This window comes from Buttiauxella brennerae ATCC 51605 (assembly GCF_001654925.1).
GTDB classification, from domain to species: domain Bacteria; phylum Pseudomonadota; class Gammaproteobacteria; order Enterobacterales; family Enterobacteriaceae; genus Buttiauxella; species Buttiauxella brennerae.
Genome location: NZ_LXER01000020.1, coordinates 173,014 through 229,321, shown reverse-complemented (window position 1 = coordinate 229,321; position 56,308 = coordinate 173,014). Strand labels below are relative to the sequence as shown.

Here is a 56,308-nt window from a genome sequence, read left to right as displayed (position 1 = left end):
TGCCTGAAACGTAACCAGTTTTACCTGAGCCGCGCCTGCTTTTTGTCTTCATCGCCTTCTTTACCATCCTCCACTTCCTGTTTGCGCTTGGCTTTAGCCTTCGCTTCGGCTTTTTTCTTGTTGCTCATATCGTTACGGATTTGTGCGTGGCTAATCAGTGCGAAGATAAACGTGCCGCCACAAATGTTGCCGGCAAGCGTTGGCAGGGCGAACGGCCAGAAGAATTCGCTCCAGTGGATGGTGCCGTTAAATACCAGGTAGAGAATTTCCACCGAGCCAACCACGATATGGGTTAAATCACCCAGTGCGACCAGCCAGGTCATGATGATAATAACCAGTATTTTTGCCGAACCCGCAGAAGGGAACATCCACACCATGGTGGCGATTATCCAGCCGGAAATGATGGCGTTGGCAAACATCTCGCCCGGTGTATTGTGCATCACGTCCATACCGATCGAAACGAACGCATCGCGTGTTTCTTCATCAAATATCGGCATATATTCAAACGCATAAGCGGCAAGCCCGGTGCCTATCATATTGCCCAGCAGCACCATGCCCCATAAACGCAGCAACAGCAGAAAATTTGGCCCGGTAGGTTTTTGCATCACCGGCAGCACAGCGGTGACTGTGTTTTCGGTGAATAGCTGCTGGCGTGCCATGATGACGATGATAAAGCCAAAGGTGTAGCCGAGGTTTTCCAGTAAAAAACTACCGGGCACGCCTTCAAGATTGACGTGAAAAACCCCCTTTGCCAGCAGCGATGCACCCATTGATAAGCCCGCCGCAATCGCTGACCACAACAACGCCATTGCATCACGTTCCAGCTCTTTTTCACCGTCCTGACGGATATGCTCATGGATAGCCATGGCGCGTGACGGCAGTTGCTCTTCATCGACTTCTATCTTCTCCCCATGGTCTTTTTCATCACTTTCGACTTCAATCTCATCGGTGGATTTATCGATTTTATCTTCTTTTAGTTCATCCATTCTGTAGGCCACTCACCCGTTAACTGTTCCTTTAAGCGTAGCGGTTTTTGGCTTGATTCCCTGTGGCGCGGGGGAAATCGACTTAATTTTGATCTCAGGTGTGAGGTTTACCTCTTTTGGAGTACCGCAGATGCGGTAGCCCATCTGGAGCAAAGCCTATGATGTGTTATGATTTTGTTTCCCCGAGACAAGGAGTGGCTCCTCAAATGCTTGATGCGATTAACCTGACCTGTGTACGTGACGACCGCGTGTTGTTTAGCGAGTTGTCTTTCACCGTACAACCAGGTGAAATGGTGCAAATCGCCGGGAAAAATGGGGCCGGGAAAACGTCGTTACTACGGATCCTGGCGGGCCTTGCGCAGGCCGAAGAGGGCGAGGTTAAGTGGCAAGGGGAAGGGCTGTCCCGTATGCGCTATCAATATCATCAGGATTTGTTGTGGCTCGGGCATCAGCCAGGTATCAAAACCGTTCTGACCGCATTTGAAAATCTCAGTTTCTACCACGCTAACAGTGCGGAATCTCTACGTTGGCAAGCACTTACTGAGGTTGGTCTGGCAGGCTTTGAAGATCTTCCTGTTAACCAGCTTTCTGCCGGGCAACAACGCCGTGTCGCGCTGGCTCGTTTATGGCTGAGTACGCAAAAGCTCTGGATTCTGGATGAGCCTTTTACCGCCATTGATGTCACCGGTGTGGAAAAACTGACCCGCCAACTCCAGCGTCATACTGAAAATGGTGGCATGGTGATTCTCACCACACACCAGCCGCTGGCCGTGGGCAATGTTCGTCAGGTTCATTTGCAGGAGAAACGGGCATGATGCGCCGCATTTTCTTGCATGAATTGCGTGTAGTGTTCCGCAAAGGTGCAGAAATCGCCAACCCTCTGTGGTTCTTTCTGATTGTTATTACCCTGTTTCCGCTAGGAATTGGCCCTGAGCCACAACTGCTGGCGCGCATTGCGCCGGGCGTGATTTGGGTTGCAGCGCTGTTGGCATCGTTGCTGGCGATGGACCGGCTGTTTCGCGATGACTTTCAGGATGGCTCGCTTGAGCAGTTGATGTTGTTGCCAATCCCTTTGCCGATGGTGGTGTTAGCGAAAGTGACCGCTCACTGGGTGGTGACGGGTTTGCCGCTGCTGATCCTCTCTCCATTGGCGGCACTGTTACTGGGGCTGGATTTTTACGCCTGGAAAGTCATGGCATTGACGCTACTGCTTGGCACGCCAACACTGAGTTTCTTAGGTGCTCCGGGTGTGGGGCTGACGGTGGGTTTACGGCGTAGCGGCGTGTTGCTGAGCCTGTTGGTGCTACCGCTGACCATCCCGCTGTTAATTTTTGCTACCGCCGCAATGGACGCAGCTTCCATGCATCTTCCCGTTGACGGTTATATGGCCATCCTTGGTGCGCTTCTTGCAGGCAGTGCGACGTTAAGCCCGTTTGCAACGGCGGCTGCGCTACGCGTAAGTACGCAATAGATTTGTCGGATGTCACTGTAACATCCACCCAAGCAACTTTTTTGTGAGCAACGATTATGTGGAAATGGTTACATCAGCTCGCTAAACCCGAGCGGCTTTATCAGCTTTGCGGGCGTCTGGTGCCGTGGTTTGCGATTATCAGCACGGTGCTGTTAGTGGTCGGTTGTATATGGGGTTTTGGTTTTGCACCCGCAGATTATCAACAGGGCCAGAGCTACCGCATTATGTATCTTCATGTGCCAGCGGCTATCTGGTCGATGGGCATCTATGGCTCGATGGCTGTGGCGGCGTTTATCGGCCTGGTGTGGCAGATGAAAATGTCTGACCTCGCGGTGGCGGCAATGGCTCCGGTGGGGGCGGTGTTTACCTTTATTGCACTGGTGACCGGTTCTGCCTGGGGCAAACCAATGTGGGGCACCTGGTGGGTGTGGGATGCACGTCTGACTTCCGAACTGGTGTTGCTGTTTCTCTATATCGGCGTGATTGCGCTGTATAACGCCTTTGACGACCGGCGCCTTGCCGGGCGTGCTGCGGGTATTCTGGTGCTGGTGGGCGTGGTGAACTTACCGATTATTCATTTCTCGGTGGAGTGGTGGAACACGTTGCACCAGGGCTCAACCAATATGCAGCAAAGTATTGACCCTTCCATGCGCAACCCATTGCGCCTGACGATTTTCGGTTTCCTGATGCTGTTTGCCACGCTGACGTTAATGCGTTTGCGTAACCTAATTTTGCTTCAGGAACAGCGCCGCCCATGGGTTATGGAGCTGGCGAATAAAGGGAGAAACGCATGACCCGCGCATTTTTAAACTGGGGTGATTTTTTTGCCATGGGTGGCTATGCGTTTTACGTCTGGCTTGCCGTCGCGCTGACTTTTATCCCATTGCTGGTATTGGTGGTGCATACCCGGTTGCAGCATCGCACCATTCTAAATTCAGTCACGCGCCAACAGGCACGGGAAAGACGAATCCAGGCCGCACGTCACGCAGAGGGAACTGAATGAATACGCGTCGTAAAAATCGATTATATCTGGCGCTTTCTGTGCTGGTGGGGTTGGGGCTAACGATCACGCTGGTGCTGTACGCGTTACGCAGCAACATCGATCTCTTCTATACGCCGAGTGAAATTCTGTATGGCAAAGGTGAAAGCCACCAGTTGCCAGAAGTGGGGCAGCGTTTGCGCGTCGGCGGTATGGTTCAGCCTGGCAGTGTGAAGCGTGATAACCAGACGCTGAAAGTGACATTTAAACTCTACGATGCCAGCGGGGTGGTGGATGTCAGCTATGTTGGCATTTTGCCGGACCTGTTCCGCGAAGGGCAAGGCGTGGTCGCACAAGGTGTGTTTGAAGCCGGTAACAGGGTTGAAGCGAAAGAAGTGCTGGCGAAGCATGACGAAAATTACACCCCGCCGGAAGTAAAAGAAGCGATGGAAAAAAATCACCAACGCGCTCCACAGGCCTACAAGGATAACGCCTCATGATGCCAGAAATTGGCAGTTTTTTGCTTTGCCTGGCACTCGGCTGGTCATTGTTACTCAGTGTTTACCCGCTGTGGGGAGTGACGCGAAATGACTCACGGTTGATGGCTTCTGCACGCCCTTTGGCGTGGGCGCTGTTTATCACACTGTGTGCCTGCTTCCTGGTGTTGGTGAATGCGTTTGTGGTGAACGATTTTACCGTGCTGTATGTGGCGAATAACTCCAACAGCGAGCTACCGGTGTGGTATCGCGTTGCTGCCACCTGGGGCGCACACGAAGGCTCTTTGCTGCTGTGGGTGTTGCTGCTCAGTGCCTGGACGTTTGCCGTCGCGCTGTTTAGCCGTAGCATGCCGCAAGATGCCGTTGCCCGCGTGCTGGCGGTGATGGGGATGATTAATTTCGGCTTCCTGCTGTTTATCATTTTCACCTCAAACCCGTTTACCCGCACGCTGCCTGACTTCCCTGTCGAAGGGCGCGACCTGAACCCGCTGTTGCAGGATATCGGGCTGATCTTCCATCCTCCGTTGTTGTACATGGGGTACGTCGGTTTCTCCGTGGCGTTTGCGTTTTCTATTGCCGCATTGATGGCCGGGAAACTCGATTCTGCCTGGGCACGCTGGACTCGCCCGTGGACACTGGCAGCCTGGTCATTTTTAACCATCGGCATTGTTTTAGGTTCGGCCTGGGCTTACTACGAGCTGGGCTGGGGCGGTTGGTGGTTCTGGGATCCGGTAGAAAACGCCTCGTTTATGCCGTGGCTCGCAGGCACGGCGTTAATCCACTCGCTTTCGGTGACGGAAAAACGCGGCAGCTTTAAAGCCTGGACGGTGCTGCTGGCGATTACCGCATTCTCGCTGTGTTTGCTCGGCACCTTCCTGGTGCGTTCGGGCGTGCTGGTTTCGGTGCATTCCTTTGCCTCTGACCCGGCGCGCGGCATGTTTATCCTCGCCTTCCTGGTGATTGTGATTGGCGGCTCGCTGCTGCTGTATGCGGTAAAAGGCAGCAAAGTCCGTTCGCGCGTCGGCAACAGTTTGTGGTCGCGGGAGTCATTTTTGCTCGGCAATAACGTGTTGCTGATTGCCGCGATGCTGGTGGTGTTGCTGGGAACGCTGTTGCCTTTAGTGCATAAGCAACTGGGGTTGGGTAGCATTTCTATTGGCGAGCCGTTCTTCAACACCATGTTTACCGCGCTAATGGCGCCGTTCGCGCTGATGCTCGGGATTGGTCCACTGGTACGCTGGCGTCGTGATGAACCGCAAAAGCTGGTTAAACGCCTGGTGGTTGCCGTGGTGGTGACCGTCGCACTGGCTTTGATTTTGCCATGGCTGATGCAAGACCGCGTTGAAGCCATGACGGTGGTCGGTTTACTGATGGCGGTATGGGTGTTTGTGCTGGCCTTAACCGAAGTTTATGACCGTGCCACACACCGTTATGGCTTGCTGAAAGGGCTGTGGAAATTACCACGCAGCCACTGGGGCATGGTGTTCGGGCATCTGGGGCTGGCGGTCACGGTGGTCGGTATCGCCTTTAGCCAGAATTACAGTATTGAGCGTGATGTGCGCATGAAAGCGGGCGACAGCATCGACATTCACCAGTACCACTTTGTGTTCCGCGATGTGCATGAACTCACTGGCCCGAACTATCGGGGTGGCGTGGGGATTATCGACGTGATGCGCAATGGCAAACCTGAAGCTACGCTGCATGCCGAGAAGCGTTTCTACAACAGCAACCGTGCCATGATGACCGAAGCGGCCATTGACGGTGGCGTGACGCGAGATCTGTACGCGGCACTCGGTGAAGAGTTAGACGACGGCAGTTGGGCGGTGCGCCTCTATTACAAACCTTTTGTGCGCTGGATTTGGATGGGCGGAATATTAATGACGATCGGTGGGCTGTTCTGTTTATTTGACCCGCGTTACCGCCAGCGTAAAAACATGCTGGAGGCCGCATGAACCGCAAAATATTATTTATCCCGCTCGTTTTGTTTTTGTTATTGGCGGCAATGTTACTGTGGCAACTGGCACGCAATGCGCAGGGCGATGATCCGACGAATCTTGAGTCGGCGCTGGTGGGGAAATCTGTTCCGGTATTTCGCCTGGAGTCGCTGGAAAACCCCGGCAAAATTTATGACCAGGCAGTGCTGACAGACGGCAAACCCTTATTGCTTAATGTCTGGGCGACCTGGTGCCCAACTTGCCGCGCAGAGCATCAATATCTCAACGGCCTGAAAGCGCAGGGCGTTCGTGTGGTGGGTATGAATTATAAAGATGACCGCCGCAAAGCGATTACCTGGCTGAATGAATTAGGCAACCCTTACGCGCTAAGCCTGTTTGATGGCAACGGCATGCTGGGGTTAGATCTGGGCGTTTATGGTGCGCCAGAAACGTTTTTGATCGACGGAAAAGGGATCATTCGTTATCGCCATGCGGGCGATCTTAACGATCGCGTCTGGCAGCAGGAATTAAAACCGCTGTGGGATAAATACAACAAGGAGGCAGGAGCATGAAACGTGGATGGCTAATTATCATCGCATTCCTGTTCTCGTTTAATGTGTTTGCGGCAATAGACACTTTCCAGTTCAAAGACGAAGCGCAAGAACAGCAGTTCCGCCAGCTTACCGAGCAATTGCGTTGCCCGAAATGCCAGAACAACAGCATTGCGGATTCCAATGCCATGATTGCCTCTGACATGCGTCTGAAAGTTTATGAGTTGATGCAGCAGGGCAAAACGAAGCAACAGATTATCGACTACATGGTCGAGCGCTACGGCAATTTCGTGACCTACGAACCGCCGTTGACGCCTGCCACTATCGTCTTATGGGTGCTGCCATTGCTGTTTATTCTTGGCGGCGCGGGTGTGATTGTGATGCGCAGCCGCAAACGGCGGGTCCATTTTAGTGATGAACCTGAAAGTGCGCAGCTGCAAACCGCAGCCAGGAAAGCCCACTTCTGGTTTTTCGCACCCGGTGCTGTGGTGTTAATTGTAGTGAGTGTTAGCGTTTATCTGAAAACGTCTGACTGGAAGCAGGTGCGAGCCTGGCAGAATGTCAAAAGTCAGACGCCGCAATTGCTACAGCGTGCTTTAGACCCGCAGGCCGAGCCGCTGAATATGGCTGAAATGGCCGACCTCGGTCTCGGTTTACGCACGCGTTTGCAACAAGAACCAGGTAATATTGAGGGCTGGATGATGCTCGGACGTATAGGCATGGTTCTGAATAACGCAAGTACCGCTACACAAGCCTTTGAACATGCGTATAAACTGTCGCCCACTAACAGTAATGTAAAGCTGGGCTATGCTGAAGTATTGACCCGTAGTGGCTCGCCGCAAGATAACCAACTGGGTGGGAATCTGCTGCGAGAGTTACTGAAAACGGACCATACAAATGTTCGCGTTTTAAGCCTGCTGGCATTTAGCGCTTTCGAACAACAGAATTACCGCGAAGCGATTGGTGCATGGCAAATCATGCTGAAAGTTTTACCGGCAAATGACCAGCGTCGGGCTGTGGTGCAAAGAAGCATCGAGCAGGCGCAGGTTGCACAAGCGGGTGTAGACGGCACCAGTTCTGAGAGCGTAGAGAAACAATAACAGGGAGACACATATGAATTTCCGCCTGACCGGACTGGCGCTGGCCACGACACTTTTAGTCGGGTGCGCCAGTTCTGCCGATCAAGAGCCACAGGGGCGTTCGGACCCGTTTGAAGGGTTCAACCGTACAATGTACAACTTCAACTTCAACGTGTTGGATCCTTATGTTGTGCGTCCTGTTGCTGTGGCGTGGCGTGATTATGTGCCGCAACCCGCGCGTAATGGGATCAGCAATTTCACCAGCAACCTGGAAGAGCCCGCCGTAATGGTTAACTATTTCATTCAGGGTAATCCGTATCAGGGGATGGTGCATTTCACGCGCTTCTTCCTGAACTCATTGCTGGGTATGGGTGGTTTCATTGACGTTGCTGGCATGGCGAACCCGAAACTGCAGCGTGAAGAGCCGCACCGCTTTGGTTCTACGCTGGGTCATTATGGCGTGGGTTACGGCCCGTACGTGCAGTTGCCGTTCTATGGCAGCTTTACGCTACGTGAGGATGGCGGTGATTATGTCGATACACTCTATCCGCTGCTGTCCTGGCTGACCTGGCCGATGTCTATCGGTAAATGGACGATTGAAGGCATCGAAACACGTGCTCAGTTGCTGGATTCTGATGGTTTGCTCAAGCAGTCATCCGATCCGTACATTTTGGTTCGTGAAGCTTACTTCCAGAGCCACGACTTTATTGCCAACGGTGGCAAGTTGTCGCCACAAGAGAATCCAAATGCGTCTGCTATTCAGGATTCTCTGAAAGATATCGACTCGCAGTAATTATTCCGGGCGGGAGACATAAAAAAAGGCGAAACCTCGGTTTCGCCTTTTTTGTATCCGTTAACTATCAGAATGCATAGTTAAAGTTCATGCCGTACAGCCAGGCTTTACCTTCAGACTGGAAGGTGTATGGGCCTTCTTTGATTTCAACATGCTGACCGTGCATGTAGGAAACACCCAGGTCTACAGACGCATCATCGTTAAACGCGTAAGTAGTACCGGCGCTGATCCAGAAACGGTCCTGGTCAGGAATGGAGATGGAACGGTTTTCTGCCGGAACCGGGCTATCATCAAATGCGATACCGGTACGGAAGGTCCAGTTTTTATCCATAAAGTAGGTGGTACCTAAAGCGATACGGTACGCATCTTTAAAGCTTTCATCTTTATAGAACAGCGTCTGGCCGTTAGTGCCGGTCGCTTTCAGCTCCTGGAACTGGCTCCAGCTGGTGTAAGTCACGCTGTAGTGAATTGCCCACTGTGGATCCACTTTGTTATAGCCGGACAATTCCCACATTTCTGGCAAGTTCAGCGTCAGAGACCCAGGGACAGTTTGCCCGTTGGTGCCTGCTGGTAAGCCAAAGTTTGACAAGATTGGGTTATAAGCCGCAGGCAGGTTGCTCTTGTAATCGCCGTCGAAGTCGACTTTCACTTCTGAACGGTAGGTGAAACCGTAACGGTTGTTTTTATCGATTTCATAAAGGATACCGGCGTTCCAGCCGTAGCCCCACTCGTCACCTTTCAGATGCGCGATTTGGGTGTCGCCAGGAATACGTGAAACCGGGCCTGCCAACGATGGCGGTAACGCTCCGGAACCCGCAACGATTTGGCCTAAATCACCAGCATAGCGCTCGATTTTCGCTTTCGCGTAAACAGCATCAAAGCCAAGACCGAAGCTCCAGTTGTTGTTTAAACGATATGCGCCGCTCAGGTTCAGGTTCAGCGTGGTCAGGTCGGTTTTACCGCCCATAGAACCCGCTGTGTAATCGTTGTTGAATTCTGTTGCCAAACCGTAGTTAGAAGTAACAGATGCGCCCCAACCAAATTGTTCGTTAATAGGAGCAACGAAGTGCAGGTTTGGAACCCATGCGGTTGGCGCGATGTTATCAGCATCGGTGCTGCGGCCAGTTGGTGAGGTGCCGGAAATATTCACACCTGGATCAACAAAGACTGCGCCGCCGGAGAAGGAAGGGCGGTCGAACATCATAATTGTTGCAGGGTTACGGCTGGCGGAGCCCGCATTATCTGCGACGGCACCTTCCCCCGAATAAGCTCGGCCAAGGCCTGAGGAAGAGAACTCGTTTAATTGAAAGCCGGCTGAGTACGCCTGCGATGAGACAATTGCCACTGCAACCGCTAGGGCTGACTTTGTAAACAGGTTTTTCTGGCTCATGACCAAAACCTCATAATGGATTTATTTTTATACAAACAATGTTACATACCGTAACAGGAGCGCGAATAGTAGGGTCTGTTCTGTTACAGAGAAAGCAGACCAGTGGCGAGAGTATAGGTCTGACCAGATGGGATGTTGCAAGTTTGTATCTAAGAATTTTCAAATTTGATCGTAGAAACGAGATCTGCCTGGCAAAATCGGGTTCTTCGTCACTTAGCAAAATGGGTGAATCTTGTTTTAGATCATTTTTAAGTGTGATTTGGGTCACTTACGGATTTTGACAAGATTAACGACTGGAGTCGCTTCAACAGGGAGCGTAAAATAGACAAGATTCGTTGAAAACATTTTGCCTTTTAAATACAGAGGAAATCATAAAATGAGTAAGAACACTGCTGATGAAACCCCGGTTTGCTGCTGTATTGATGTCGGCTCTATCATCGACAACACCGACTGCACAGCAACATACAGCCGCGTGTTCGCGACCCGCGCTGAAGCTGACGAAACTCTGGCTGCGCTGACCGAGAAAGCACGTGCCGCAGAATCTGAACCTTGCCAGATTGTTCCGCGTTACACCGAAGAAGCTGACGGCGTGCGTCTGGATATCGATTTCACTTTCAGCTGCCAGGCTGAAACCATGATCTTCCAGCTCGGTCTGCGTTAATATTTCCTGGCGCTCTCGTCCCCGAGAGCGTCATTTTCCTCTCTTAAAGCGTGTTCCCCCTCCCAATTTTTTAGTCCCCCGGTTGGCTGATTGTAACTTTTTAGTTAAAACTGTGATCAGGTCAGACCACTATTGGTCATACACTATTTATTCCCAAGAATATGAAGTTACAGCAAGGCAGCCAGGGAACTCATCCCAATGAGCTTACTTTAGTAAGTGATTTGGGTGAGTGAGTGCAGCAACACCGCTGTGGCTTCATAGACGCCGGGAAGAACAGGGGAGTTTTATGAGTCAGGCACTTCCGCTGGTAACCCGTCAGGGCGACCGTATTGCTATTGTCAGTGGGTTACGCACACCGTTTGCCCGTCAGGCTACCGCGTTTCACGGCATACCTGCTGTCGATCTCGGCAATATGGTGGTCAGCGAACTGCTGGCACGCAGCGAAATTCCCCCGGAAATGATTGAACAGCTGGTTTTCGGCCAGGTTGTCCAGATGCCAGAAGCTCCAAACATCGCCCGCGAAATTGTCCTCGGCACCGGGATGAGTGTGCATACCGATGCCTATAGCGTTAGCCGTGCCTGTGCGACCAGTTTCCAGGCTGTGGCAAATGTCGCTGAGAGTTTAATGGCGGGCACTATTCGTGCAGGTATTGCCGGCGGTGCTGATTCTTCGTCGGTGCTGCCAATTGGCGTCAGCAAAAAGTTAGGCCGCACATTGGTAGATGTGAACAAGGCGCGTACTTTGGGCCAGCGCCTGAAATTATTCTCTCGTTTACGCCCACGTGATTTGTTGCCGGTGCCGCCTGCGGTTGCTGAATATTCAACGGGCTTACGCATGGGCGATACCGCCGAACAAATGGCGAAAACCCACGGTGTGACGCGTGAGCAACAAGATGCGCTGGCACATCGCTCTCACACTAAAGCCGCTATTGCCTGGAAGGAAGGGAAACTGGCTGATGAAGTGATGACCGCCTTCATCCCGCCATATCGCCAACCTTTTAGTGAAGACAATAACGTTCGCCAAAACTCCTCTATTGCCGATTACGCGAAACTGCGTCCGGCTTTTGACCGTAAACACGGCACGGTTACCGCGGCAAACAGCACGCCATTAACCGATGGTGCGGCTGCCATTATTTTGATGACGGAATCGCGCGCCAAAGAGTTGGGCCTGAAGCCATTAGGCTATTTACGCAGCTATGCGTTCACCGCGGTGGATGTCTGGAAAGATATGCTGCTTGGGCCAGCGTGGGCCACTCCGCTGGCGCTTGAGCGCGCGGGTATCACGCTCAATGACCTGACGCTTTTTGATATGCACGAAGCCTTTGCCGCGCAAACGCTGGCAAACTTACAAATGCTCGCCAGCGAACGTTTTGCTCGCGATGTATTAGGCCGCGCTCACGCCACTGGCGAAGTCGACGACTCTAAATTTAACGTACTCGGTGGCTCGATTGCTTACGGCCATCCGTTTGCTGCAACGGGCGCGCGCATGATCACTCAAACCCTGCATGAATTGCGCCGCCGTGGTGGCGGATTTGGCCTGGTGACTGCCTGCGCGGCGGGTGGATTAGGTGCGGCAATGGTTCTGGAGGCCGAATAATGGAACAGGTTTCTGCTTTCAACTTACATATCCGCCTCGACAATATCGCGGTGGTGACGATTGATGTGCCGGACGAAAAGATGAACACGCTAAAAGCGTCGTTCGGCCCGGAAGTGCACAATATCATCAAACAGGTTCGTGACAATACGGCGCTGCAAGGGCTGATCTTTATCTCCGGCAAACCCGATAACTTTATTGCTGGCGCAGATATCAACATGATTGCCGGTTGCCAGACGGCACTTGAGGCGCAAAACCTGGCGCACCAGGGGCAGCAAATCATGGCGGAAATTGCCGCGTTGCCGATCCCGGTTGTTGCAGCTATTCACGGTGCGTGTCTCGGCGGTGGGCTGGAGCTGGCGCTAGCATGCCATTCGCGAATTTGTACCGATGATGAGAAAACAAAACTCGGTCTGCCGGAAGTGCAACTCGGTCTACTACCGGGTTCTGGCGGCACGCAGCGCCTGCCGCGTTTGATTGGTGTGAGCCACGCGCTCGATATGATCCTGACCGGCAAACAGCTGCGTCCACGGCAGGCGCTTAAGCTGGGACTGGTGGATGAAGTCGTGCCGCAGTCAATTTTGCTGACGGCGGCAGTTGAGCTGGTGGGTAAAGGCCGTCAGCCATCGCGTACTCTGCCGGTACGGGAGCGGATCCTTGCCGGCCCGCTCGGCCGTTCACTGCTGTTTAGCATGGTGGAGAAAAAAACCGCACAGAAGACTCGCGGCAATTACCCCGCCACGCAACATATTATTGATGTCATCAAAATCGGTCTGGGGCAGGGGAGTTTCAGCGGTTACGAATCAGAGGCGAAGGCCTTTGGCGAGCTGGCGATGAGCCCGCAATCTGCGGCACTGCGCGGGTTGTTTTTTGCCAGCACGGAGCTTAAAAAAGAGCACGGCGCTGATGTACCACCGCGCCCGATTAAAGCCGTGGGTGTGCTCGGTGGCGGTTTGATGGGCGGTGGGATTGCGTTTGTCACGGCCACTAAAGGCAAGTTGCCGGTGCGCATCAAAGACATTAGCAACGATGGTATCAACCATGCATTGAAATACAGCTGGGACTTGCTGGATAAAAAGGTACGTCGTCGCTATATGAAAGCGGCTGAGCGCCAGCGTGAAATGGCGCGTATCTCCGGTGGTACCGATTATCACGGTTTCCACAATCGAGACATTGTTGTGGAAGCGGTTTTTGAAGATCTCGCTCTCAAGCAAAAGATGGTCGCGGAAATTGAACAGAACGCTGCGCCGCATACCATTTTTGCTTCCAACACTTCTTCGCTGCCGATTGCTGATATTGCGGCCAATGCCGCACGTCCGGAGCAAGTGATTGGCCTGCACTATTTCAGCCCGGTCGATAAAATGCCGCTGGTCGAAGTGATCCCGCATGCCCGAACCAGTGCGGAAACCATTTCCACTACCGTTCAGCTTGCCAAAAAACAGGGTAAAACACCGATTGTCGTGGGCGACAGCGCCGGGTTTTACGTCAACCGTATTCTGGCGCCTTATGTGAACGAAGCGATGCGTTGCCTCGTGGAAGGGGAGCCTGTCGATAAAATTGATAATGCGCTGGTGGCGTTTGGTTTTCCTGTCGGACCAATCCAACTTTTGGATGAGGTGGGAATTGATGTGGGGACTAAAATTAGTCCTATACTTCAGCAAGCTTACGGAGATCGTTTTGCCGCACCGGCAGAAATTGCAGCAATATTGAATGACGATCGCAAAGGTAGAAAAAACGGGCGTGGTTTCTATCTTTATTCAGGGAAAGGGAGTAGAAGCAAAAAGCAGGTTGACCCTGCAATCTATACCCTGCTTGGTGTTTCACCCAAAGGGCAACTGGCAGAAAAAGAAATCGCACAACGCTGCGTGATGATGATGCTTAATGAGGCGGCTCGTTGCGTAGATGAAGGTGTTGTTCGCAGTGCCCGCGATGGTGACATCGGTGGCGTGTTTGGTATTGGTTTTCCACCGTTCCTCGGTGGCCCGTTCCGCTATATGGATACCCTGGGAGCGGGTGAAGTCGTCGCACAACTGCAACGCCTGGCCAGTCAGTACGGGGCGCGTTTTACTCCCTGTGAAAGACTTTTACAAATGGTGGAAGAGCAACGAAATTTCTGGGGAAAAGTGAACCCCGGTGAAGGAAATGTAGTCAAAGAATCATGATTATATGGTTCGGTGAATGGATGCTGGTCGCTCACTTAACGAACAGTGATTGACTATACTTGCACCATTGAGGTAAAAAACAGCGTTTCATTCGATGTACGGATAAGGCACAATGCCCGGCTGCTGAATTTCACCTTCGAAGTTTTAGGGGAATTCAAGCATTCCTGGTTAACAAAAGCGGTGCAATATGCAAGTTTTTATCATGCGTCACGGCGACGCAGCTCTCGATGCCGCCAGTGACTCGGTACGTCCACTCACCCAGTGTGGTTGTGATGAATCCCGAGTAATGGCGACCTGGTTGAAAGGTCAGGTTGTGGATATCGAACGTGTTCTGGTGAGCCCTTATCTGCGAGCCGAACAAACCCTGGATGTTGTGCGGGAAGCACTGACTCTTCCAGGTAAAGAAGACATTCTGCCGGAATTGACACCGTGCGGTGATGTAGGTCTGGTGAGCTGCTATTTGCAAGCCCTGGCCAATGAAGGGGTTGAGTCGGCACTGGTGATTTCTCACCTGCCGTTAGTCGGTTACCTGGTGTCTGAACTTTGCCCTCAAGAGACACCACCGATGTTCAGTACCTCGGCTATTGCCAATGTCACACTTGATCCTGAAACCGGGAAAGGCGTGTTCAACTGGCAGATGAGTCCGTGTAATTTGAAGGTAGCTAAAGCTATCTGATTGCCGTAAGCATGAAAAAAGAGCCGCTATATATAGCGGCTCTTTCTGTTTGTAGCTCTCCCTCTCCCGTGGGAGAGGGCATCAGGCCACTCAAACTCTAAGGCAACTCAGGCGGCAGCCACTCTTCGATTTCAATCAACACCAACAATGCTGCGTCACCACCGTACTCTTTCGGTGCCTGGTGGAATGCCATAATGTGCGGGTGTTGTGCCAGCCACAGCGGCGTTTGCTGCTTCAAAACATGCTTACCATGCCCGTGCATCACGCAGGCACAAAACACGTGCTCACGCCGACATGCCGCAATTAACGCGCCTAATTCCTGTTTTGCCTGCATCTGCGTCAGGCCATGCAAATCGAGGAATAATTCTGGCGAATAATCACCCCGGCGAATTTTTTTCAGCTCGAAATGACTGACGTCTTCGCGCACGTAACGCGTAGGACCTTCTGTTGCCAGGCGTGGCTGGAATTCATCAGAAAAATAATGGCTGGCATCAGCCTGTTCCTGCAAGAGTCGTTTCACCGGCACTTCCTGCACTTTTTTACGCATCGGACGGTGAACAATCGTGTCCTGAGCCAATTTTTTTGTGCCGCTCATCAAATCACGGAAAAGGTTCTGATCATCAACGCTGAGCGGAGTTTTCTTTTTCATCTATTTCTCGTCTCGACTTTATCGTCTCGCACCTGTTTTACGGTCAGTTTACCTGGTTTACCGTCCATCACTAAATAAAACGCAATTTTAGCCGCTGTGACAGCTATTGAAATGCTGATTTGTCGCGGTCTTCATGGCAAACTAACCGATTATTGAACTAGCGCGAACGGCCTGCGGAGGGCAACGTGGATAAAATTTTCGTCGATGAGGCAGTTAATGAGCTGCACACCATTCAGGATATGCTGCGCTGGGCAGTCAGTCGTTTTAGCGCCGCCAACGTCTGGTATGGCCACGGCACGGATAACCCGTGGGACGAAGCCGTTCAGTTAGTGCTGCCAAGTCTCTATCTGCCGCTGGATATTCCTGAAGATATGCGTACCGCGCGCCTGACGCCAAGCGAGCGTCATCGCATCGTTGAGCGTGTGATTCGCCGTGTTAACGAGCGTATCCCGGTGGCTTACCTGACCAACAAAGCCTGGTTCTGTGGCCATGAGTTTTATGTTGATGAGCGTGTGCTGGTGCCGCGTTCCCCGATTGGTGAGCTGATTACCAACCGTTTCGCGGGTCTTTTCAACGACGAACCTCTTCACATTCTGGATATGTGTACCGGCAGCGGCTGTATCGCTATCGCCTGTGCTTACGAATTCCACAATGCAGAAGTGGATGCGGTTGATATTTCTGTTGATGCGCTGGCAGTGGCTGAGCAAAACATCGCCGAGCACGGCCTGGAAAACCAGGTTACGCCAATTCGCTCCGACCTGTTCCGTGACCTGCCAAAAGTGCAGTACGACATTATCGTGACTAATCCACCGTATGTGGATGCAGAAGATATGTCTGACCTGCCGGGTGAGTTCCGCTTCGAGCCAGAGTTAGGTTTAGCGGCGGGTACAGACGGCCTGAAACTGGCGCGTCGTATTCTGGCTTGTGCGCCTGACTACCTCGCCGATGGCGGTATCCTGATTTGTGAAGTCGGGAACAGCATGGTACATCTGATGGATCAGTACCCTGATGTGCCGTTCACCTGGCTTGAGTTCGATAACGGCGGTGACGGCGTGTTTATGCTGACCAAATCGCAGCTTATTGATGCGCGTGAACACTTCAGCATTTACAAAGATTAATCTGCGCAGACGGGCCTTATGGCCCGTCTTCTTTTGCTGACAACACAACGAAAATGACAACGGTAAGGAGCCGTGACAAATGGCAGGAAATTCTATTGGACAAGTATTTCGCGTAACGACATTTGGTGAATCCCACGGTGTCGCACTGGGTTGTATCGTTGATGGTGTGCCGCCAGGCATTCCGCTGACCGAAGCCGATTTACAACACGATCTCGACCGCCGCCGCCCTGGTACTTCACGCTACACCACGCAACGCCGTGAAGCCGATCAGGTGAAGATCCTTTCCGGCGTATTTGAAGGTGTCACTACCGGCACCAGCATCGGCCTGTTGATTGAAAATACCGATCAGCGCTCGCAAGATTACAGCGCTATCAAAGACGTGTTCCGTCCGGGGCATGCAGATTACACCTACGAACAAAAATACGGCCTGCGCGATTATCGTGGCGGCGGCCGTTCTTCAGCACGTGAAACCGCGATGCGTGTGGCGGCTGGGGCGATTGCTAAAAAATATCTGGCGTATAAATACGGCATTGTTATTCGTGGTTGCTTGACGCAAATGGGCGACGTGCCGTTAGAAATCAAAGACTGGGATCAAGTCGAGCAGAACCCGTTCTTCTGTCCTGATCCAGACAAAATTGAAACGCTTGATGAGCTGATGCGGGCGCTGAAAAAAGAAGGCGACTCCATTGGTGCGAAAGTTACCGTGGTCGCCGATAACGTGCCGCCAGGCCTTGGCGAACCTGTATTTGACCGCTTAGATGCTGATATCGCCCATGCGCTGATGAGCATTAACGCCGTGAAAGGCGTGGAAATTGGCGAAGGCTTTGGCGTGGTAAATCTGCGTGGTAGCCAGAACCGCGACGAAATCACCAAAGAAGGTTTCCAGAGCAACCATGCTGGCGGCATTCTGGGTGGAATCAGCAGCGGCCAGCAGATTGTGGCCAATATGGCGCTGAAACCGACCTCCAGCATTATGGTCCCAGGCCGCACCATCAACCGCGAAGGTGAAGAAGTTGAGATGGTCACGCGTGGTCGCCACGATCCTTGTGTCGGTATTCGTGCCGTTCCGATTGCCGAAGCGATGCTCGCTATTGTCCTGATGGACCACATGCTGCGCCAGCGTGCTCAAAACGCCGACGTTAATTGCCCTTTGCCGCGCTGGTAATGCGATGAAAAAAATGCTCGTGGGGCTGCTGGCATTACTTGCCAGTGCAGCCACTTTTGCAGCCACACCGTGGCAGAAAATCAGTCATCCGATTGCGGGTAGCCCGCAATCTATCGGTGCATTCTCTAACGGCTGCATTGTGGGTGCCCACGAGTTGCCGCTCAATGACCCTCGTTACCAGGTCATGCGCCAGGATCAACGTCGCTATTTCGGCCACCCTGATTTAGTGATGTTTATTCAGCGTCTGAGTAACCAGTCAACACAACTGGGCCTTGGCACGTTGCTTATTGGCGATATGGGAATGGCGGCGGGCGGGCGTTTTAGCTCAGGCCATGCCAGCCACCAGAGCGGCCTGGACGTTGATATCTTTTTGCAACTTCCCAAAGCTCGCTGGACCTCGGCTCAGCTTCTTAAACCGCAAGCGCTGGACTTAGTCGCCAGTGATAATCAGCATGTGGTGCCGCGTTTGTGGCAGCCAGAAATCAGCAGCCTGATTAAACTTGCAGCCAAAGATAACGATGTGACGCGCATTTTCGTCAACCCGGCCATTAAGCAACAGCTGTGTCTGGATGCAGGCGCTGACCGCGACTGGCTACGCAAAGTGCGTCCGTGGTTTGCTCACCGCGCCCATATGCATGTGCGCCTGCGTTGCCCGGCAAATAGCCTCGAGTGTGAAGATCAGCCTTTACCGCCGCCAGGCGACGGCTGTGGTGCTGAGCTGCAAAGCTGGTTTGCGCCACCACCTCCAGGCAGCAGTGTGCCGAAAAAGAAAACTCCGCCCCCTTTACCGGCCTCTTGTCAGGCTTTGCTGGATGAGCACGTTCTCTAACGGATAAGTTCATGGAATGGTTTATGGTTTCCCCTCTGACGCTGGTGGTGTTGTTTTTTGTCGCCATGCTTGCAGGGTTTATTGATTCACTGGCAGGCGGCGGCGGTTTGATTACCGTCCCTGCTTTGTTGGCAACGGGAATGTCACCCGCACATGTACTGGCAACGAATAAGCTTCAGGCGTGTGGTGGTTCAGTTTCATCCTCAATTTATTTTATTCGCCGCAAAGTGGTGAGCCTGAAAGATCAGAAACTCAATATTCTGATGACCTTTATCGGCTCAACAACCGGGGCATTGCTGGTTCAATACGTGAAATCAGACGTGTTACGCCAAATCTTGCCGCTGCTGGTGATCTGCATTGGTCTGTACTTTTTATTGATGCCAAAACTCGGTGAAGAAGACCGACAGCGCCGATTATACGGCCTGCCATTTGCGCTGGTTGCAGGGGGTTGCGTCGGTTTCTACGATGGTTTCTTTGGCCCAGGTGCTGGTTCTTTTTACGCACTGGCGTTCGTGACTTTGTGCGGCTTTAACCTCGCAAAATCTACGGCTCACGCCAAAGTATTAAACGCTACATCAAACCTCGGCGGCCTGCTTTTGTTTATCATTGGCGGGAAAGTGATTTGGGGAACCGGCTTTGTAATGATGGCCGGGCAGTTCTTAGGGGCGCGAATGGGATCACGCCTCGTGTTGAGTAAAGGGCAAAAACTGATCCGTCCGATGATAGTTATCGTATCGGCGGTGATGAGCGCCAAACTCTTATTTGATAGCCACGGACCGGAGATCCTCCATTGGTTGGGGATAGCTTAAGATGACGACAGCAAATATGACAATAACGACAGAACACCATTATCAGGAACTTATCGACATTTTCGATAACTGCTTTAAAGACGAATTTAATACACGTCTGATTAAAGGCGACGACGAACCGATCTATCTTCCAGCAGATGAAGAAATTCCTTATCACCGCGTGGTGTTTGCTCACGGCTATTACGCCAGCGGAATGCATGAGATTTCTCACTGGCTCATTGCGGGTGCTGCGCGCCGTGAGCTGGTGGATTTTGGTTACTGGTATTGCCCGGACGGGCGTGATGCCGAAACACAAAGCAAATTTGAAGATGTGGAAGTGAAGCCCCAGGCGCAGGAATGGTTACTGTGCGTGGCAGCAAACTTCCCATTCAATGTGAGCTGCGACAACCTGAGCGGCGATGTTGACCCGGACAGGATCGCATTCCAGCGCCGTGTGCATGCGCAGGTGATGATTTACCTGCAAGAAGGCATTCCGGCGCGTACGGCAAAACTGATTGAAGCGCTGCGGGACTATTATAAAACCCCACCGCTGGCAGCGGAGCATTTTCCGTGGCCGGAAGATCTAAACTAATTACCTGCAAAAAAGAGGAAGTACGATGATCGCGGAATTTGAGACACGCATACTGGCGTTAATTGATGGGATGGTTGAGACAGCCAGTGATGACGAGCTGTTTGCCAGCGGTTATCTGCGTGGCCATTTAACGCTCGCGGTAGCGGATCTGGAACACGGTGAAGATCACAGCCCAGAGGCGCTTCATACTGCGGTATCACACAGCCTTGAAAAAGCCATTCAGGCAGGTGAGCTTTCACCGCGCGACCAGTCTTTAGTGCTGGGTATGTGGGATAATTTGTACCAGAAGGCGAAGTTTTAAGTTATTCCCCCTCACCCTCACCCTAACCCTCTCCCCAGGGAGAGGGGACTGTTCGGTAGGTTTTTCTCCCTCTCCTGGGGGAGAGGGCCGGGGTGAGGGCGTTAAACTCTCCTCTATTTTACTTCTTTTCCCTTCAGCAACTTCCGCACCCAAAATCGATTTGGATTCAATGCAGCAAGCGTTTCAGCATCCATCGGAACCGGTTCATCACTCATTTGAGCTGCCAGAATTTCCGCCGCCAGAGGCGCACTGCATAACCCTCGTGAACCCAGCGCCGCCAATATAAACAGGTTTTCATAAACCGGTGCGGTTTCGGCATTTTCGCGGCTTTCAACCAGCGTTGCATAGCTTTCAAGCGTGGCATCGTAGCGAGGAACGCTCCCCACAATCGGCATATGGTCGCGCGTGGCACAACGCACGCCACAGCGAGCTTGCTCGGCACTGACATCCACTTCTGGCGGCCAGTCCAGTTCCGGCAGGCAGTTAATTAAACGCTGGCGATTATGCTGCTGATCTTCATTGTTATAGCGCATATCCTCCACGCCGCGATGATAGCTTGCACCGATGCAATGCTGCTGGTTATTCGGGTTTTGTGGCGTCAGATAGCCGTCGTAACACAATACCTGGCGTAATTCCGAAAGTGACGGGGTGGTTGGGATATGGCTGACCTGGCCACCGACAGCCGAGAACGGCAGTTTTTCAGTCTGCGAAAACTTACTGACTTTAAAACCGTTGGCTAAGACGACCGCCGCATGTCGTTTTGTTTCCCGACCGGCAATGGATAATTGCCATCCGTCAGGCGTCTGGGTCAATGCATCAACACGATGCTGATAATGGATTGTTAGTCCCAAACTCTCGGCCAGTGCTAAGGCACCTGCGGTCAGTTGCGCCGGGCACAGCCAGCCCCCGAGAGGGTAGGTTGCGCCACCATGCCCGGTTTCTAAGCCGCAAAGTTTAGCCGCCGTTTGTGCATCAATAGCGTGAACGAGTGGGTCGGGAAATTCGAGGCTCAGCATCTGTTCGATTTTATGCTGGCTCTTTTCGTCCCAGCCCAGTTGCGTGACCCCACACCAGGCATGATCAAATTCGCAAGGTAACGAGTCATACACACGGCGAGCAAAGGTAAACGCGGCACTGAAAAAGTGGGTAAGTGAAGTTGAATGCGTGTTCAGCAATGGGTAAAGCGCGCCCTGGCGGTTGCCGGAAGCACCCTGTGCCGGCGCGGTATCTTCGCAGTAAAGTGTGACTTGCCAGCCACGGCGCAGCAGAGCGAGTGACAGCAGGGCGCTGGCAACGCCGCCGCCAATAATAGCGACTTCGTTAGCTTGTGCTGGAGGGCGTGCGTACCAGGGCGTGCGGGCTGGGGTTTCCAGGGTTTGCTCCATTTCCCCGACGAGCATTTCCCGTTTGCGACCAAAACCCTTGGTTTTCGTCATCCTGAAACCGGCATCAATCAAACCACGGCGCACAAACCCGGCGCAGGTAAAAGTCGCCAGCGTGCTACCGGGACGCGCCAGTTTAGCCATTGCATTAAACAGCTGTGGCGTCCACATATCCGGATTTTTTGACGGAGCGAAACCATCAAGGAACCAGGCGTCGACCTGATTATTTAAGCTGTCATCTAATTGCGGTATGAGTTCGTTAATATCCCCGAACCACAGGTCGAGAGTCACGCGCCCTCCGGCCAGTAAAATGCGGTGGCAACCGGCTATGGGGAGCGGCCATTGCTGCTGCAATTGCTGCGCAAAATCTGCCAATTCAGGCCAATGAGCATGAGCGGCATGCAAATCTTGTGCGGTTAACGGGAATTTTTCAAAACTAATAAAGTGCAGGCGCTTAAGCGTGGCCTGAGGCTGATTTTTGCAAAATTCTTCAAAAGCTTGCCACAAAGTCAAGAAGTTGAGTCCGGTGCCAAAGCCGCTTTCACCAACGACAAATAGCGAGCGCTCGTGGGTTAAGAAACGTTCTGATAGACGGTTCCCGCCAAGAAAGACATAACGAGTTTCCTCCAGTCCATTATCATTAGAGAAGTACACATCGTCGAACTCTCGGGATACAGGTGTACCCTCTTCGTTAAAGCCAAGGTTGGCGGATTGTATAGGGGACTGTTTCACGTAAGTTACTCGTCTGGCAGGCTGTGAAACGATCATAACGATGTGTGCGAAGCGGCGCAAATTTCAGACCGATTTGGCTGATCGGACTTGTTCGGCGTACAACTGTACGCTATTGTGCCATTCGAAATCCTAATAGTGTAGTGGAAGAGGTATTGAATGAAACGTGCAGTGATTACTGGTCTGGGCATTGTTTCCAGCATCGGTAACAACCAGCAGGAAGTCCTGGCATCTCTGCGTGAAGGTCGCTCGGGGATCACTTTCTCTCAAGAATTCAAAGATTCTGGAATGCGCAGCCACGTGTGGGGTAACGTTAAACTGGACACCACCGGCCTGATTGACCGTAAAGTTGTCCGTTTCATGAACGATGCCTCTGTCTATGCTTATCTTTCAATGCAGCAAGCTATTGAAGATGCTGGTTTGAAAGAAGAAGTATATCAAAGCAACCCTCGTGTGGGCCTGATTGCAGGTTCCGGTGGTTCTTCGAAATCTCAGGTGTTCGGTGCAGACGCAATGCGTAGCCCGCGCGGCCTGAAAGCGGTTGGTCCTTATGTTGTGACCAAAGCGATGGGTTCTGCGGTTTCCGCATGCCTCGCGACTCCGTTCAAAATTCACGGTGTGAACTACTCCATCAGCTCCGCATGTGCGACTTCTGCGCATTGTATCGGTAATGCTGTTGAGCAGATTCAACTGGGCAAGCAGGACATCGTATTTGCTGGCGGCGGCGAAGAGCTGTGCTGGGAAATGGCCTGTGAGTTCGATGCAATGGGCGCACTGTCTACCAAATACAACGAAACGCCAGATAAAGCGTCACGTACCTATGATGCGAGCCGTGATGGTTTCGTTATCGCAGGCGGCGGCGGTATGGTTGTGGTTGAAGAACTGGAGCACGCTCTGGCTCGTGGCGCACACATCTACGCTGAAATCGTTGGCTACGGCGCAACGTCTGATGGCGCAGATATGGTTGCTCCATCTGGTGAAGGCGCAGTGCGTTGCATGAAGATGGCAATGCACGGTGTTGATACCCCGATTGACTACCTGAACACCCACGGGACTTCTACGCCGGTTGGCGATGTGAAAGAACTGGGCGCAATCAAAGAAGTCTTCGGTAACAATTCACCAGCAATGTCCGCGACCAAAGCAATGACCGGTCACTCTCTGGGTGCCGCAGGCGTTCAGGAAGCTATCTACTCTCTGCTGATGCTGGAGCACGGTTTCATCGCGCCAAGTATTAACATTGAAGCGCTGGATGAGCAGGCTGATGGTCTGAACATCGTGACTGAAACTACCGAGCGTCAACTGAACACTGTTATGTCTAACAGCTTCGGTTTTGGTGGGACTAACGCAACACTTGTTCTGCGTAAAGTTAACGCGTAATTCATCACAGACAGTGATAATTTCTAACGGGGTGCCTCTGGCGCCCCGTTTTTTTTGGCGCTTCCGATGATTGACAGCATCTATGGCTGAAGGCACTATTCATGCCGTAACATTATCATTTTGATAATGCGTAAGCGTTCAACGTCAACCAACGCACCCTTAATCTGAACGTTCAGAGGGAAAGGGCGTGGGTGGTTACCTCGCCTTACTCTGCAACAAATGGAGTAAGCAACATGTCTGCATTGATTGATTCTCAGCTCAAAAAAAGCAAATCCGAAAATAAGTCCTTATTCAGCATTACCTTTGCGGTGTTTCTCACCTACATGACGGTTGGCTTGCCGCTGCCTGTGATTCCGCTTTTTGTCCATCACGAGCTTGGATTCGGGAATACCATGGTGGGGATTGCCGTGGGGATTCAGTTCCTGGCGACAGTGTTAACCCGCGGTTATGCGGGGCGGCTCGCGGATCAAAAAGGAGCAAAACGCTCGACATTGCAGGGCATGTGCGCCTGTGCATTTGCAGGTGTCGCCTATTTGCTGGCGGCGTTATTGCCTGTCGATGCGATGGCGAAATTCGCATTGTTAATTGTGGGTCGTTTAATTCTCGGTTTCGGCGAAAGCCAGTTGCTTACCGGCAACCTTACCTGGGGAATGGGCCTGGTTGGCCCGGCACGTTCCGGCAAAGTGATGTCCTGGAACGGGATGGCGATTTATGGCGCACTGGCTGCGGGGGCACCACTGGGGTTGCTGCTCAATAGCCACTGGGGGTTTGTCGCGTTGGGTGTATCGACGATAGCGCTGCCGCTGGTTGCCTGGGCGTTTAACGGCCGGATTCGCGCAGTGCCTGCCCACAAAGGTGAGCGCCCGTCGCTGTTTACCGTGATAGGTCTTATCTGGAAACCGGGGATGGGCCTTGCGCTCCAGGGCGTGGGTTTTGCGGTCATTGGTACTTTTGTTTCGCTCTATTTTTCCACAAACGGCTGGGCCTGGGCAGGCTTTACGTTGACCGCCTTTGGCGGTGCATTTGTGCTGATGCGTGTGCTGTTTGGCTGGATGCCCGATCGCTTTGGCGGCGTGAGAGTCGCACTGGTTTCGCTGGTCATTGAGACCGCCGGGCTGCTGATACTCTGGCAGGCACCGGGCGCCGGCATCGCGTTAATCGGCGCTGCGTTGACGGGCTGTGGTTGCTCGTTAATATTCCCGGCACTGGGTGTCGAGGTCGTTAAGCGCGTTCCGGCGCAAGTACGTGGCACGGCTCTTGGCGGGTATGCCGCGTTTCAGGATATCTCTTACGGTGTCGCAGGACCGCTGACAGGCCTGTTAGCCACGTCGGCGGGTTACCCTTCGGTGTTCCTTGCCGGGGCGATTTCTACTGTCGTGGGTATTGCCGTCACCTGGCTGTCGTTTCGTAAATAAAACTATTGTGCAGCCCTCTCTGTGAGGGGGCTTAACGCCGCTTTGCGCGGGATATAATACTTCACCTGAAATTCGAACATGTTGGTATAGAGAATCGAATAATCAATCGGGTTTTGCTGCTCGTCGATGGCTTGAGTATGCATTTTGATAATCGGGTCCTGGGTACTGATATGCAGTAATGCCGCCAGTTCAGCAGAAGGCAGAATCGGTAACATTGATTCATAACACCCTTCAATTTTTACGCCGCACTCTTTTTCTATATACGAGAATTTCGACTTCTTCATATGAGCGATGGTCAGGTCAGGGAAACGTGCCGCCGAGAGCCAGGTTTCCTCGAGTTGCATGGCGATGTTATTGATAAATCGCAGCCTTTTTGCATAGTAAACCGGTTCTCCACACTGGAGATGTAAGCCTTTTGCAATCTCTTCTGACGCTGCCTGCAACTCAAATTTAAGGATTTGGCTGGTGGGGATTTTCCCTTCGTTACGGGCAATTTCCGTGAAGCTATCTAAATGCGTGAGCGACGCCTGGAAATGTTTATTGCGTAATACGGTGCCGGAACCGTGTCGCCGCTCAACTAACCCTTCGTTTTCTAGCTCCTTCAATGCCTTGCGTAACGTATTGCGCGAAACGCTGTACAGTTCTGCCAGCTCTTTTTCCGAGGGAAGCAGATCGCCAATGTTATACAGCGGGCTGTTGATTCTTTTTTTTAATAGGTTAACGATATTTTTGTATACCACTTTTGAACCTCTTTAACCTTTTTTAAAACAAAGGGTTGCTCTTTATTCTCTTGAATTCAAACCAACAGGTTCACTTTCATCTGTATTTTTGAACAACTTGGGCATTGCTTACTGTGATCGGCGTTTAAGTTAAGCAAATTAACAATTATTAAAGTACCCGGTGTTAATACGATTCTTAAGACCTTTCCCTCAATTAAGGAGTGAAGAATGACTGGATTTAAAGCTGATTTTCTTTGGGGCGGCGCCGTAGCTGCGCATCAGTTGGAAGGTGGCTGGCGTGAGGGTGGAAAAGGGGCCAGCGTAGCCGATGTCATGACCGCAGGTCGTCATGGCGTGCCGCGTGAAATCACCGAAGGTGTGATTGAAGGTAAGTATTATCCAAACCATGAAGGTATTGATTTCTACCATCGCTACAAAGACGATATTAAGCTCTTTGCTGAAATGGGCTTTAAATGCTTCCGTACTTCCATCGCCTGGACGCGTATTTTCCCCAATGGCGATGAGCAGCAACCGAACGAAGCTGGGCTGCAATTTTATGACGACCTGTTTGATGAATGCCTGAAATACAATATCGAACCTGTGATTACGCTCTCGCATTTCGAGATGCCGTATCATCTGGTCACTGAATACGGTGGCTGGCGTAACCGTAAAGTTATCGACTTCTTTATCCGCTTTGCCACTGTGGTTTTTGAACGTTATCAGAAGAAAGTGAAATACTGGATGACGTTTAATGAAATCAACAATCAGGCAAACTTCCATGAAGATTTTGCGCCGTTTACCAACTCGGGTCTGCATTATAAGCCGGGCGAAGACCGCGAAAAAATCATGTACCAGGCGGCGCATTACGAGTTAGTTGCCAGCTCACTGGCGGTTGAAGCCGGCCATGCAATTAACCCTGATTTGCAGATTGGCTGCATGATAGCGATGTGTCCAATTTACCCGCTAACCTGTGCGCCGGACGACATGATGATGTCGGTCCGTGCGATGCACCGTCGCTACTGGTTCACCGACGTTCACGTGCGTGGTTATTACCCGCAGCACATTCTCAATTACTTCAAGCAGAAAGCGTTTAACCTCGATATTACCGATGAGGATAAGCAAATTCTGACCCGTGGCTGTGTCGACTATATTGGTTTTAGTTACTACATGTCGTTTGCCACCAAAGCGACGGAAGACAACCCGACGCTGGATTACGACGAAACCAAAAGTCTGGTAAACAACCCGTATGTAAAAGCGTCTGACTGGGGCTGGCAAATTGACCCGGTAGGGCTGCGTTATTCACTCAACTATTTCTATGATCGTTACCAGTTGCCGATGTTTATTGTTGAAAATGGCTTTGGTGCTATCGATCAAAAAGAGGCAGACGGAACCGTTAACGATCAATATCGCATTGATTACATGCACGATCATATTCGTGAAATGAAAAAAGCGGTGATCGAAGATGGCGTGGATCTGATGGGATACACCCCGTGGGGCTGTATCGATCTGGTTTCTGCGGGTACGGGCGAGATGAAAAAACGCTACGGCATGATCTACGTCGATAAAGATAACGAAGGCAATGGCACGCTGGAAAGATCGAAGAAGAAGTCTTTCTTCTGGTATCAGGACGTGATCAAAAACAACGGCAATAACCTGTAATTCCTGCCAACAAAATCCCCGCCCACCTGGACGGGGAAAGGGTTAAATCACTATCCAGATAATCGCCAGCGCCACTAATAGCGCCACTAACATTAACCCCGGGCGTGCGCTGAGCGAGTTCATTGCCTCAATCATCGGGGCGAACGGGCTGGCAATAGGCTGCAGATGACGTGCTTCTGGCGTGCCAGATGAACGTTCCACGCGTTTTAAAAACACCTGGTTTAAAATATCCTGCACCTGCGTGCTAGTCAGCAACGTCTGCGGCGTGGCCTGAAAACGCAGCTGTGAGTAATCGGTTATCTCTTTCCACTCTGCGGGTTCCAGAGGCTGCTTGAGCGCGGCCTGAATGGTTTGCAACGTGGGTGCTGTCTGCTGGCTTAACGTCTGGCGAGCCTGCAACCAGGTGGTCAGCAACGCGAAATGTTTAGCCGGGATCAGCTCGCCAGTTTTCACGCCACTGAGTTCAAGCATAGATTGCCAGATTAACTTTCCAGACTCGCCCGTCGCGGCGGTCAGTTTGGCGACCTGGTTATTCAATGAATGATGTTCAGCAGGGAGCAGCGGGCGATCGGTTGCCGGGCGTTGCTGCGGCTGCGGGATCGCCAACTGGTTATTTTGCAGCAGCGTCAATACGCTTTTTAATTGCTCAGGTGTGAGCTGGCTGAGTGCCGAATGGCCAAACTGCTGGCGAATATAATCGCTTACGGCCTGGCGATTATTGCCTTGCGGCAGCAGTTCGCTTAACTGCTGAACGACCTGGCGCGTCGCATGGGTGGTTTGGGCATTACTAAGGCGCTGATTGAGATTTTGTTCAGCCGCGGGGAAGTGACGCGACAATAAAGGCGTTTCACTTTTTAGCCCCAGGTCATGCTTGAGCCCCGCCCACACTTCGGCGCTTTGCTGCTGACTGAGCGCAACAAGACGCGTGATCAAACGTTCCAGAACGGTACGTTGCTGAGTGGAAAGCGGAAATTCGCCTGCCGCTGAAGGTGTGGAGGGTGGTTCCCCCGGAGGGCGTGCTGTTGCCCCCTGAATGGGTTGCATAGTCGGAATCCTTTGTCGTCCCCGGCTCAAGTATGCCAGGCCGCAAGATTATGGCACACTATCAGGCTTATTCTCGACGATTAACAGACAGGTAGAGTAACGTGAAAATCCTCGTTGACGAAAATATGCCCTATGCACGTGAATTGTTCAGTCGCCTCGGCGATGTGACTGCCGTTCCTGGGCGCCCAATTCCGGTCGCGAAATTGGCTGATGCAGATGCATTAATGGTTCGTTCGGTCACCAAAATAAATGAAGATTTACTGGGTGGCAAAGGCGTAAAATTTGTCGGTACGGCAACGGCGGGCACAGACCACGTTGACGAAAACTACCTTGAGCGTGCAGGCATCGCATTTTCAGCAGCACCTGGCTGTAACGCCATCGCGGTTGTCGAGTACGTCTTTTCGTCGTTGTTAATGTTAGCTGAGCGCGACGGCTTCAAACTGACTGAGCGTACCGTGGGCATTATCGGTGTGGGTAATGTTGGCTCACGTTTGCAGGCTCGCCTGGAAGCCTTCGGCGTTCGTACACTACTTTGTGACCCTCCTCGCGCCGATCGGGGTGACGAAGGCGATTTCGTTTCACTCGAACAGGTTGTTCGCGAAGCGGATGTGCTGACGTTCCATACGCCGCTGTTTAAAGACGGCCCGTACAAATCCCTGCACCTCGCCGATGAAAAACTCATTTCTGCCCTCAAGCCTGGCACCATTCTGATTAACGCTTGCCGTGGCCCGGTAGTCGATAATGCAGCGTTGCTGAAATGCCTTGAGAATGGCCAGGAACTGAGTGTGGTGCTGGATGTCTGGGAGCCGGAACCTGAGCTTAACGTGGCGCTGTTGGACCGTGTCGATATCGGTACTGCACACATTGCGGGTTACACGTTAGAAGGCAAAGCACGCGGCACGACGCAAGTGTTTGAAGCATTCAGCGAGTTTATTGGTCAGAAGCAACAAGTGGCTTTAGACACTTTGCTTCCGGCACCAGAGTTTGGACGCATCACGCTGCACGGCCCTCTTGATCAGGCGACACTCAAAAGACTGGTTCATCTGGTGTATGATGTGCGCCGCGATGACGCACCGCTGCGTAAAGTGGCGGGGATCCCGGGTGAGTTTGACAAGTTACGCAAAAACTATCTGGAACGCCGTGAATGGTCATCGCTCTATATTCAGTGTGATGATGAATCGGCCGCAGCGATGCTGCAAAAGCTCGGTTTTGGCGCCATCCATCACGCCGTACGTTAACAAATCCTTCTCATCTTCCCGGTGTTACCGCCGGGGAGATCTGCTATTTAAGTCTGGAGTAAACCAACATGTCTGAAGGCTGGAATATTGCCGTTTTAGGTGCCACGGGTGCCGTAGGCGCAGCTGTGATTGAACTGCTTGCCGAGCGCCAGTTCCCGGTTGGTGAATTGTATGGCCTGGCGCGCAATGAAAGCGCCGGTGAAAATATTCGTTATGAAGGCAAAACCATCATGGTTCAGGATGCTGAATCATTTGACTGGACTCAGGTTCAGCTGGCGTTTTTCGTTGCAGGTGCTGAAGCCTCTGCGCGTTATATCGAAGATGCCACCAACGCTGGTTGCCTGGTGATTGATTCCAGCGGCCTGTTCGCCATGGAACACGATGTACCGCTGGTTGTGCCTGATGTGAATCCTTTTGTGCTGGGTGAATATCGCAATCGCAACGTGGTTGCTGTTGCTGACAGCCTGACCAGCCAGTTGTTGACCTCGCTCAAGCCGCTTATCGAACAAGGTGGTTTATCGCGTATTCAGGTGACTAACTTGCTGGCCGCTTCTGGCCGTGGGAAAAGTGCGGTAGATGCGCTAGCAGGGCAGAGTGCACGCTTGCTTAATGGTTTGCCAATCGAAGAAGCTGACCTGTTTGGTCGCCAGTTGGCCTTTAACATGTTGCCGCTGGTGCCGGATGCTGAAGGCAGTGTTGCTGCTGCGCGCCGCCTGGTGAATGAAGTCCGTAAAGTGCTGCAAGACGAAGGTGTGATGATTTCGGTCAGCATGGTGCAGGCACCGGTATTTTACGGGCACGCACAAATGGTCAACTTCGAAGCAATGCGCCCACTGGCTGCGGAAGAAGCACGTGATGCGTTTGGCCAGTTTGAAGATATCGAGATTTCCGAAGAAGGGCAGTTCCCGACTCAGGTTTCTGATGCCTCCGGCAGCGATCATCTTTCTATCGGTTGTATCCATAACGATTACGGCATGCCTGAGCAGATTCAGTTCTGGTCAGTGGCAGATAACGTACGTTTCGGCGGGGCGCTGATGGCGGTGAAAACGGCTGAAAAATTAGTGCAGGAGTATATGTACTAATGTCCGAAGAGTTGCCTGTTATTTCAACAAGCCCACTCCACAAGATTGCACTCGGCATCGAATACGATGGCAGCAAATATTACGGCTGGCAGCGCCAGAACGAAGTGCGCAGCGTGCAGGAGAAGCTTGAAAAAGCGCTCTCTAAAGTGGCAGATGAGCCGATAAGCGTGTTCTGCGCCGGTCGCACCGACGCAGGCGTTCACGCCACCGGTCAGGTTGTGCACTTTGAAACGCGCGCGCAGCGTAAAGATGCAGCTTGGACGCTCGGTGCAAATGCGAATTTGCCTGGTGACATTGCCGTGCGTTGGGTTAAAGCTGTGCCCGAAGATTTTCACGCGCGATTCAGTGCTACGGCGCGTCGTTATCGTTATGTCATCTATAACGAGCGGCTGCGTCCTGCAGTGATGGGGCAGGGGGTGACGCATTTTTATCACCCGCTGGATGCCGATCGCATGCATCGTGCCGCGCAATGTTTGCTGGGTGAGAACGATTTTACGTCGTTCCGTGCTGTGCAATGCCAGTCGCGCACACCGTGGCGCAATCTGATGCACATCACCGTCACGCGCTATGGCTCATATGTGGTGGTGGATATCAAAGCCAATGCGTTTGTGCATCACATGGTGCGAAACATTGTCGGCAGCCTGATGGAAATCGGTTGTGGCAACCAGGAAGAGAACTGGATGGCCCAATTGCTGGCGGCGAAAGACCGCAAGCTTGCAGCTGCGACCGGTAAAGCAGAAGGCTTGTACTTAGTTTCTGTTGATTACCCTGAAAATTTTGCGTTGCCTAAACCCCCAATGGGACCTCTTTTTTTGGCAGACTGACGCCAGTCTTGAAAGGTAGATAACTATGGAATTTATCCGCTTCATTATTGATTTTATTTTGCACATTGATGTGCATTTAGCGGAGTTGGTTGCGCAGTATGGTATCTGGGTTTATGCCATTCTGTTTTTGATTTTGTTCTGTGAAACAGGGCTTGTGGTCACACCGTTCCTGCCGGGTGATTCGTTGCTGTTTGTTGCCGGTGCGCTGGCGGCATTGCCAACTAACGACCTGAACGTTCACACGATGGTGATTTTAATGGTCATCGCGGCTATTGTTGGCGATGCGCTCAACTACACTATCGGGCGGCTGTTTGGCGAAAAACTGTTCAGCAATCCAAATTCAAAAATCTTCCGCCGTAGTTATCTTGATAAAACACACGCTTTTTACGAGCGTCATGGTGGAAAAACGATTATCCTCGCGCGCTTCGTGCCGATCGTCCGTACTTTTGCACCGTTTGTCGCCGGGATGGGACACATGTCTTATCGCCACTTTGCGATTTATAACGTGGTTGGCGCACTGCTGTGGGTACTGTTATTCACCTACGCAGGTTACCTGTTCGGTAATTTCCCGATTGTGCAGGAAAACCTGAAATTGCTGATTGTGGCGATTATTGTGCTGTCGATTCTGCCTGGCGTAATCGAAGTTATTCGCCACAAACGTGCAGCGGCACGTCAGCAAAAGTAACTCCATCGCGCGGTTCGACCACTTTTTTATCCAAAGTCGCGGGCCGTTATGTTTTAATGAGCACCATTTATGGTCTGGGGCAGCTAGTTCTGCCACAGAAAAACTGGCATCGACCAGGTTCAAGCAGAAAGGTCATCAATGAGCTGGATTGAACGAATTCTCAATAAGAGCAATATCACCCCTACCCGTAAGGCGAGTATCCCTGAAGGGGTGTGGACTAAGTGCGACAGCTGTGGCCAGGTTCTGTACCGTGCCGAACTGGAACGCAATCTCGAAGTCTGCCCAAAATGCGATCACCACATGCGCATGTCTGCGCGCGATCGTCTGCATACCCTGCTAGATGAAGGTTCGCTGTTTGAGTTGGGTAGTGAGCTTGAGCCAAAAGATATTCTCAAGTTTAAAGACTCTAAAAAATACAAAGACCGTCTGGCATCTGCCCAGAAAGAAACCGGCGAGAAAGACGCGCTGGTGGTCATGAAAGGCACACTCTATAACATGCCAGTTGTCGCTGTGGCGTTTGAGTTTGCCTTTATGGGCGGTTCTATGGGTTCTGTTGTTGGTGCGCGTTTTGTTCGTGCCGTAGAACAAGCTCTGGAAGACAGCTGCCCGATGATCTGTTTCTCCGCCTCTGGCGGTGCACGTATGCAAGAAGCGCTGATGTCGCTGATGCAGATGGCAAAAACCAGTGCTGCACTGGCGAAAATGCAGGAACGTGGTCTGCCGTATATTTCGGTTCTGACTGACCCCACCATGGGTGGCGTTTCAGCAAGCTTCGCAATGCTGGGCGATCTGAACATTGCTGAGCCAAAAGCGTTGATCGGCTTTGCAGGCCCGCGTGTTATCGAACAGACCGTTCGTGAAAAACTGCCGACGGGCTTCCAGCGCAGTGAGTTCCTGATCGAAAAAGGCGCGATCGACATGATCGTACGCCGCCCGGAAATGCGCCTGAAGTTGGCAAGCATTCTGGCAAAACTGACAAATCAACCCGCGCCGAATCCGGAAGCACCGCTTGAACCGCTTGTGGTTCCGGCCGCACCGGAAGAAGGTCACGAGGCCTGATAGTCAACAAAGGCAGGGCCGCTCGCGGAACTGCCTTTTTTCTTGAACCGTAGCGTAGAGCGGGCATCATGGAAAAAACTCAAACTCCTCAAGCCACGTCGCCCCTGGCCACGTGGCTTTGTTATCTGGAAAACCTCCATTCTAAAACCATTGAGCTTGGCCTTGACCGTGTCAAAAAAGTTGCCACGACGCTCGATGTACTCAAACCTGCGCCGACGGTATTTACTGTCGCGGGGACAAACGGCAAAGGCACAACTTGTCGCACCCTGGAAAAGGTGTTGATGGCGGCAGGTTATAGCGTCGGTGTATACAGTTCGCCGCATCTGGTGCGTTACACCGAGCGTGTACGCGTGCAAAGCGAAGAGCTGGATGAGGCGTACCACACCGCGGCATTTGCCCAGATTGAAGCAGCACGTGGTGAGACATCACTGACCTATTTTGAGTACAGCACGTTGTCTGCTCTGTTGTTGTTTAAGCAGCTCGCAGTCGATGTGGTTATTCTCGAAGTCGGTCTGGGCGGGCGCCTGGATGCGACGAATATTGTTGATGCGGATGTGGCGGTGGTCACCAGTATCGCGCTTGATCACACCGACTGGCTGGGGCCTGACCGTGAAAGTATCGGGCGTGAAAAAGCAGGCGTCTTCCGTGGTGGAAAGCCTGCTGTCGTGGGCGAGCCAGATATGCCGCAGACCATTGCTGATGTGGCGGCTGAAAAGGGTGCTCAGTTGCTGCGCCGTGGTGTTGACTGGTCTTATCAAGTGGCTGAGAACAGCTGGAGCTTTAAAGACGCTCAGGGTGAACTCAACGAGCTGCCTCTGCCGTTAGTTCCACAGCCAAATGCGGCTACCGCATTGGCCGCGTTGCGTGTAAGCCAGCTAAATGTCAGCAACGACGCTATTATTCAAGGGATTGGGGAAGCGACGCTGCCTGGACGATTCCAGGTTATTTCGCAGGCACCGTTGGTTATCCTCGACGTGGCGCATAATCCTCATGCGGCAGCGTACCTTGCCGGGCGAATTGCTCAGTTACCAAAACGCGGGCGAGTGCTGGCTGTCATCGGTATGCTGCATGATAAAGACATTGCCGGTACGCTGGCATGTTTGTCGCCACAGGTTGATAGCTGGTATTGTGCTCCGTTAGAAGGGCCACGCGGTGCAACGGCCGAGCAACTGATTGAACATCTCGGCCATGGCGAAGTCTATGGCAGTGTTGCACAAGCCTGGCATGCTGCAATGAACGCAGCGACCGAAAATGATACCGTGCTGGTGTGTGGTTCGTTTCATACAGTAGCCCATGTAATGGAAGCGCTGGACGCGGAGAGAGCTGGTGGCGAGTAAGTTTCAAAATAGATTAGTCGGAACCATCATTCTGGTCGCACTGGGGGTCATTATCCTCCCGGGGCTGCTTGATGGTCAGAAAAAGCATTACCAGGATGAGTTTGCAGCCATTCCTCTGGTTCCCAAACCGGGTGATACCAATGAGCCCGATATGTTGCCTGCCGCGACTCAGGCGCTGCCTTCGCAGCCTCCTGAAGGGGCTGCTGAAGAGGTAAGAGCGGGGGCTGCTGCTGCACCGGGGCTGGATATTGCTTCTCTTCCTGGTGACGGCAGTGCGGGCATTGATGAAGTGCCGGTCAGTCGTGAGCAGCCTAAGCCGAAACCTGTGGCGGAGAAGCCAAAACCTAAGCCAGCCGAAAGACCGCAAAGCAATGCGGCGGTTGATCAAACCGAAGAACGCCTGGCGATGATGAATGAAGAGCCGTCTGCACCGCAGAAGCCCGCTAAGCAGGAAACCGCAGAGAAAGCACCAACCGGGCAAGCCTATGTTGTCCAACTGGGTGCGTTGAAAAATGCCGACAAAGTGAATGAAATTGTTGGTAAACTGCGCGGTGCCGGGTTCCGTGTTTACACAGCACCGTCTACGCCAGTGCAGGGTAAAGTGACCCGAATTCTGGTGGGACCGGATGCTTCCAAAGACAAACTGAAATCGTCTTTAGGGGAGCTGAGTTCAATCTCAGGTCTGAATGGTGTTGTGATGAATTATACGACCAGATAAACCTGCAGAGCGGCGGGATTTAGGGCAAGTTTTTAATGGCGTTGAGCATTTTTTCAACGCCATTATTTATTTACGCGAGGGAAGGAAATCCCTACGCAAACGTTTTCTTTTTCTGTTAGAATGCGCCCCGAACTGGACGTCAGGGCGATTTGTCGTGAGATTTGTTCATGGTCTGGATAGATTACGCCATTATTGCGGTCATCGGATTTTCGGCTCTGATTAGTGTTATTCGTGGGTTTGTGCGTGAAGCGTTATCGCTGGTGACCTGGGGTTGTGCTTTCTTTGTCGCCAGTCATTACTACACTTACCTGTCAGTCTGGTTCACAGGCTTTGAAGATGAACTGGTACGTAATGGAATAGCTATCGCGATACTCTTTATCGCGACACTCATTGTCGGTGCAATAGTCAATTATGTGATTAGCGCACTGGTTGAGAAAACCGGCCTGTCGGGTACAGACAGGGTGTTGGGGATTTGTTTCGGTGCTTTACGTGGAGCGCTGATCGTCGCCGCCATTCTGTTCTTTCTTGATACGTTCACTGGTTTTTCGAAGAGTGACGACTGGCAAAAGTCGCAGCTTATCCCGCAATTCAGTTTCATCATCAGATGGTTCTTTGACTATCTGCAAAGCTCGTCAAGTTTCTTGCCCCGGCCTTAGGGCGGGGGTTATGGCTTAGAGTCTGATTTTTCTGGCTGTTTTATTTTCATATTACGCCAGAAAAACAGACTCACGATGAGGAAAAGACAACATGTGCGGTATTGTCGGTATCGCCGGTTTTATGCCGGTCAACCAGTCCATTTATGATGCGTTAACGGTGCTCCAGCATCGTGGCCAGGATGCCGCAGGCATCGTCACCATTGATGCTTTAAACTGTTTCCGTCTGCGTAAAGCAAACGGCCTGGTGAGCGATGTGTTTGGTGCCATTCACATGCAACGCTTGCAGGGAAACATGGGGATTGGCCATGTGCGCTACCCAACAGCAGGCAGTTCCAGCGCCTCTGAAGCCCAACCTTTCTATGTAAACTCCCCGTACGGCATTACTCTTGCACACAATGGTAATTTGACCAACGCCCACGAATTGCGCCAGAAGCTGTTCGAAGAAAAGCGTCGTCACATTAACACCACCTCTGACTCCGAAATTCTGCTCAATATCTTCGCCAGCGAGCTGGATAACTTCCGCAACTATCCGCTGGAAGCAGACAACATTTTTGCCGCCATTGCCGCGACTAACCGCCAGATTCGTGGTGCTTATGCTTGCGTTGCGATGATCATCGGCCACGGTATGGTTGCCTTCCGCGACCCGAACGGTATCCGTCCGTTGGTGATGGGCAAACGTGATTTGAATGATGGCCGTACCGAATACATGGTGGCTTCTGAAAGCGTGGCGCTTGATACGCTGGGCTTTGAATTCCTGCGCGATATCGCGCCGGGTGAAGCGGTGTATATCACCGAGAAAGGCCAGTTGTTCACTCGCCAGTGCGCCGATAACCCGACCAGCAACCCTTGCTTGTTCGAGTACGTCTACTTTGCGCGCCCGGACTCTTTCATCGATAAAATTTCCGTCTACAGCGCACGCGTTGAGATGGGCAAGAAACTCGGTGAGAAAATTGCCCGTGAGTGGGACGATCTGGACATCGACGTGGTTATCCCGATCCCAGAAACTTCCTGCGATATTGCGCTGGAAATCGCCCGGATTCTCGATAAGCCATATCGCCAGGGCTTCGTGAAAAACCGCTATGTTGGCCGTACCTTTATCATGCCGGGCCAACAGCTGCGCCGTAAGTCTGTGCGCCGTAAACTCAATGCTAACCGCGCTGAGTTCCGCGATAAGAACGTGCTGCTGGTGGATGACTCCATCGTGCGCGGTACGACATCCGAACAGATTATCGAGATGGCGCGTGAAGCTGGTGCGAAGAAAGTTTATCTGGCTTCTGCAGCGCCTGAGATTCGTTTCCCGAACGTGTATGGCATCGACATGCCAAGCGCAAACGAACTGATTGCTCACGGCCGCGAAGTTGACGAAATTCGTCAGTTGATTGGTGCTGATGGTTTGATTTTCCAGGATCTGGACGATCTGATTGAAGCCGTTCGTGTTGAGAACCCGGACATTACACAGTTTGAATGCTCGGTGTTTAACGGTATCTACGTGACCAAAGATGTGGACCACGAATACCTTGAGTATCTTGAGTCGCTGCGTAATGACGATTCGAAAGCGATTCAACGCCTGAACGAAGTTGAAAACTTAGAAATGCACAACGAGGGTTAAAGCCATCCTCGCCTGACCCTCTCCTTGAAGGAGAGGGGACTCGCAGATTTTATCCCTCACCCTTCGGGGTGAGGGTATCTATCCTTGCATCCCGTCCCATCTTGCGGCAAAGTCAGCCCAGATATTTCTCTACGGGTGAAAGCGATGAAACGGCTAATTGTTGGGATTTCAGGTGCCAGTGGCGCAACTTACGGTGTGCGACTGCTTCAGGTGCTGCAACAATTACCTGATATTGAAACTCACCTCATCCTTAGCAACGCTGCTCGCCAGACGCTCGCCTTAGAAACCGATATTTCCCTGCGTGAAGTTCAGGCTCTGGCCGATGTGGTTCATGATGCCCGCGATATCGCCGCCAGCCTCTCTTCAGGCTCTTTTAAGACGCACGGCATGGTGATATTACCCTGCTCAATCAAAACCCTTTCTGGCATTGTCCACAGCTATACCGATGGCCTGCTGACGCGTGCGGCAGATGTGGTGCTGAAAGAGCGCCGTCCGCTGGTGCTTTGTGTGCGTGAAACGCCGCTTCACCTTGGTCATTTGCGTTTAATGACGCAAGCCGCTGAACTGGGCGCTGTGATTATGCCGCCAATGCCGGCGTTTTATCATCGCCCGCAAAGCGTGCAGGATATTATCGACCAGACGGTCAACCGGGTACTCGACCAGTTTGATATTGAACTACCCCAGGATTTATTCACCCGTTGGAAGGGTGCATAAATAGTGCGCCAGTGTGGTGCATCACAAAACGCTGCGCCTCAAAATGGGGCGGTTTTGTAACCTCGATCACTTCCAGAACATTTATCCGCTATTTTCCTCCGTTAATGCTTTTCCCTCATACCAGACCTGCTATCTTTCAATCTCGTGACAGAGTTGTAACTTTTATTTAACACCAAAACCACGCACTTTCTTTCACGCAGGAAAAAGTGGCATGGGAACTGCAACTCTGGTCTGCAACACAAAACAAACACAACACGACATTACACATAATAAGATCAGCCACCTTGAGGTTTATGTATGAAAAAGCAAGTTCTTGCTCTGTCATTACTGCTTGGCCTGAGTGCCACTGCCAGCGTTTTCGCAGCCATTCCGCAGAGCATTCGTCTTGGTACGGACGCCACCTATGCACCGTTCTCATCTAAAGACGCGAAAGGGGATTTTGTTGGTTTCGATATCGATCTTGGCAATGAGTTGTGTAAACGCATCAATACTAAATGTACATGGGTTGGAAGCGACTTTGATGCGCTGATTCCTTCGCTTAAAGCGAAGAAAATCGACGGTATCATCTCTTCGCTTTCCATCACCGAAAAGCGCCAGAAAGAGATTGCCTTCTCAGACAAACTTTACGCTGCTGATTCACGCCTGATTGCCGTTAAAGGCTCCCCGGTTAAGCCGACTCTTGATTCCCTCAAAGGCAAGCATATCGGTGTGTTGCAAGGCTCTACGCAAGAAGCGTATGCCAATGCTGAATGGCGTACCAAAGGTGTCGATGTGGTGCCTTATGCTAACCAGGACTTAATCTATTCCGATCTGGCTGCTGGCCGCCTGGATGCTGCATTCCAGGATGAGACCGCGGCAAGCGAAGGCTTCCTGAAACTGCCTGCTGGTAAAGGTTATGAGTTCGCCGGCCCATCGGTTAAAAACAAACAGTACTTTGGTGATGGCACCGGTATTGGCTTGCGTAAAGACGATGTGGAGCTGAAAGCTGCCTTTGATAAAGCGCTGGCAGAAATGCGTAAAGACGGTACTTACGACAAATTTGCTAAGAAGTACTTCGATTTTAATGTTTACGGTGAATAAGTTTATCCCGTAGTCTGTAGCCCGGTTATGGCCACCATGGCCGGGCTGAATAGAATTGCAATCTAACCCTTAGCTTTTTGCACTGCTGTAGTGCAATTTATCGCTAATGCACCAAAATAGTGCTTTGCTTGCATCCTATTGGTGTGACGTGTTTTTCAAGTGAAAGTGATGCTGAAACAGGTCGCGCCATCTGGCTGAAAAAACACTATATTGGTATGCATAAATTGGCATGAAACATGCAATTTTATCCGGTTGAAAAGCAATCGCGCAAAATATACGGTCTACTCGAGGATAATTATGAACAAGCAGATCATTGCTCTTTCTTTGGTACTGGCATTTTCCAGTGTTTCCACAGCTTTCGCCGCTATTCCGAAAAATGTACGTATTGGCACTGACCCAACTTACGCGCCGTTTGAGTCGAAAAACGCTCAAGGCGAATTAGTCGGTTTTGATATCGATTTGGCAAAAGAGCTCTGCAAACGCATCGAAACTAACTGTACCTTCGTGGAAAACCCACTGGATGCGCTGATCCCCTCGTTGAAAGCGAAAAAAATTGACGCGATTATGTCGTCGCTTTCCATTACTGAAAAACGCCAGCAAGAAATCGCCTTCACCGACAAACTCTACGCTGCGGATTCGCGTTTAGTGGTTGCGAAAGGTTCACCGATTCAACCAACCCTCCAGTCTCTGAAAGGTAAGCGTGTCGGTGTTCTGCAAGGTACCACACAAGAAACTTACGGTAATGAGCACTGGGCGCCGAAAGGCATCGAAATTGTTTCTTACCAGGGCCAGGACTCCATTTATGCTGACCTAACTGCTGGCCGAATTGACGCCGCATTCCAGGATGAAGTGGCCGCGAGCGAAGGCTTCCTGAAACAGCCTGTTGGCGCAAATTACCAGTTCGGTGGCCCATCAGTTAAAGATGACAAACTGTTTGGCGTTGGCACCGGTATGGGTCTGCGTAAAGACGATACCGAGTTACGCGAAGCACTGAACAAAGCATTTGCTGAAATGCGTAAAGATGGAACTTACGAGAAGTTAGCGAAGAAATACTTCGACTTCGATGTTTACGGTGGTTAACAGTCACCAGTGGTTAAACCTGCCCAACACGGGCAGGTTAAGTTTGTGCAGACACTGACGACAGGATACGCACCATGCTGTACGGTTTTTCAGAAGTCATTTTTAAAGGGGCGATCGTCACGCTGGAACTGGCGCTAAGCTCCGTTATCCTCGCCGTTATTATTGGCCTGGCGGGCGCTGGTGCCAAATTATCCAAAAATCGCCCGTTAGCCATGCTGTTTGAAGGTTATACCACGCTGATTCGTGGTGTGCCCGATCTGGTGCTGATGCTGCTGATTTTCTATGGCCTGCAAATGGCGCTCAATGTGTTAACCGACTCGCTTGGCGTCGCTCAGTTTGATATCGACCCCATGGTCGCCGGTATCATTACGCTCGGTTTTATCTATGGTGCCTATTTTACCGAAACTTTCCGCGGTGCTTTTATGGCGGTTCCGAGAGGGCATATTGAAGCCGCGACGGCCTTTGGTTTTACCGGTTCACAAACTTTCCGCCGCATTCTCTTCCCTGCCATGATGCGCTATGCGCTACCTGGGATTGGGAATAACTGGCAGGTCATTTTAAAAGCTACCGCGCTGGTCTCTTTGTTAGGGCTGGAAGATGTGGTGAAAGCCACGCAGCTCGCCGGGAAAAGCACCTGGCAGCCGTTCTACTTTGCGATTGTTGCCGGGATCATTTACCTGTTCTTTACCACGGTATCGAATGGTGTATTGCTCTGGCTTGAACGCCGTTACTCGGTTGGCGTGAAGAGGGCTGAGCTATGATGGAAATTTTCCACGAATACTGGAAAGCGTTACTGTGGACTGACGGCTATCGCTTCACCGGGGTGGCTATCACGCTGTGGCTGTTGATTTCCTCGGTGGTGATGGGCGGGATTATGGCGCTGTTTCTGGCCATTGGCCGCGTCTCAAGCAACAAATTTATCGCCTTCCCAATCTGGCTGTTTACCTATATTTTCCGTGGCACGCCGCTGTATGTGCAGTTGCTGGTGTTCTACTCCGGCATGTACACGCTGGAAGTGGTAAAAGGCACTGTGCTGCTCAATGAGTTTTTCCGCAGCGGCCTGAACTGTACTGTCCTCGCGCTGACGCTGAATACTTGTGCGTACACCACCGAAATTTTTGCCGGGGCTATCCGTGCTGTACCGCATGGTGAAATTGAAGCCGGGCGCGCATATGGTTTCTCGCCATTCAAAATGTATCGCTGCATTATTTTGCCTTCAGCGCTGCGTATCGCACTGCCTGCGTACAGCAACGAAGTGATTTTGATGCTGCACTCCACAGCACTGGCGTTTACCGCCACGGTGCCGGATCTCCTGAAGATCGCCCGTGATATCAACTCTGCCACCTACCAGCCGTTTACCGCTTTTGGGATTGCAGCAGTGCTGTATCTGTGTATTTCTTATGTGCTGATTAGATTGTTCCGCAAGGCTGAGCAACGCTGGTTGCAGCATATTAAACCAAGCTCAACACATTGAGTGTTCAATGATGACTGATAAAAAATTAAGCGTTACCGACCTGCATAAGCGTTATGGCCAACATGAAGTGCTGAAAGGGGTTTCTCTACAAGCCAATGCGGGCGATGTGATAAGTATTATTGGTTCATCAGGTTCAGGCAAAAGTACTTTTTTGCGTTGCATTAACTTCCTCGAAAAACCGAGTGAAGGGACGATTGTCGTCAATAACCAGAATATTAACCTGGTGCGCGATACCGACGGGCAATTGAAAGTCGCCGACAAAAACCAACTCCGCTTACTGCGCACACGTCTGACGATGGTATTCCAGCATTTCAACTTGTGGAGTCACATGACGGTGCTGGAAAACGTGATGGAAGCGCCGATTCAGGTGCTGGGCCTGAGCAAACAAGAAGCGAAAGAGCGTGCGATTAAGTATCTGGCGAAAGTGGGTATCGACGAGCGCCAGCAGGTGAAATATCCTGTGCATCTTTCTGGTGGTCAGCAGCAGCGTGTCTCCATCGCCCGCGCACTGGCGATGGAGCCCGAAGTGTTACTGTTCGATGAGCCAACTTCTGCGCTCGACCCTGAACTGGTAGGTGAAGTGCTGCGTATTATGCAGAAACTCGCCGAAGAGGGGAAAACCATGGTGGTGGTCACGCACGAGATGGATTTTGCGCGCCACGTTTCAAACCATGTGATTTTCTTGCATCAGGGTTTAATCGAAGAAGAGGGCACGCCAGAAGAGTTGTTTGGTAACCCGAAAAGCGCCCGTCTGCAGCAGTTCTTGTCGGGTTCGCTGAAGTAATTTCCCCTCTCCCTGGCTTTCTCCTTATCCTGGGGGAGAAGGCCGGGATGAGGGCATTTGTTACCGCACCAGATCCCCCAATGCTTCTTCAAGGTCATACCAACGGAAACCAAACCCGGACTCTTCAAGCCGCTTAGGCAACGCGCGTTGCCCGCCCAATACCAACACCGATGATTCACCCATCATCAATCTGACGGCTGTTGCAGGCGCTCGCACAAATGCCGGGCGATTCAGGACGTGGCCGAGAGCATGAGAGAACTGTTCGTTACGAACCGGATAGGGCGAAACCATGTTAAACGGCCCACGCAGGTCGTTATCCAACAGCCACAAAATACCGTTTACCATATCGTCGATATGAATCCACGCCAGATACTGCCGCCCGTCACCCATTGGCCCACCCAGACCTAAACGGAATATCGGCAGCAGTTTTGCCAGAATCCCGCCTTTGGGCGCTAACACTACGCCGGTACGCAGCAGGCTGACACGTGTCTGCTCGCTTTGCGCACCGCAGGCGATTTGCTCCCAACGGGCGCACAGCTTATGGGTAAATTCATTGTGTGGTGGTTCATCTTCGTTGACAACCACTTCACCGAGGTCACCGTAATATCCGGCGGCTGAGCCGGATATAAGCACTGATGGCGGCGTCTGGCTAGCTTTAAACAGCTCAACCAGGCGTTCGGTGATTTGCCAGCGGCTTTGGCACAAGCGCTGTTTTTGCGACTCGGTCCAGCGTTTGTCGGCAATCGGTTCGCCTGCAAGATTGATCACCGCATCGAACCCATCAAGATTCTGACGGTCGTTCAACCCTTTCCAGAATGTGACTTTGGGGTCAAAAAGCGTTCGCGCTTTGTCGGGATTTCTGGTGACGACCGTGACATCGTGCCCTAATTCCAGCAAGCGTGGTACCAGATGGCTGCCAATCAAGCCGGTTCCGCCGGTAATCAGTATCTGCATGCTCGTCTCCAGTTGTTTGCGCTTACTTGCGCCAACTCATGGTCATTGATACCGAGTCGGCATACCGCAGCGCGTGAAGTTTATCGATTTCTACCTCAGCATAAGATACCCACGGATGGTCGCATGCGATGTCGAGCACATCCTGAGTTAATTTTTCCAGTAATGAGAAGCGATGGTTCTCGACCAACTGGATGATTTGTTTGGTGATAGTGCGATAGTTGAGCGCGTCGTTGATGTCTTCACTGGCGCGGGCTTTGTCTGCCGGGTAATGAATAGCGACGTTAATAACAATATCCTGGCGATTGGCAATTTCTTCTTCCTTGATGCCAATGAAGGTGCGCAGGCGTAAATTTTTGATGCGGATAATCGCGTCTGGTTGTGGGGATGACATTGCAGGCGTGCTCCATTTAGTTATTTTCCTTCCAGACTATACCCAAATTAGAGGAGGAAAAAAATTGCGCCCGGGGTCAGGCGCACAAGGTTTAGTTTTGCTGCGCTTTTTCATACGCGCGTTCGGTTGCCGGGCGCGAGCGGATTCGCTCAAACCAGTTTTGAACGGCAGGGAAATGCGCCAGATTGATGCGCTGGCGCTCATGTGAAACGGTCCACGGATAAGTGGCGATATCGGCAATGCTGTATTCATTACCGCCCAGCCACGGGGTTTTCTCGAGCTGTTTATTGAGCACGCCATACAAACGTTGGGTTTCAACCTGGTAACGTTCGATGGCATACGGCACGGGCTGTGGGGCGAAGTGGTTAAAATGATGATTCTGCCCGAGCATCGGGCCAAACCCACCGACTTGCCAGAATAGCCATTGCAACGTGTGGGCGCGCTCGCGCAGGTCTTTGCTTAATAACTCATTGGTCTTTTCTGCCAGATAAAGCAGGATTTCACCTGATTCGAACAAGCTCAAAGGGCCACCGCCGTCAACGGGATGGTGGTCGATGATCGCCGGAATTTTATTGTTCGGGGAAATCGCTAAAAAAGCAGGCTGAAACTGATCTCCTTTGCCAATATCAATACGATGAATGGCGTACTCCAGACCCGTCTCTTCCAGAAATAGCGTGATTTTATGGCCGTTTGGTGTCGGTGCGTAGTAAAGATCAATCATGTCATTCCCATCCTGATAGCAGTATTTTTCTTAAACCTATGGAGTATAGACTTTTTGAAAAACTTGCCGGGTAGATGACTTTTGCTCAAGTGACAGATGCCATTTTCCACTATATGTTCAATAACCTGGGAAACGAAATGATGGGGATATTATGAGCCAGCCGACAATAACACTTTGGTCCGATGCGAATTTTTTTAGCCCGTACGTCATGTCCGTGTATGTTGCTCTGAAAGAGAAAGGCCTGAGTTTTAATCTGCAAACGGTTGATCTGAATAGTGGGCAAAACCAGCAACCGGGCTGGAAAGGGTACTCTCTTACGCGGCGCGTCCCGGCTATAGAAGTTGATGATTTTTTACTGAGCGAATCCTCGGCCATTACCGAATATCTTGAAGACCGTTTTGCACCACCGACCTGGGAGCGCATTTATCCGCATGACCTGGAAAAACGTGCCCGTGCCCGGCAAATCCAGGCATGGATCCGCAGCGATTTAATGCCGATTCGTGAAGAGCGCTCAACCGATGTGGTGTTCGCTGGCGTGAAGAAAGCGCCACTGACCGATAAAGGGCAGAACGCGGCTCAGAAACTCATCGCAACGGTAGAAAACCTGTTACCAGCCGGGCAGCAAAATCTTTTTGGTGAATGGTCGATTGCCGATACCGATCTGGCGTTGATGCTTAATCGCTTGATTCTCAATGGGGATAAAGTCCCTGAAAGGCTTGAAGAGTATGCAGCCTTCCAGTGGCAGCGCGCTTCAGTGCAGCGTTTTCTGGCACTTTCCGCAAAGCATTCTGGCTGATTAGCCCCATAATTCGCTATGATAATCCCGCTTATCATTAACAGGAATAGGGCTTTATGAAGCTGATGTTTGCCTCGGATATTCACGGCTCGTTACCTGCTACAGAGCAAGTGCTGGCCCATTTTGAGCGCAGTGGCGCTAAATGGCTGATATTACTGGGTGATATACTGAATCATGGGCCGCGAAATGCGCTACCGGTGGGCTACAATCCGGGCGCTGTTGCTGAGCGCTTCAATAGCATTGCGGACAGAATTATTGCGGTAAGGGGTAACTGTGACAGCGAAGTTGACCAAATGCTGCTCCATTTTCCGATTACGGCACCCTGGCAGCAAATACTGATGGCAGACCAACGTTTGTTTGTGACGCACGGTCACCTGTATAACCCGGATAAATTGCCGCCGCTGGCAGAAAATGATGTTTTGGTTTTTGGTCATACTCATCTTCCACTGGCTGAGAAGCAAGATACGGTCTATCTCTTTAATCCGGGCTCGGTGAGTATCCCTAAAGGCGGCTTTGAAGCGAGTTATGGCATGCTAAACGATGGTGTTCTGAGCGTTCACGCACTGAATAACACTGGGGTTATTGCACAGGTCGAGATTACCCCGTAACTTACCGTGAGTTGAACATCTAACGCGCCAAAGAGCGCCCTGAATAAGGTTTCCCCAATGGCGGAACAGAGTCATTTTGTTGGCATGGAATGGGTAGATATTGTCAATGAAGACAATGAAGTAATCGCGCAAGCAAGCCGCGAGCAAATGCGCGCGCAGCGTTTGCGCCATCGCGCGACTTATATCGTTGTGCATGACGGCATGGGTAAGATTTTGGTGCAACGTCGTACCGAGACTAAAGATTTTATGCCGGGCATGCTGGATGCTACCGCTGGTGGCGTAGTCCAGGCTGATGAGCAACTGCTGGACTCAGCACGTCGTGAAGCTGAAGAGGAGTTGGGTATTGCCGGTGTGCCATTAGCCGAGCATGGTCAGTTCTACTTTGAGGACACCAACTGCCGCGTATGGGGAAGCCTGTTTAGCTGCGTTTCTCATGGCCCGTTTGCGTTGCAGGAAGAAGAAGTCAGCGAAGTATGCTGGATGTCGCCGGAAGAGATTACAGCCCGCTGTGACGACTTTACGCCGGACTCTCTTAAAGCACTGGCGTTGTGGATGACCCGCAATGCGAAGAATGAATCTCAGCACGCTGCTGCGACTGAGTAATTCATCTCGCGTCAGCCCGCCCCGGAGAATGTTTATCCGGGGCGGGTATCTGTACTAAATCAGCACTCAATCAGTTATCCCGAATCGCCTTAGCGGTCTGCTGCAAAAGTTTATAACTTTCATAGCGGGCGTGGTGTGTCTGGCGATACGCCTCTTGCGGTTCAAATTGCCTGTCTAATTGCGTCATGGAGGCCATGGCCTCTTGTACGGTTGACGCCACTTTTCCGGCAACGGCTCCCAGAATGGCTGACCCCAGCAGTACCGGCTCGCTGCATTTTGTGGTGATGATCGGCAAATCGCAGGCATCTGCCAGCAACTGACGCACCAGCGGGTGCTGGCCTGCGCCACCGCTAATCACAATTTTATCGGTCTTTACGCCTTGCTGACGCTGCGCATCAACAATTTGGCGCAGGCCATAGCCAATCCCGCACAGCCCGGCGACATACAGGGCAATCAGGTTATCCAGGTCACGCTCCATACCTAACCCGGCAATAACAGCTTTAGCTTGCGGATCGGCAAACGGCGCGCGGTTGCCTAAAAACTCTGGCACCACATGCAGGCCGCGAGCCATTTCTATCGCGCGGGAAGGATCGGTGATTTTAGCCAGCGCCAAATCCGCAAGGTAAACCGGGAGCGGCACATCAAGCGCTTGCGCCTGTTTTTTGGCTTCCGCCGCCGCAGGATGGAAAGTGACAAGCTGATCGATTGCCGCACCCGCAGCACTTTGGCCGCCTTCGCTTAGCCACATTCCCGGAACCATTGCACTGTAGTACGGCCCCCAGACGCCTGGAATGTAAACGGGATCTTGCGTGGAAGTCATCGTGCAGGCGGAAGTACCAAACACCCACGCCAGATTATGCAAAGCGCCTTTGTCGACACCCGCAGTTCCGATGCCCCCGGCGTGGGCGTCAATCATGCCGATAGCAACAGGTGTCCCAACCAGTAAACCCATCTCGTCCGCTGCTGCGGCACTTAGGCCTTGGCCGCATGGCGTGCCCGGTTCTTTGATCTCCTGGCCGATTCGTAAAAAATCTTCCTGTGCCAGTTCATCAAGCCCAATGGTGCGGAAATAATCTGGATCCCAACGTTTTTCATGGGACAGATAGGTCCATTTGCAGGTCACGGTGCAGGTCGATCGTGCCAGATCGCCCGTGGAACGCCAGGTAAGAAAATCCGCCAGATCAAAGAATTGCCAGGCGTTGTCGTAAATCTCCCGACGATTCTCTTTCAGCCAGAGGATTTTTGGCGTTTCCATTTCCGGTGAAATTTTGCCGCCGACGTACTGTAAAACTGGATGCTGCGTCTGGTTAATGCGTTCGGCCTGTTCGGTGGCGCGGTGATCCATCCAGACAATAATATTGCGTTCGGCTTCGTTCGCATCATTTACGGGCAGCGGCGCGCCATCTTTCCCCAACACCACTAACGAACAGGTCGCATCAAAGCCAATGCCGCTGACGCTCGTAGGCAATACACCCGCAGCGCTTACTACTTCACGAATGGTCTGACACACGGCCCGCCAGATTTCATTGCTCGACTGCTCAACTTTTTTACCGGAGCTTCGAAACGTGGTGATCGGTTGCGTCGCATGGGCAAGTAAATGGCCTGAAAGATCGAAAATCCCGGCGCGCACGCTTCCGGATCCGACATCCACGCCGATAATGGTATTTTTCTCTACAGTTTCATTTCTCATCTTTGTCACCCGTTCCCCTGGGATTACAAATCCACGCTGTTTGGCAGAATGACCAAATCACGGACGGTCACATTTTTATTGCGGGTGACCATAAACAGCACGGACTCAGCGACTTCAATCGGCTGCATCAGGCTACCGTTTGCCAGCGCTTCTTCCATTTTTTCTTTCGGCCAGTCATCGAGCAGAGCGGTAACCACCGGGCCTGGCAACACTGCGCCCACACGCACACCATATTGCGCAACCTGGCGACGCGTTGAGTGAACAAATGCCTGCACGGCAAATTTTGAGGCGGTATAAATCGGCTCCCAAATCACAGGCACCACGCCTGCAATCGAACTGGTGAAGATGATATCACCCGATTTCTGTGCGATAAGATGAGGCAGAACTGCGCGAACACTGCGGAATGCGGCATTAATATTGAGATTGAGGACGCGATCCCAGACATCCGGATCGCCCTCAGCTATTGGGCCGCCAATATATGCCCCGGCGTTGGCATGGAAGATATCCAGGCGCCCGGCGAGTTTCAAAATGCCGTCGAGAATATTGTCGACCTGCTGTGGTTGCATTAAATCGACCACCAGCGGAAAGGCATTTTCACCCATTTCAGCGGTCAGTTTTTGCAGCTTTTCGCCGTCGCGGTCAATCAGCACAACTTTCGCGCCAGCAGCCAGTAAAGTTCTGGCACACTCAAGACCAATACCAGAAGCGGCACCGGTAATCGCAGCAACTTTTCCGTCAAGAGAGCTATTCATAGAGGGTACGGCGTTTTTCATTTTATAATCCTTTTCAGTGGGTCAGAATTTTGGGATGTAATCATTTTTGCTCAATCGATAGAGCAGATTTAGCACCAGATGAAATTTGCAGCAAGCATGATTAAAAACGGAGAGAAAAATTTGTGATACGCGCCAGGAAAACGAAGAAAATTACCATTTACGATTTGGCGGAACTGACAGGCGTTTCAGCGAGTGCGGTAAGCGCAATTCTGAACGGCAACTGGAAGAAGCGCCGGATCAGCGCAAAACTGGCGGAAAAGGTCACTCAAGTCGCGCAGGAGCAGGGCTACGCCGTGAACCGGCAGGCCAGTTTGCTGCGCAAAGAAAAATCGCGGGTTATTGGCATGATTGTGCCGAAATACGACAACCGTTATTTCGGTTCAATCGTTGAAAAATTTGAAGAGATGGCCCGTGAACGCGGTCTTTTCCCGATCATTACCTGCACCCGTCGTAACCCAGAACTGGAAATTGACGCCGTGCGCACCATGCTTTCGTGGCAGGTGGAATGGGTGATTGCCACCGGGGCGACCCGGCCTGATGAAATCTCCGAGCTATGCTCTCAGGCAGGCGTCCATACCTTAAACCTCGACTTACCTGGCACGCTGGCTCCGTCGGTTATTTCTGATAACTATGGCGGCGCAAAGCTACTTACCGAGCGTATTTTGCTCAATGCGGAAAAACGCCTTGGGCAAAAAATTTCGCTGACGTTTGTTGGTGGGCGGCGCAACGATCACAACACACGTGAACGCCTGCGTGGGTTTAGAGATGCCCATCAGGAAGCGGGGCTGGTGGTGTCAGCGAAGAACATTTATATCGATGGTTATTCGCCAAAACATGTTCAGGAGACGCTTGCGGAATTTACGCCGCCAGAAGATGGCCTCTACGGTTTGTTCGTTAACTCCACCATTTCACTGGAAGGTGTCGTCCAGTGGTTGTCTGCGCGAGGACAAACAGGCGAGAGACAGCCGCCGATGGGATGTTTTGACTGGGACCCGTTTGTGCCGCTGCTTGGGCATGATATTGATATGATCAGGCAGGATGTTCCGGCCATGCTGGAAGCGGCTTTTTCAATCATTGATTCGGGCGACACGAAGATTCAATGTATCGAAATTCCGCCCACGCTTAGTTGCGGAACACCATTGTAACCGCCTAATTAGCGGGTCAGCAGCCAGCGGGCAGTGTGTTCATCGGTGACCAGGCCGTTAATCCATTTGCCCTTGAGCGCTGAAAAAATCGCCGGGCGCTTATCTTCACCACAGGCCGCTGCAATGCGCGGGCAATCGCTGCGACGAATATCATAGCTGGTGATGAGATTGTTTATATCGCTCTCGACAACATCGCCGTTCTCATCAATAAAACGCCCCAAAACTTCGCCGATAGCACCTTGCCGCGTCAGCATTTCGAGCTGCTCAAAAGTAATAAACCCATCTTTGAAAATCGGGCTTTCCTGGTTGAGCGCGCCGATGCCGACAAAAATAACGTCCGCTTGCAGGGCGACATTTGAAACATTATTAAATAGGCGATTCGAACACCACATCTGGTGCTCAAGGGACGTTTGTGCGTAGCGTGGCGCGGGCCATTGGTAATAATTGGCCTGGATTTTACTTGCCAATAGCAAAGGCACATCGTCGTAATAGTTACATTTCCCGTCTGCATCCATGGCGCTGATTAACGCCACGCAGCGCGTGTTCGGGCTGTCGAAATCAATCCGCTTGATGGTCTTTTTCAACGTAAGCCCTGAGCCGATGCCGATAACTTTTTCGTTATCGCTGCGCAGGTATTTCTCCATCAGCTGATAACAGCCGAAGGAAACGCTGTCGAGCGTCATATCGCTGGTAAAGGCGGGTACCACATTGCATTCAATCAGGCCGTATTTTTCTTTCAGCATCTGGGCGTAATTCAGGCAACTGGCGACAGGGTGATTCAACCCAATAGAAACGATGCCTTCTTCTTTTGCAGCCGCTAGCAGGCGCTGAACGACCGGGCGTGAAGTACCAAGTTGGGTGGCTATCTCGCTCTGGTTTTGCCCGGCAATGTAGTACATCCACGCGGCGCGAACTTTCTGATCCAACCGTATATCTTCTTCAGTTATCAATTTATTCAGCACCTTAAGTTTTCCGGAGATGTTTAATATCCCCAGCGAATCCCTGCATTTTGGCGTGTGCAGGCGATGCAGGCAACTCTATTTTATTTGTTTTTGGTCATTTGTAATTTTTACGGTCATTTGCTCTTTTGTGACGTAAAGCTCTTAATTTGGTTAATTGTTCCATTACATTCTTCACCACAAACTGAAATGGAGAGCAACGTTATGGCTACGCAAAATACCTGGTTACACATTGGTCTGGGATCTTTTCACCGCGCTCATCAGGCCTGGTACTTACACCGCTTGATTGCGCAGGGTGATGCTCGCTGGCATATCGCCGCAGGTAACATCCGTAATGATGCAGAACATGTGGTTGCCGCACTCACCGCGCAAAAGGGCCGCTACGTGTTAGAAACCGTCAGCCCAGAAGGTGAGCGTGTATACGAAGAAATAACATCTATTCAGAAGTTGTTGCCATGGCAGGCTGATTTACAACCGCTGATTACAGAGGGCGCGAAGCCTGAAACGAAAGTGATCGCCTTTACCGTCACGGAAGGGGGTTACTACCTGAATACCACTCATCAATTAGAAGTGAATAACGCAGATTTAGCCTGTGATTTGCAGGGTGGTAATAAAACGATTTACGGCGTGATTACCCGCATTCTTGAGCAACGCATGGCCAACAATGCCGGACCGTTAACGCTGCTCAACTGCGATAACGTGCGTCACAACGGCGAACGCTTCCATGATGGTCTTGTTGAGTTCCTGACTCTGACCGGAAAGCAGGCGGTAATTGAATGGCTGAAGGCCAATGCTACTTGCCCGAATACCATGGTGGACCGTATCACTCCACGCCCGGCGGCAGATTTGCCGGCGCGTATTAAAGAGAAAACCGGTACTGACGACAAAGCTCCGGTGATGGGTGAAACCTTTATTCAGTGGGTCGTCGAAGACAATTTCCGCGATGTGCGCCCCGATCTGGAAGCGGTCGGCGTGGAGATGGTCGAATCGGTTATTCCTTACGAAGAGGCAAAAATCCGCATTCTTAACGCCTCCCACAGCTGCATTGCCTGGGCCGGAACACTGATGGGTAAACAGTTTATCCATGAAAGCACCCTGACCGACGCTATCTACGCTATTGCTGACCGCTATGTCACCGAAGATGTGATCCCAAGCCTTGGGAATAACGGCATCGATTTACCGACATACCGTGACGTGGTGCTCAAGCGCTTCACCAACCCGTATATCGAAGATACCAACCAGCGCGTCGCCGCCGATGGTTTCTCCAAAATCCCGGCGATGATTACCCCAACGATGCTTGAATGCTACCAGCGCGGTGCCGTCCCGCATGCCACGGCAATGTTGCCTGCGCTGTTCTTTGTCTATATGGAACAGTGGCACAAAGGCCAACTGCCTTATGAATACCAGGACGGCATTCTGGATGCCGACGCGGTTCATGCCATGTTTAACGCCGAAGACCCGATTGCGCTTTTTGCCAGCGACAAAGCCCTGTTTGGGGAATTAGCGACTCGTGATGATTTCGCCGCGCTGCTGCGTGAAAAAATTCAGGCTGTTTACACACTGATTCGCTAAGAGGTGAACCATGTATTTAGGCATCGATCTTGGAACTTCTGAAGTTAAGGCGCTGGTTATCAATGAAGATGGCGAGATAGTCACTAGCCACAGCGTGCCGCTGACCATTCAGCGGCCTCATCCACACTGGTCAGAACAAAGCCCTCAGGCATGGTGGGATGCCACCGATTATTTGATGACCACGCTTAAAGACAAATGTGAAAAGCATTGGTCTGCGATCAAAGCGGTCGGTCTTTCTGGGCAAATGCACGGCGCAGTGTTGCTCGACGCTGCGGGCGTGGTCATCCGTCCGGCGATTTTATGGAACGACACCCGCAGCGCACTTGAATGTGCTGAGCTGGAAGAGATCGCTCCAGAACTACATTCGATCGCCGGGAACCTCGCCATGCCTGGTTTCACCGCACCGAAACTGTTGTGGGTTCGCCGCCATGAACCTGAGAATTTCAAACGTATCGACACGGTTCTACTGCCGAAAGATTACCTGCGCTTTCGCATGACAGATAAAAAAATCTCTGACATGTCTGACTCCGCAGGCACGCTCTGGCTTGATGTGGCGAAACGCGACTGGTCCGACGCCCTGCTGGAAAAATGTGGGCTTTCAAGACGCAACATGCCTGCGCTGGTTGAAGGCTGCGAAGTATCCGCAACGCTTGCTCCAGAAATAGCGAAACGCTGGGGATTAAACCCGTCGGTAGTCGTAGCCGGTGGTGGGGGTGATAACGCAGTCAGTGCTATTGGCGTAGGGGCTGTAAGCCCAGGTGATGCGTTTATTTCTCTCGGTACTTCCGGGGTTTTATTTGTGGTGAATGAGGCTTATCGCCCGGCACCAGCTTCTGCCGTACACGCATTTTGCCACGTTTTGCCTGAACGCTGGCACCAGATGAGCGTGATGCTCAGTGCTGCAAGTTGCCTGCAATGGTTCTGCCGACTGGTGGGCGTAACTGAATTGGCATTACTGGAAGAAGTGGCGCAATTAAGCGACAGCGAAAAAGCTAACGCGCCGATGTTTTTACCTTATCTGTCTGGCGAACGAACGCCCCATAACGACCCGAATGCAAGAGGAATGTTCCACGGTCTGACCCATGCCAGCAATCGCGCCACTATGGGCTATGCCGTGCTGGAAGGTGTCAGTTTTGGTCTCGCCGATGGTCTGCGTGTGTTGCAGGAAAGTGGCACCCATATCGACCAATGTTCTTTAGTAGGTGGCGGTGCGCGTAGCCCGCTTTGGGCACAGTTACTGGCGGATGTCCTCAATATGCCCGTCGTGACACATAAGGGAGGGGAAACGGGTGGTGCACTCGGTGCTGCCCGGCTGGCATGCCTGGCTACAGGTAAAGATTTGGAAACGGTTTGCAAGAAACCAGAAATCTACCAGACATGGATTGCTCGCCCTGAGCAACACACGAGTTTGATGAAAAGATACACACAATTTAAGTCTCTATATCTGAACGATCTGCATTTTAGAACTCACTGATTTTTATAATAAAAAAACACCCCGGCGAAGGCCGGGGGATACCCTGTACACAAAAATGAGGTCACTATGTCTATTACTAATAAACAGTGGTTTGGGTTACCGCTACACCTGCTGTGGGGTTACATCGCTATTGCTGTGTTTATGACCGGAGACGGTTTTGAGCTGGCATTCTTATCCCACTACATCAAAGAGTTGGGATTCTCTCCCGCTCAAGCCTCTTTTGCCTTTACGCTTTATGGCCTTGCCGCAGCACTGTCTGCGTGGGTATCTGGCGTAGTTGCTGAAATTATTACACCGCAGAAAACCATGTTTATCGGTTTTGTGCTGTGGTGCGTATTCCATGTCCTTTTCCTGGTTTTTGGTCTGGGGCACGCAAACTATCCGCTGATCCTGCTGTTTTACGGAATCCGTGGGTTTGCTTACCCACTGTTCCTTTACTCTTTCATTGTGGTGATTATTCATAACGTTAAGAGTGAAAATGCCAGTTCAGCACTTGGCTGGTACTGGGCAGTATATTCCATCGGCATCGGTGTAGCGGGTAGCTATATTCCAAGTTTTACTATTCCACTTGTTGGGGAGTTAGGGACGTTATGGATGGCGCTGTTCTTCTGCCTGGCTGGCGGGTTGATAGCGATGATTTCGCTGCGTAAGGTACAGACCCCAACGCACATGCATAACCTGACCACCAAAGAGAAGTTCAATGAGCTAGGTCGTGCAATCACTTTGCTCTATACCAACCGCAGCATTATGTATTCGAGCATGGTTCGTATCATCAACACTCTTTCTTTATTCGGTTTTGCCGTGATTATGCCGCTGATGTTTGTGGACGAGCTGGGCTTTACGACATCTGAATGGTTACAGATATGGGCGGCGTTTTTCTTTACCACCATTTTCTCCAATATTTTCTGGGGTATCGTCGCGGAAAAGCTAGGTTGGATGCGCGTGGTGCGTTGGTTTGGATGTCTGGGTATGGCGGCATCAAGCCTGGCGTTTTACTACGTACCGCAATACTTTGGCCATAACTTCGGTATGGCGCTGATCCCGGCAATTGCTTTAGGTATTTTTGTGGCAGCGTTTGTGCCAATGGCGGCGGTATTCCCGGCGCTGGAGCCTCGCCACAAAGGGGCAGCGATTTCGGTTTACAACCTCTCTGCGGGCTTGTCCAACTTTCTGGCTCCGGCCATTGCGGTGGTGCTGCTGCCTTACTTCAGCACTATCGGCGTCGTTATTGCGTATACCACGCTTTATATTATCGCCTTCTTCCTTTGCCACTTTATCCGTGTCGAACAGCCAGGCTTTGAAAGCGCGGTTCGCGTCGCTGATGACGTGACGGTAAGGGCATCTTAATACATTACGGCTGGCGTGCTGCGCCAGCCTAATCCAAATGGAACAGCAATGAGCTTGCAAGCGATTATTTTTGATATGGATGGCGTCATTATTGATTCCGAAGGTTTTTGGCAGGATGCGCAAATCGAAATGCTGGCAGACCAGGGCGTTGCTATAACCGCCGCAGAATGCGAAGAACTCACCAAAGGAAAGCGCATTGATGAAATTGCGCGCATCTGGTGTGAAAAGCAATTTCTGACGGTTGAACCACAATGGCTTGAGAAACAAATCATTGCGCGAGTCTGTAATGCTATTCGGGAAAAAGGGATGGCAATGAATGGGTTATATCAGGTGTTAGAATGTTTTCATCGCAAGGGTTATCGCCTTGCGCTGGCAACGTCATCCAGCCCGGAAGT

Annotated in this window: 57 protein-coding genes (1 of these 57 cut by a window edge); 45 read left to right on the top strand and 12 right to left on the bottom strand. The window is 51.7% G+C overall.

Going from position 1 to position 56,308, the window contains the following annotated elements; genetic code table 11:
• Positions 1-20: 20 nt before the first annotated feature.
• Positions 21-986 carry a formate/nitrite transporter family protein gene (locus M975_RS12935; RefSeq protein WP_064559999.1) on the bottom strand — a complete coding sequence of 322 codons (966 nt, stop codon included), beginning with the start codon at positions 984-986 and terminating at the stop codon, positions 21-23.
• A 206-nt stretch (positions 987-1,192) separates the two neighbouring features.
• Here M975_RS12935 and ccmA point away from each other — a divergent pair, with 206 nt between their 5' ends.
• The 9 genes from ccmA to mlaA are packed head-to-tail and all read left to right on the top strand — an operon-like array spanning position 1,193 to position 8,290.
• A complete protein-coding gene (gene ccmA / locus M975_RS12930; protein WP_064559997.1) occupies positions 1,193-1,801 on the top strand; it encodes a cytochrome c biogenesis heme-transporting ATPase CcmA in 609 nt (202 codons plus the stop codon).
• On the top strand, positions 1,798-2,457 hold the full coding sequence (gene ccmB / locus M975_RS12925; protein WP_064559995.1) for a heme exporter protein CcmB: 660 nt from the start codon (positions 1,798-1,800) through the stop codon (positions 2,455-2,457). The genes ccmA and ccmB overlap by 4 nt, the downstream gene beginning before the upstream one ends.
• Positions 2,458-2,513: 56 nt before the next feature.
• Positions 2,514-3,251, top strand: a complete 738-nt coding sequence (locus M975_RS12920; RefSeq protein WP_064559993.1) for a heme ABC transporter permease — start codon at positions 2,514-2,516, stop codon at positions 3,249-3,251.
• A complete protein-coding gene (gene ccmD, locus M975_RS12915; RefSeq protein WP_064559991.1) occupies positions 3,248-3,460 on the top strand; it encodes a heme exporter protein CcmD in 213 nt (70 codons plus the stop codon). The genes M975_RS12920 and ccmD overlap by 4 nt, the downstream gene beginning before the upstream one ends.
• Positions 3,457-3,936: a cytochrome c maturation protein CcmE gene (ccmE, locus tag M975_RS12910; protein ID WP_064512792.1), complete on the top strand. Its 480-nt coding sequence runs from the start codon at positions 3,457-3,459 to the stop codon at positions 3,934-3,936. Before ccmD ends, ccmE begins: the two co-directional genes overlap by 4 nt.
• Positions 3,933-5,885 carry a heme lyase CcmF/NrfE family subunit gene (locus tag M975_RS12905; protein ID WP_064559989.1) on the top strand — a complete coding sequence of 651 codons (1,953 nt, stop codon included), beginning with the start codon at positions 3,933-3,935 and terminating at the stop codon, positions 5,883-5,885. Before ccmE ends, M975_RS12905 begins: the two co-directional genes overlap by 4 nt.
• On the top strand, positions 5,882-6,439 hold the full coding sequence (gene dsbE / locus M975_RS12900; RefSeq protein WP_064559987.1) for a thiol:disulfide interchange protein DsbE: 558 nt from the start codon (positions 5,882-5,884) through the stop codon (positions 6,437-6,439). The genes M975_RS12905 and dsbE overlap by 4 nt, the downstream gene beginning before the upstream one ends.
• Positions 6,436-7,518, top strand: coding sequence for a cytochrome c-type biogenesis protein CcmH (locus M975_RS12895; RefSeq protein ID WP_064559985.1), 1,083 nt, complete (start codon positions 6,436-6,438; stop codon positions 7,516-7,518). Before dsbE ends, M975_RS12895 begins: the two co-directional genes overlap by 4 nt.
• A 13-nt stretch (positions 7,519-7,531) precedes the next feature.
• Positions 7,532-8,290, top strand: coding sequence for a phospholipid-binding lipoprotein MlaA (mlaA, locus tag M975_RS12890; protein WP_064559983.1), 759 nt, complete (start codon positions 7,532-7,534; stop codon positions 8,288-8,290).
• A 67-nt stretch (positions 8,291-8,357) separates the two neighbouring features.
• On the opposite strand, the gene fadL is transcribed toward mlaA, so the two are convergent.
• The gene (gene fadL / locus M975_RS12885) at positions 8,358-9,680 is read right to left on the bottom strand and encodes a long-chain fatty acid transporter FadL (protein ID WP_064559981.1); all 1,323 of its coding nucleotides are present in this window, start codon (positions 9,678-9,680) and stop codon (positions 8,358-8,360) included.
• Between the two features lie 376 nt (positions 9,681-10,056).
• Between fadL and M975_RS12880 the strand changes: the two genes are divergently transcribed.
• The 4 genes from M975_RS12880 to sixA all read left to right on the top strand — a co-directional run bounded on the left by M975_RS12880 (position 10,057) and on the right by sixA (position 14,773).
• Entirely contained in the window at positions 10,057-10,341 is a 285-nt protein-coding gene (locus tag M975_RS12880) for a YfcZ/YiiS family protein (protein ID WP_064512780.1), read from the top strand.
• 286 nt (positions 10,342-10,627) lie between these two features.
• Positions 10,628-11,938 carry an acetyl-CoA C-acyltransferase FadI gene (gene fadI, locus M975_RS12875; protein ID WP_064559979.1) on the top strand — a complete coding sequence of 437 codons (1,311 nt, stop codon included), beginning with the start codon at positions 10,628-10,630 and terminating at the stop codon, positions 11,936-11,938.
• A complete protein-coding gene (fadJ, locus tag M975_RS12870; protein ID WP_064559978.1) occupies positions 11,938-14,097 on the top strand; it encodes a fatty acid oxidation complex subunit alpha FadJ in 2,160 nt (719 codons plus the stop codon). The genes fadI and fadJ overlap by 1 nt, the downstream gene beginning before the upstream one ends.
• A gap of 187 nt (positions 14,098-14,284) precedes the next feature.
• Positions 14,285-14,773 carry a phosphohistidine phosphatase SixA gene (gene sixA / locus M975_RS12865; RefSeq protein ID WP_064559977.1) on the top strand — a complete coding sequence of 163 codons (489 nt, stop codon included), beginning with the start codon at positions 14,285-14,287 and terminating at the stop codon, positions 14,771-14,773.
• A gap of 97 nt (positions 14,774-14,870) precedes the next feature.
• On the opposite strand, the gene smrB is transcribed toward sixA, so the two are convergent.
• Positions 14,871-15,422 carry an endonuclease SmrB gene (gene smrB, locus M975_RS12860; RefSeq protein ID WP_064559976.1) on the bottom strand — a complete coding sequence of 184 codons (552 nt, stop codon included), beginning with the start codon at positions 15,420-15,422 and terminating at the stop codon, positions 14,871-14,873.
• Between the two features lie 185 nt (positions 15,423-15,607).
• Here smrB and prmB point away from each other — a divergent pair, with 185 nt between their 5' ends.
• From prmB to M975_RS12830, 6 genes are all read left to right on the top strand, one after another.
• On the top strand, positions 15,608-16,540 hold the full coding sequence (gene prmB, locus M975_RS12855) for a 50S ribosomal protein L3 N(5)-glutamine methyltransferase (protein WP_064559975.1): 933 nt from the start codon (positions 15,608-15,610) through the stop codon (positions 16,538-16,540).
• Between the two features lie 79 nt (positions 16,541-16,619).
• The gene (gene aroC / locus M975_RS12850; protein ID WP_064559973.1) at positions 16,620-17,705 is read left to right on the top strand and encodes a chorismate synthase; all 1,086 of its coding nucleotides are present in this window, start codon (positions 16,620-16,622) and stop codon (positions 17,703-17,705) included.
• A gap of 4 nt (positions 17,706-17,709) precedes the next feature.
• Complete coding sequence (gene mepA / locus M975_RS12845; RefSeq protein ID WP_064559971.1) at positions 17,710-18,534, top strand: penicillin-insensitive murein endopeptidase; 825 nt, start codon at positions 17,710-17,712, stop codon at positions 18,532-18,534.
• A gap of 11 nt (positions 18,535-18,545) precedes the next feature.
• Positions 18,546-19,343, top strand: coding sequence for a sulfite exporter TauE/SafE family protein (locus M975_RS12840; RefSeq protein ID WP_064559969.1), 798 nt, complete (start codon positions 18,546-18,548; stop codon positions 19,341-19,343).
• Between the two features lie 22 nt (positions 19,344-19,365).
• Positions 19,366-19,914: an elongation factor P hydroxylase gene (locus tag M975_RS12835; protein ID WP_157093382.1), complete on the top strand. Its 549-nt coding sequence runs from the start codon at positions 19,366-19,368 to the stop codon at positions 19,912-19,914.
• A gap of 25 nt (positions 19,915-19,939) precedes the next feature.
• A complete protein-coding gene (locus tag M975_RS12830; RefSeq protein ID WP_064559967.1) occupies positions 19,940-20,215 on the top strand; it encodes a YfcL family protein in 276 nt (91 codons plus the stop codon).
• A 113-nt stretch (positions 20,216-20,328) separates the two neighbouring features.
• Here the strand turns inward: M975_RS12830 and mnmC are convergent, their stop codons facing one another.
• The gene (mnmC, locus tag M975_RS12825; protein WP_064559965.1) at positions 20,329-22,329 is read right to left on the bottom strand and encodes a bifunctional tRNA (5-methylaminomethyl-2-thiouridine)(34)-methyltransferase MnmC2/FAD-dependent 5-carboxymethylaminomethyl-2-thiouridine(34) oxidoreductase MnmC1; all 2,001 of its coding nucleotides are present in this window, start codon (positions 22,327-22,329) and stop codon (positions 20,329-20,331) included.
• A gap of 156 nt (positions 22,330-22,485) precedes the next feature.
• Between mnmC and fabB the strand changes: the two genes are divergently transcribed.
• Both fabB and M975_RS12815 read left to right on the top strand, forming a co-directional pair.
• Positions 22,486-23,703, top strand: a complete 1,218-nt coding sequence (fabB, locus tag M975_RS12820) for a beta-ketoacyl-ACP synthase I (protein ID WP_064559963.1) — start codon at positions 22,486-22,488, stop codon at positions 23,701-23,703.
• A 233-nt stretch (positions 23,704-23,936) separates the two neighbouring features.
• A complete protein-coding gene (locus M975_RS12815; RefSeq protein WP_064559961.1) occupies positions 23,937-25,118 on the top strand; it encodes an MFS transporter in 1,182 nt (393 codons plus the stop codon).
• A 2-nt stretch (positions 25,119-25,120) separates the two neighbouring features.
• On the opposite strand, the gene M975_RS12810 is transcribed toward M975_RS12815, so the two are convergent.
• Positions 25,121-25,858: a GntR family transcriptional regulator gene (locus M975_RS12810; RefSeq protein ID WP_064559959.1), complete on the bottom strand. Its 738-nt coding sequence runs from the start codon at positions 25,856-25,858 to the stop codon at positions 25,121-25,123.
• A 207-nt stretch (positions 25,859-26,065) separates the two neighbouring features.
• Between M975_RS12810 and M975_RS12805 the strand changes: the two genes are divergently transcribed.
• Positions 26,066-27,496: a 6-phospho-beta-glucosidase gene (locus M975_RS12805; protein ID WP_064559957.1), complete on the top strand. Its 1,431-nt coding sequence runs from the start codon at positions 26,066-26,068 to the stop codon at positions 27,494-27,496.
• Positions 27,497-27,538: 42 nt separating this feature from the next.
• Here M975_RS12805 and flk read toward each other — a convergent pair whose 3' ends face one another.
• Positions 27,539-28,540: a flagella biosynthesis regulator Flk gene (gene flk, locus M975_RS12800; protein ID WP_064559956.1), complete on the bottom strand. Its 1,002-nt coding sequence runs from the start codon at positions 28,538-28,540 to the stop codon at positions 27,539-27,541.
• 101 nt (positions 28,541-28,641) lie between these two features.
• Here flk and pdxB point away from each other — a divergent pair, with 101 nt between their 5' ends.
• The 15 genes from pdxB (at position 28,642) to hisP (ending at position 42,880) form a co-directional block, all read left to right on the top strand.
• Positions 28,642-29,778, top strand: a complete 1,137-nt coding sequence (gene pdxB / locus M975_RS12795) for a 4-phosphoerythronate dehydrogenase PdxB (RefSeq protein WP_064559954.1) — start codon at positions 28,642-28,644, stop codon at positions 29,776-29,778.
• A 68-nt stretch (positions 29,779-29,846) separates the two neighbouring features.
• Positions 29,847-30,860, top strand: coding sequence for an aspartate-semialdehyde dehydrogenase (locus M975_RS12790; RefSeq protein WP_064559952.1), 1,014 nt, complete (start codon positions 29,847-29,849; stop codon positions 30,858-30,860).
• Positions 30,860-31,684 carry a tRNA pseudouridine(38-40) synthase TruA gene (gene truA / locus M975_RS12785; RefSeq protein WP_064559950.1) on the top strand — a complete coding sequence of 275 codons (825 nt, stop codon included), beginning with the start codon at positions 30,860-30,862 and terminating at the stop codon, positions 31,682-31,684. The genes M975_RS12790 and truA overlap by 1 nt, the downstream gene beginning before the upstream one ends.
• Positions 31,685-31,709: 25 nt before the next feature.
• On the top strand, positions 31,710-32,369 hold the full coding sequence (locus M975_RS12780; protein ID WP_064559948.1) for a DedA family protein: 660 nt from the start codon (positions 31,710-31,712) through the stop codon (positions 32,367-32,369).
• A 138-nt stretch (positions 32,370-32,507) separates the two neighbouring features.
• Positions 32,508-33,428: an acetyl-CoA carboxylase, carboxyltransferase subunit beta gene (accD, locus tag M975_RS12775; RefSeq protein WP_064559946.1), complete on the top strand. Its 921-nt coding sequence runs from the start codon at positions 32,508-32,510 to the stop codon at positions 33,426-33,428.
• 68 nt (positions 33,429-33,496) lie between these two features.
• On the top strand, positions 33,497-34,765 hold the full coding sequence (gene folC / locus M975_RS12770; RefSeq protein WP_064559944.1) for a bifunctional tetrahydrofolate synthase/dihydrofolate synthase: 1,269 nt from the start codon (positions 33,497-33,499) through the stop codon (positions 34,763-34,765).
• On the top strand, positions 34,755-35,483 hold the full coding sequence (dedD, locus tag M975_RS12765) for a cell division protein DedD (protein WP_064559942.1): 729 nt from the start codon (positions 34,755-34,757) through the stop codon (positions 35,481-35,483). Before folC ends, dedD begins: the two co-directional genes overlap by 11 nt.
• A 167-nt stretch (positions 35,484-35,650) precedes the next feature.
• Positions 35,651-36,139, top strand: coding sequence for a colicin V production protein (cvpA, locus tag M975_RS12760; RefSeq protein WP_034458856.1), 489 nt, complete (start codon positions 35,651-35,653; stop codon positions 36,137-36,139).
• Between the two features lie 91 nt (positions 36,140-36,230).
• Positions 36,231-37,748 (top strand): amidophosphoribosyltransferase, encoded by a 1,518-nt coding sequence (purF, locus tag M975_RS12755; RefSeq protein WP_064559941.1) that lies wholly within the window; start codon positions 36,231-36,233, stop codon positions 37,746-37,748.
• 144 nt (positions 37,749-37,892) lie between these two features.
• Complete coding sequence (locus M975_RS12750; protein WP_064559939.1) at positions 37,893-38,462, top strand: UbiX family flavin prenyltransferase; 570 nt, start codon at positions 37,893-37,895, stop codon at positions 38,460-38,462.
• 297 nt (positions 38,463-38,759) lie between these two features.
• Entirely contained in the window at positions 38,760-39,542 is a 783-nt protein-coding gene (argT, locus tag M975_RS12745) for a lysine/arginine/ornithine ABC transporter substrate-binding protein ArgT (protein WP_064559937.1), read from the top strand.
• Between the two features lie 297 nt (positions 39,543-39,839).
• Positions 39,840-40,622, top strand: a complete 783-nt coding sequence (hisJ, locus tag M975_RS12740) for a histidine ABC transporter substrate-binding protein HisJ (RefSeq protein WP_034458847.1) — start codon at positions 39,840-39,842, stop codon at positions 40,620-40,622.
• A gap of 74 nt (positions 40,623-40,696) precedes the next feature.
• A complete protein-coding gene (locus tag M975_RS12735; RefSeq protein ID WP_064559935.1) occupies positions 40,697-41,383 on the top strand; it encodes a histidine ABC transporter permease HisQ in 687 nt (228 codons plus the stop codon).
• Positions 41,380-42,096 (top strand): ABC transporter permease, encoded by a 717-nt coding sequence (locus M975_RS12730; protein WP_064559933.1) that lies wholly within the window; start codon positions 41,380-41,382, stop codon positions 42,094-42,096. The genes M975_RS12735 and M975_RS12730 overlap by 4 nt, the downstream gene beginning before the upstream one ends.
• Before the next feature lie 10 nt (positions 42,097-42,106).
• Positions 42,107-42,880 (top strand): histidine ABC transporter ATP-binding protein HisP, encoded by a 774-nt coding sequence (gene hisP / locus M975_RS12725; RefSeq protein ID WP_064560078.1) that lies wholly within the window; start codon positions 42,107-42,109, stop codon positions 42,878-42,880.
• A 60-nt stretch (positions 42,881-42,940) separates the two neighbouring features.
• Here the strand turns inward: hisP and M975_RS12720 are convergent, their stop codons facing one another.
• From M975_RS12720 to yfcG, 3 genes are all read right to left on the bottom strand, one after another.
• Entirely contained in the window at positions 42,941-43,834 is an 894-nt protein-coding gene (locus tag M975_RS12720; RefSeq protein ID WP_064559932.1) for a TIGR01777 family oxidoreductase, read from the bottom strand.
• Between the two features lie 22 nt (positions 43,835-43,856).
• Entirely contained in the window at positions 43,857-44,225 is a 369-nt protein-coding gene (gene folX / locus M975_RS12715; RefSeq protein WP_064559931.1) for a dihydroneopterin triphosphate 2'-epimerase, read from the bottom strand.
• Between the two features lie 91 nt (positions 44,226-44,316).
• A complete protein-coding gene (gene yfcG / locus M975_RS12710) occupies positions 44,317-44,946 on the bottom strand; it encodes a GSH-dependent disulfide bond oxidoreductase (protein WP_064559930.1) in 630 nt (209 codons plus the stop codon).
• A 151-nt stretch (positions 44,947-45,097) separates the two neighbouring features.
• On the opposite strand from yfcG, the gene yfcF reads away from it, so the two are divergent.
• The 3 genes from yfcF to yfcD are packed head-to-tail and all read left to right on the top strand — an operon-like array spanning position 45,098 to position 46,953.
• A complete protein-coding gene (yfcF, locus tag M975_RS12705) occupies positions 45,098-45,742 on the top strand; it encodes a glutathione transferase (protein WP_064559929.1) in 645 nt (214 codons plus the stop codon).
• A gap of 56 nt (positions 45,743-45,798) precedes the next feature.
• Entirely contained in the window at positions 45,799-46,350 is a 552-nt protein-coding gene (gene yfcE, locus M975_RS12700; RefSeq protein WP_064559927.1) for a phosphodiesterase, read from the top strand.
• A 57-nt stretch (positions 46,351-46,407) separates the two neighbouring features.
• Complete coding sequence (gene yfcD, locus M975_RS12695) at positions 46,408-46,953, top strand: NUDIX hydrolase YfcD (protein WP_064559925.1); 546 nt, start codon at positions 46,408-46,410, stop codon at positions 46,951-46,953.
• A gap of 70 nt (positions 46,954-47,023) precedes the next feature.
• On the opposite strand, the gene M975_RS12690 is transcribed toward yfcD, so the two are convergent.
• Positions 47,024-48,643 (bottom strand): FGGY-family carbohydrate kinase, encoded by a 1,620-nt coding sequence (locus M975_RS12690; RefSeq protein WP_064512720.1) that lies wholly within the window; start codon positions 48,641-48,643, stop codon positions 47,024-47,026.
• 23 nt (positions 48,644-48,666) lie between these two features.
• Positions 48,667-49,416, bottom strand: a complete 750-nt coding sequence (locus tag M975_RS12685) for an SDR family oxidoreductase (protein WP_166671975.1) — start codon at positions 49,414-49,416, stop codon at positions 48,667-48,669.
• Positions 49,417-49,538: 122 nt separating this feature from the next.
• On the opposite strand from M975_RS12685, the gene M975_RS12680 reads away from it, so the two are divergent.
• Positions 49,539-50,561: a LacI family DNA-binding transcriptional regulator gene (locus tag M975_RS12680; protein WP_064512717.1), complete on the top strand. Its 1,023-nt coding sequence runs from the start codon at positions 49,539-49,541 to the stop codon at positions 50,559-50,561.
• Between the two features lie 8 nt (positions 50,562-50,569).
• Here M975_RS12680 and M975_RS12675 read toward each other — a convergent pair whose 3' ends face one another.
• Positions 50,570-51,511 carry a sugar-binding transcriptional regulator gene (locus tag M975_RS12675; protein ID WP_134185143.1) on the bottom strand — a complete coding sequence of 314 codons (942 nt, stop codon included), beginning with the start codon at positions 51,509-51,511 and terminating at the stop codon, positions 50,570-50,572.
• Between the two features lie 213 nt (positions 51,512-51,724).
• On the opposite strand from M975_RS12675, the gene dalD reads away from it, so the two are divergent.
• The 4 genes from dalD to M975_RS12655 all read left to right on the top strand — a co-directional run.
• On the top strand, positions 51,725-53,092 hold the full coding sequence (gene dalD / locus M975_RS12670) for a D-arabinitol 4-dehydrogenase (RefSeq protein ID WP_064512715.1): 1,368 nt from the start codon (positions 51,725-51,727) through the stop codon (positions 53,090-53,092).
• Between the two features lie 10 nt (positions 53,093-53,102).
• Complete coding sequence (xylB, locus tag M975_RS12665) at positions 53,103-54,566, top strand: xylulokinase (protein ID WP_064559923.1); 1,464 nt, start codon at positions 53,103-53,105, stop codon at positions 54,564-54,566.
• 66 nt (positions 54,567-54,632) lie between these two features.
• Positions 54,633-55,913 (top strand): RbtT/DalT/CsbX family MFS transporter, encoded by a 1,281-nt coding sequence (locus tag M975_RS12660; RefSeq protein WP_064512710.1) that lies wholly within the window; start codon positions 54,633-54,635, stop codon positions 55,911-55,913.
• 48 nt (positions 55,914-55,961) lie between these two features.
• A protein-coding gene (locus tag M975_RS12655) for an HAD family hydrolase (RefSeq protein ID WP_064512708.1) crosses the window boundary here: on the top strand, positions 55,962-56,308 show its 5' portion. 328 nt of this gene lie beyond the right edge of the window; the window shows 347 of its 675 coding nt (coding positions 1-347); the start codon lies at positions 55,962-55,964; the stop codon falls past the right edge of the window.

What these genes read in the sequence shown, in the direction of transcription:
- M975_RS12935 (WP_064559999.1), bottom strand. Translation starts at nt 986, where the DNA reads ATGGATGAACTAAAAGAAGATAAAATCGATAAATCCACCGATGAGATT.
- ccmA (WP_064559997.1), top strand. Translation starts at nt 1,193, where the DNA reads ATGCTTGATGCGATTAACCTGACCTGTGTACGTGACGACCGCGTGTTG.
- ccmB (WP_064559995.1), top strand. Translation starts at nt 1,798, where the DNA reads ATGATGCGCCGCATTTTCTTGCATGAATTGCGTGTAGTGTTCCGCAAA.
- M975_RS12920 (WP_064559993.1), top strand. Translation starts at nt 2,514, where the DNA reads ATGTGGAAATGGTTACATCAGCTCGCTAAACCCGAGCGGCTTTATCAG.
- ccmD (WP_064559991.1), top strand. Translation starts at nt 3,248, where the DNA reads ATGACCCGCGCATTTTTAAACTGGGGTGATTTTTTTGCCATGGGTGGC.
- ccmE (WP_064512792.1), top strand. Translation starts at nt 3,457, where the DNA reads ATGAATACGCGTCGTAAAAATCGATTATATCTGGCGCTTTCTGTGCTG.
- M975_RS12905 (WP_064559989.1), top strand. Translation starts at nt 3,933, where the DNA reads ATGATGCCAGAAATTGGCAGTTTTTTGCTTTGCCTGGCACTCGGCTGG.
- dsbE (WP_064559987.1), top strand. Translation starts at nt 5,882, where the DNA reads ATGAACCGCAAAATATTATTTATCCCGCTCGTTTTGTTTTTGTTATTG.
- M975_RS12895 (WP_064559985.1), top strand. Translation starts at nt 6,436, where the DNA reads ATGAAACGTGGATGGCTAATTATCATCGCATTCCTGTTCTCGTTTAAT.
- mlaA (WP_064559983.1), top strand. Translation starts at nt 7,532, where the DNA reads ATGAATTTCCGCCTGACCGGACTGGCGCTGGCCACGACACTTTTAGTC.
- fadL (WP_064559981.1), bottom strand. Translation starts at nt 9,680, where the DNA reads ATGAGCCAGAAAAACCTGTTTACAAAGTCAGCCCTAGCGGTTGCAGTG.
- M975_RS12880 (WP_064512780.1), top strand. Translation starts at nt 10,057, where the DNA reads ATGAGTAAGAACACTGCTGATGAAACCCCGGTTTGCTGCTGTATTGAT.
- fadI (WP_064559979.1), top strand. Translation starts at nt 10,628, where the DNA reads ATGAGTCAGGCACTTCCGCTGGTAACCCGTCAGGGCGACCGTATTGCT.
- fadJ (WP_064559978.1), top strand. Translation starts at nt 11,938, where the DNA reads ATGGAACAGGTTTCTGCTTTCAACTTACATATCCGCCTCGACAATATC.
- sixA (WP_064559977.1), top strand. Translation starts at nt 14,285, where the DNA reads ATGCAAGTTTTTATCATGCGTCACGGCGACGCAGCTCTCGATGCCGCC.
- smrB (WP_064559976.1), bottom strand. Translation starts at nt 15,422, where the DNA reads ATGAAAAAGAAAACTCCGCTCAGCGTTGATGATCAGAACCTTTTCCGT.
- aroC (WP_064559973.1), top strand. Translation starts at nt 16,620, where the DNA reads ATGGCAGGAAATTCTATTGGACAAGTATTTCGCGTAACGACATTTGGT.
- mepA (WP_064559971.1), top strand. Translation starts at nt 17,710, where the DNA reads ATGAAAAAAATGCTCGTGGGGCTGCTGGCATTACTTGCCAGTGCAGCC.
- M975_RS12840 (WP_064559969.1), top strand. Translation starts at nt 18,546, where the DNA reads ATGGAATGGTTTATGGTTTCCCCTCTGACGCTGGTGGTGTTGTTTTTT.
- M975_RS12830 (WP_064559967.1), top strand. Translation starts at nt 19,940, where the DNA reads ATGATCGCGGAATTTGAGACACGCATACTGGCGTTAATTGATGGGATG.
- fabB (WP_064559963.1), top strand. Translation starts at nt 22,486, where the DNA reads ATGAAACGTGCAGTGATTACTGGTCTGGGCATTGTTTCCAGCATCGGT.
- M975_RS12815 (WP_064559961.1), top strand. Translation starts at nt 23,937, where the DNA reads ATGTCTGCATTGATTGATTCTCAGCTCAAAAAAAGCAAATCCGAAAAT.
- M975_RS12805 (WP_064559957.1), top strand. Translation starts at nt 26,066, where the DNA reads ATGACTGGATTTAAAGCTGATTTTCTTTGGGGCGGCGCCGTAGCTGCG.
- flk (WP_064559956.1), bottom strand. Translation starts at nt 28,540, where the DNA reads ATGCAACCCATTCAGGGGGCAACAGCACGCCCTCCGGGGGAACCACCC.
- M975_RS12790 (WP_064559952.1), top strand. Translation starts at nt 29,847, where the DNA reads ATGTCTGAAGGCTGGAATATTGCCGTTTTAGGTGCCACGGGTGCCGTA.
- truA (WP_064559950.1), top strand. Translation starts at nt 30,860, where the DNA reads ATGTCCGAAGAGTTGCCTGTTATTTCAACAAGCCCACTCCACAAGATT.
- M975_RS12780 (WP_064559948.1), top strand. Translation starts at nt 31,710, where the DNA reads ATGGAATTTATCCGCTTCATTATTGATTTTATTTTGCACATTGATGTG.
- accD (WP_064559946.1), top strand. Translation starts at nt 32,508, where the DNA reads ATGAGCTGGATTGAACGAATTCTCAATAAGAGCAATATCACCCCTACC.
- folC (WP_064559944.1), top strand. Translation starts at nt 33,497, where the DNA reads ATGGAAAAAACTCAAACTCCTCAAGCCACGTCGCCCCTGGCCACGTGG.
- cvpA (WP_034458856.1), top strand. Translation starts at nt 35,651, where the DNA reads ATGGTCTGGATAGATTACGCCATTATTGCGGTCATCGGATTTTCGGCT.
- purF (WP_064559941.1), top strand. Translation starts at nt 36,231, where the DNA reads ATGTGCGGTATTGTCGGTATCGCCGGTTTTATGCCGGTCAACCAGTCC.
- M975_RS12750 (WP_064559939.1), top strand. Translation starts at nt 37,893, where the DNA reads ATGAAACGGCTAATTGTTGGGATTTCAGGTGCCAGTGGCGCAACTTAC.
- argT (WP_064559937.1), top strand. Translation starts at nt 38,760, where the DNA reads ATGAAAAAGCAAGTTCTTGCTCTGTCATTACTGCTTGGCCTGAGTGCC.
- hisJ (WP_034458847.1), top strand. Translation starts at nt 39,840, where the DNA reads ATGAACAAGCAGATCATTGCTCTTTCTTTGGTACTGGCATTTTCCAGT.
- M975_RS12735 (WP_064559935.1), top strand. Translation starts at nt 40,697, where the DNA reads ATGCTGTACGGTTTTTCAGAAGTCATTTTTAAAGGGGCGATCGTCACG.
- M975_RS12730 (WP_064559933.1), top strand. Translation starts at nt 41,380, where the DNA reads ATGATGGAAATTTTCCACGAATACTGGAAAGCGTTACTGTGGACTGAC.
- hisP (WP_064560078.1), top strand. Translation starts at nt 42,107, where the DNA reads ATGACTGATAAAAAATTAAGCGTTACCGACCTGCATAAGCGTTATGGC.
- M975_RS12720 (WP_064559932.1), bottom strand. Translation starts at nt 43,834, where the DNA reads ATGCAGATACTGATTACCGGCGGAACCGGCTTGATTGGCAGCCATCTG.
- folX (WP_064559931.1), bottom strand. Translation starts at nt 44,225, where the DNA reads ATGTCATCCCCACAACCAGACGCGATTATCCGCATCAAAAATTTACGC.
- yfcG (WP_064559930.1), bottom strand. Translation starts at nt 44,946, where the DNA reads ATGATTGATCTTTACTACGCACCGACACCAAACGGCCATAAAATCACG.
- yfcF (WP_064559929.1), top strand. Translation starts at nt 45,098, where the DNA reads ATGAGCCAGCCGACAATAACACTTTGGTCCGATGCGAATTTTTTTAGC.
- yfcE (WP_064559927.1), top strand. Translation starts at nt 45,799, where the DNA reads ATGAAGCTGATGTTTGCCTCGGATATTCACGGCTCGTTACCTGCTACA.
- yfcD (WP_064559925.1), top strand. Translation starts at nt 46,408, where the DNA reads ATGGCGGAACAGAGTCATTTTGTTGGCATGGAATGGGTAGATATTGTC.
- M975_RS12690 (WP_064512720.1), bottom strand. Translation starts at nt 48,643, where the DNA reads ATGAGAAATGAAACTGTAGAGAAAAATACCATTATCGGCGTGGATGTC.
- M975_RS12685 (WP_166671975.1), bottom strand. Translation starts at nt 49,416, where the DNA reads ATGAAAAACGCCGTACCCTCTATGAATAGCTCTCTTGACGGAAAAGTT.
- dalD (WP_064512715.1), top strand. Translation starts at nt 51,725, where the DNA reads ATGGCTACGCAAAATACCTGGTTACACATTGGTCTGGGATCTTTTCAC.
- xylB (WP_064559923.1), top strand. Translation starts at nt 53,103, where the DNA reads ATGTATTTAGGCATCGATCTTGGAACTTCTGAAGTTAAGGCGCTGGTT.
- M975_RS12660 (WP_064512710.1), top strand. Translation starts at nt 54,633, where the DNA reads ATGTCTATTACTAATAAACAGTGGTTTGGGTTACCGCTACACCTGCTG.